At 69.1% G+C, this 55241-nt stretch carries 53 protein-coding genes, 1 other RNA gene and 4 pseudogenes (2 of these 58 only partly in view); 40 read left to right on the top strand and 18 right to left on the bottom strand.

The genetic code is table 11. From position 1 onward, the window contains the following. Positions 1-19, bottom strand: partial view of a cysteine peptidase family C39 domain-containing protein gene (locus MARKY_RS12145; protein ID WP_245526779.1) — the start only. The gene continues 407 nt to the left of window position 1, outside the view; only the first 19 of its 426 coding nucleotides appear in the window; the start codon lies at positions 17-19; the stop codon falls past the left edge of the window. Between the two features lie 839 nt (positions 20-858). Between MARKY_RS12145 and MARKY_RS10720 the strand changes: the two are divergent. From MARKY_RS10720 to MARKY_RS10760, 8 genes and pseudogenes are all read left to right on the top strand, one after another. Next, positions 859-1970, top strand: a pseudogene (locus tag MARKY_RS10720) (transposase). A gap of 1274 nt (positions 1971-3244) precedes the next feature. After that, positions 3245-5266 carry a heavy metal translocating P-type ATPase gene (locus tag MARKY_RS10730; protein ID WP_013704900.1) on the top strand — a complete coding sequence of 674 codons (2022 nt, stop codon included), beginning with the start codon at positions 3245-3247 and terminating at the stop codon, positions 5264-5266. A 130-nt stretch (positions 5267-5396) separates the two neighbouring features. After that, a complete protein-coding gene (locus tag MARKY_RS10735) occupies positions 5397-5801 on the top strand; it encodes a DUF302 domain-containing protein (protein WP_013704901.1) in 405 nt (134 codons plus the stop codon). 1 nt (position 5802) lies between these two features. Then, entirely contained in the window at positions 5803-6039 is a 237-nt protein-coding gene (locus tag MARKY_RS10740) for an SHOCT domain-containing protein (RefSeq protein ID WP_013704902.1), read from the top strand. 99 nt (positions 6040-6138) lie between these two features. Beyond that, complete coding sequence (locus MARKY_RS10745; protein WP_013704903.1) at positions 6139-6738, top strand: DOMON domain-containing protein; 600 nt, start codon at positions 6139-6141, stop codon at positions 6736-6738. Between the two features lie 57 nt (positions 6739-6795). After that, a complete protein-coding gene (locus MARKY_RS10750; RefSeq protein WP_041658085.1) occupies positions 6796-7263 on the top strand; it encodes a CBS domain-containing protein in 468 nt (155 codons plus the stop codon). Continuing rightward, the gene (locus tag MARKY_RS10755; RefSeq protein WP_013704905.1) at positions 7250-8482 is read left to right on the top strand and encodes a cation:proton antiporter; all 1233 of its coding nucleotides are present in this window, start codon (positions 7250-7252) and stop codon (positions 8480-8482) included. Before MARKY_RS10750 ends, MARKY_RS10755 begins: the two co-directional genes overlap by 14 nt. A 43-nt stretch (positions 8483-8525) precedes the next feature. Then, positions 8526-9245 (top strand): C40 family peptidase, encoded by a 720-nt coding sequence (locus tag MARKY_RS10760; RefSeq protein WP_013704906.1) that lies wholly within the window; start codon positions 8526-8528, stop codon positions 9243-9245. On the opposite strand, the gene MARKY_RS10765 is transcribed toward MARKY_RS10760, so the two are convergent. From MARKY_RS10765 to MARKY_RS10785, 5 genes are all read right to left on the bottom strand, one after another. Continuing rightward, a complete protein-coding gene (locus tag MARKY_RS10765) occupies positions 9242-10315 on the bottom strand; it encodes an aminopeptidase (protein WP_013704907.1) in 1074 nt (357 codons plus the stop codon). The two genes, MARKY_RS10760 and MARKY_RS10765, sit on opposite strands and share 4 nt — an antisense overlap. A 99-nt stretch (positions 10316-10414) precedes the next feature. Next, positions 10415-11968, bottom strand: a complete 1554-nt coding sequence (pruA, locus tag MARKY_RS10770; protein WP_013704908.1) for an L-glutamate gamma-semialdehyde dehydrogenase — start codon at positions 11966-11968, stop codon at positions 10415-10417. Between the two features lie 14 nt (positions 11969-11982). Continuing rightward, positions 11983-12906: a proline dehydrogenase gene (locus MARKY_RS10775; RefSeq protein ID WP_013704909.1), complete on the bottom strand. Its 924-nt coding sequence runs from the start codon at positions 12904-12906 to the stop codon at positions 11983-11985. Continuing rightward, entirely contained in the window at positions 12897-13571 is a 675-nt protein-coding gene (locus MARKY_RS10780) for a GntR family transcriptional regulator (protein ID WP_013704910.1), read from the bottom strand. Before MARKY_RS10780 ends, MARKY_RS10775 begins: the two co-directional genes overlap by 10 nt. A 66-nt stretch (positions 13572-13637) precedes the next feature. Further along, positions 13638-16271, bottom strand: a complete 2634-nt coding sequence (locus MARKY_RS10785; protein ID WP_013704911.1) for a MalT transcriptional regulator family protein — start codon at positions 16269-16271, stop codon at positions 13638-13640. Positions 16272-16342: 71 nt separating this feature from the next. Here MARKY_RS10785 and MARKY_RS10790 point away from each other — a divergent pair, with 71 nt between their 5' ends. The 17 genes and pseudogenes from MARKY_RS10790 (at position 16343) to MARKY_RS10865 (ending at position 30842) form a co-directional block, all read left to right on the top strand. After that, positions 16343-17347 carry a 3-oxoacyl-ACP synthase gene (locus MARKY_RS10790; protein WP_013704912.1) on the top strand — a complete coding sequence of 335 codons (1005 nt, stop codon included), beginning with the start codon at positions 16343-16345 and terminating at the stop codon, positions 17345-17347. Further along, positions 17337-18833: a class I adenylate-forming enzyme family protein gene (locus MARKY_RS10795; RefSeq protein ID WP_013704913.1), complete on the top strand. Its 1497-nt coding sequence runs from the start codon at positions 17337-17339 to the stop codon at positions 18831-18833. Before MARKY_RS10790 ends, MARKY_RS10795 begins: the two co-directional genes overlap by 11 nt. Continuing rightward, positions 18814-19614, top strand: a complete 801-nt coding sequence (locus tag MARKY_RS10800; RefSeq protein WP_013704914.1) for an alpha/beta fold hydrolase — start codon at positions 18814-18816, stop codon at positions 19612-19614. The genes MARKY_RS10795 and MARKY_RS10800 overlap by 20 nt, the downstream gene beginning before the upstream one ends. Next, a complete protein-coding gene (locus tag MARKY_RS10805; RefSeq protein WP_013704915.1) occupies positions 19607-20356 on the top strand; it encodes an alpha/beta fold hydrolase in 750 nt (249 codons plus the stop codon). Before MARKY_RS10800 ends, MARKY_RS10805 begins: the two co-directional genes overlap by 8 nt. After that, positions 20353-20781 (top strand): MaoC family dehydratase, encoded by a 429-nt coding sequence (locus MARKY_RS10810; RefSeq protein ID WP_013704916.1) that lies wholly within the window; start codon positions 20353-20355, stop codon positions 20779-20781. Before MARKY_RS10805 ends, MARKY_RS10810 begins: the two co-directional genes overlap by 4 nt. Beyond that, the gene (locus tag MARKY_RS10815; protein WP_013704917.1) at positions 20778-21953 is read left to right on the top strand and encodes an ABC transporter substrate-binding protein; all 1176 of its coding nucleotides are present in this window, start codon (positions 20778-20780) and stop codon (positions 21951-21953) included. The genes MARKY_RS10810 and MARKY_RS10815 overlap by 4 nt, the downstream gene beginning before the upstream one ends. Before the next feature lie 3 nt (positions 21954-21956). Continuing rightward, positions 21957-22814 (top strand): branched-chain amino acid ABC transporter permease, encoded by an 858-nt coding sequence (locus MARKY_RS10820; protein WP_013704918.1) that lies wholly within the window; start codon positions 21957-21959, stop codon positions 22812-22814. Further along, positions 22811-23713: a branched-chain amino acid ABC transporter permease gene (locus MARKY_RS10825; RefSeq protein WP_013704919.1), complete on the top strand. Its 903-nt coding sequence runs from the start codon at positions 22811-22813 to the stop codon at positions 23711-23713. The genes MARKY_RS10820 and MARKY_RS10825 overlap by 4 nt, the downstream gene beginning before the upstream one ends. Before the next feature lie 19 nt (positions 23714-23732). Then, a pseudogene (locus MARKY_RS12315) lies at positions 23733-24185 on the top strand (ABC transporter ATP-binding protein); the annotation flags it as partial. A 144-nt stretch (positions 24186-24329) separates the two neighbouring features. Further along, positions 24330-24422, top strand: a complete 93-nt coding sequence (locus MARKY_RS12320) for an ABC transporter ATP-binding protein C-terminal domain-containing protein (protein WP_425357345.1) — start codon at positions 24330-24332, stop codon at positions 24420-24422. Next, a complete protein-coding gene (locus MARKY_RS10835; RefSeq protein WP_013704921.1) occupies positions 24419-25123 on the top strand; it encodes an ABC transporter ATP-binding protein in 705 nt (234 codons plus the stop codon). The genes MARKY_RS12320 and MARKY_RS10835 overlap by 4 nt, the downstream gene beginning before the upstream one ends. 185 nt (positions 25124-25308) lie before the next feature. Then, a complete protein-coding gene (locus MARKY_RS10840; protein WP_013704922.1) occupies positions 25309-26556 on the top strand; it encodes an ABC transporter substrate-binding protein in 1248 nt (415 codons plus the stop codon). Between the two features lie 77 nt (positions 26557-26633). Continuing rightward, positions 26634-27512 (top strand): carbohydrate ABC transporter permease, encoded by an 879-nt coding sequence (locus tag MARKY_RS10845; protein ID WP_013704923.1) that lies wholly within the window; start codon positions 26634-26636, stop codon positions 27510-27512. Further along, the gene (locus MARKY_RS10850) at positions 27509-28342 is read left to right on the top strand and encodes a carbohydrate ABC transporter permease (protein WP_013704924.1); all 834 of its coding nucleotides are present in this window, start codon (positions 27509-27511) and stop codon (positions 28340-28342) included. The genes MARKY_RS10845 and MARKY_RS10850 overlap by 4 nt, the downstream gene beginning before the upstream one ends. A 4-nt stretch (positions 28343-28346) precedes the next feature. Beyond that, positions 28347-29387, top strand: a complete 1041-nt coding sequence (gene galT / locus MARKY_RS10855) for a galactose-1-phosphate uridylyltransferase (protein WP_013704925.1) — start codon at positions 28347-28349, stop codon at positions 29385-29387. Positions 29388-29401: 14 nt separating this feature from the next. Then, the gene (galK, locus tag MARKY_RS10860; protein ID WP_013704926.1) at positions 29402-30448 is read left to right on the top strand and encodes a galactokinase; all 1047 of its coding nucleotides are present in this window, start codon (positions 29402-29404) and stop codon (positions 30446-30448) included. 154 nt (positions 30449-30602) lie between these two features. Further along, a complete protein-coding gene (locus MARKY_RS10865) occupies positions 30603-30842 on the top strand; it encodes a hypothetical protein (RefSeq protein ID WP_013704927.1) in 240 nt (79 codons plus the stop codon). A gap of 105 nt (positions 30843-30947) precedes the next feature. Here the strand turns inward: MARKY_RS10865 and MARKY_RS10870 are convergent. The 4 genes and pseudogenes from MARKY_RS10870 to MARKY_RS10885 all read right to left on the bottom strand — a co-directional run. Then, positions 30948-31988: pseudogene (locus MARKY_RS10870) on the bottom strand (amidase family protein); the annotation flags it as partial. 129 nt (positions 31989-32117) lie between these two features. Next, on the bottom strand, positions 32118-32594 hold the full coding sequence (gene moaC, locus MARKY_RS10875; RefSeq protein WP_013704928.1) for a cyclic pyranopterin monophosphate synthase MoaC: 477 nt from the start codon (positions 32592-32594) through the stop codon (positions 32118-32120). A gap of 2 nt (positions 32595-32596) precedes the next feature. Then, positions 32597-33367, bottom strand: a complete 771-nt coding sequence (locus MARKY_RS10880; RefSeq protein ID WP_013704929.1) for an ABC transporter permease — start codon at positions 33365-33367, stop codon at positions 32597-32599. Next, entirely contained in the window at positions 33360-34274 is a 915-nt protein-coding gene (locus MARKY_RS10885; protein WP_013704930.1) for an ABC transporter ATP-binding protein, read from the bottom strand. The genes MARKY_RS10880 and MARKY_RS10885 overlap by 8 nt, the downstream gene beginning before the upstream one ends. Positions 34275-34312: 38 nt before the next feature. On the opposite strand from MARKY_RS10885, the gene ffs reads away from it, so the two are divergent. After that, positions 34313-34412: signal recognition particle sRNA small type (gene ffs / locus MARKY_RS11520), an RNA gene on the top strand. 115 nt (positions 34413-34527) lie between these two features. On the opposite strand, the gene MARKY_RS10890 is transcribed toward ffs, so the two are convergent. Then, the gene (locus MARKY_RS10890; RefSeq protein WP_013704931.1) at positions 34528-34935 is read right to left on the bottom strand and encodes a CBS domain-containing protein; all 408 of its coding nucleotides are present in this window, start codon (positions 34933-34935) and stop codon (positions 34528-34530) included. Positions 34936-35013: 78 nt separating this feature from the next. On the opposite strand from MARKY_RS10890, the gene dnaX reads away from it, so the two are divergent. After that, entirely contained in the window at positions 35014-36705 is a 1692-nt protein-coding gene (gene dnaX, locus MARKY_RS10895) for a DNA polymerase III subunit gamma/tau (protein ID WP_013704932.1), read from the top strand. Positions 36706-36707: 2 nt separating this feature from the next. Here dnaX and MARKY_RS10900 read toward each other — a convergent pair whose 3' ends face one another. Continuing rightward, a complete protein-coding gene (locus MARKY_RS10900; protein ID WP_013704933.1) occupies positions 36708-37673 on the bottom strand; it encodes an MBL fold metallo-hydrolase in 966 nt (321 codons plus the stop codon). 10 nt (positions 37674-37683) lie between these two features. Further along, positions 37684-39177 carry a YifB family Mg chelatase-like AAA ATPase gene (locus MARKY_RS10905; RefSeq protein WP_013704934.1) on the bottom strand — a complete coding sequence of 498 codons (1494 nt, stop codon included), beginning with the start codon at positions 39175-39177 and terminating at the stop codon, positions 37684-37686. A 51-nt stretch (positions 39178-39228) separates the two neighbouring features. On the opposite strand from MARKY_RS10905, the gene MARKY_RS10910 reads away from it, so the two are divergent. Further along, positions 39229-40341 (top strand): MFS transporter, encoded by a 1113-nt coding sequence (locus tag MARKY_RS10910; RefSeq protein WP_148230434.1) that lies wholly within the window; start codon positions 39229-39231, stop codon positions 40339-40341. Here MARKY_RS10910 and MARKY_RS10915 read toward each other — a convergent pair. Genes MARKY_RS10915 through MARKY_RS10925 form a run of 3 tightly spaced genes read right to left on the bottom strand, consistent with a single transcriptional unit; the run spans position 40307 to position 43087 of the window. After that, positions 40307-41239: a DUF547 domain-containing protein gene (locus MARKY_RS10915; protein ID WP_013704936.1), complete on the bottom strand. Its 933-nt coding sequence runs from the start codon at positions 41237-41239 to the stop codon at positions 40307-40309. The two genes, MARKY_RS10910 and MARKY_RS10915, sit on opposite strands and share 35 nt — an antisense overlap. Before the next feature lie 53 nt (positions 41240-41292). Further along, on the bottom strand, positions 41293-42369 hold the full coding sequence (locus MARKY_RS10920; protein ID WP_013704937.1) for an enolase C-terminal domain-like protein: 1077 nt from the start codon (positions 42367-42369) through the stop codon (positions 41293-41295). Then, a complete protein-coding gene (locus tag MARKY_RS10925) occupies positions 42362-43087 on the bottom strand; it encodes an AAA family ATPase (RefSeq protein WP_013704938.1) in 726 nt (241 codons plus the stop codon). Before MARKY_RS10925 ends, MARKY_RS10920 begins: the two co-directional genes overlap by 8 nt. Before the next feature lie 90 nt (positions 43088-43177). Between MARKY_RS10925 and MARKY_RS10930 the strand changes: the two genes are divergently transcribed. The 9 genes from MARKY_RS10930 to MARKY_RS10975 all read left to right on the top strand — a co-directional run bounded on the left by MARKY_RS10930 (position 43178) and on the right by MARKY_RS10975 (position 50918). Next, the gene (locus MARKY_RS10930) at positions 43178-43675 is read left to right on the top strand and encodes a hypothetical protein (RefSeq protein ID WP_013704939.1); all 498 of its coding nucleotides are present in this window, start codon (positions 43178-43180) and stop codon (positions 43673-43675) included. Beyond that, entirely contained in the window at positions 43641-44504 is an 864-nt protein-coding gene (locus MARKY_RS10935) for a carbohydrate ABC transporter permease (protein ID WP_013704940.1), read from the top strand. Before MARKY_RS10930 ends, MARKY_RS10935 begins: the two co-directional genes overlap by 35 nt. Then, positions 44501-45271 carry a carbohydrate ABC transporter permease gene (locus tag MARKY_RS10940; protein WP_013704941.1) on the top strand — a complete coding sequence of 257 codons (771 nt, stop codon included), beginning with the start codon at positions 44501-44503 and terminating at the stop codon, positions 45269-45271. Before MARKY_RS10935 ends, MARKY_RS10940 begins: the two co-directional genes overlap by 4 nt. 10 nt (positions 45272-45281) lie before the next feature. Continuing rightward, complete coding sequence (locus MARKY_RS10945; RefSeq protein ID WP_013704942.1) at positions 45282-46478, top strand: ABC transporter substrate-binding protein; 1197 nt, start codon at positions 45282-45284, stop codon at positions 46476-46478. Further along, complete coding sequence (locus MARKY_RS10950) at positions 46475-47251, top strand: sugar phosphate isomerase/epimerase family protein (protein ID WP_013704943.1); 777 nt, start codon at positions 46475-46477, stop codon at positions 47249-47251. Before MARKY_RS10945 ends, MARKY_RS10950 begins: the two co-directional genes overlap by 4 nt. A 121-nt stretch (positions 47252-47372) precedes the next feature. Beyond that, positions 47373-48503: a c-type cytochrome gene (locus MARKY_RS12150; RefSeq protein WP_013704944.1), complete on the top strand. Its 1131-nt coding sequence runs from the start codon at positions 47373-47375 to the stop codon at positions 48501-48503. Between the two features lie 9 nt (positions 48504-48512). Then, positions 48513-48992, top strand: a complete 480-nt coding sequence (locus MARKY_RS10965; protein ID WP_013704945.1) for a hypothetical protein — start codon at positions 48513-48515, stop codon at positions 48990-48992. After that, complete coding sequence (locus tag MARKY_RS10970; protein ID WP_013704946.1) at positions 48992-49648, top strand: QcrA and Rieske domain-containing protein; 657 nt, start codon at positions 48992-48994, stop codon at positions 49646-49648. Before MARKY_RS10965 ends, MARKY_RS10970 begins: the two co-directional genes overlap by 1 nt. 10 nt (positions 49649-49658) lie before the next feature. Beyond that, positions 49659-50918 (top strand): cytochrome b, encoded by a 1260-nt coding sequence (locus MARKY_RS10975; protein WP_013704947.1) that lies wholly within the window; start codon positions 49659-49661, stop codon positions 50916-50918. A gap of 632 nt (positions 50919-51550) precedes the next feature. On the opposite strand, the gene MARKY_RS10980 is transcribed toward MARKY_RS10975, so the two are convergent. Together MARKY_RS10980 and MARKY_RS10985 are read right to left on the bottom strand one after the other, a co-directional pair. Beyond that, entirely contained in the window at positions 51551-51907 is a 357-nt protein-coding gene (locus MARKY_RS10980) for a hypothetical protein (protein ID WP_169311742.1), read from the bottom strand. A gap of 112 nt (positions 51908-52019) precedes the next feature. Then, positions 52020-52604 carry a C39 family peptidase gene (locus MARKY_RS10985; protein WP_041658089.1) on the bottom strand — a complete coding sequence of 195 codons (585 nt, stop codon included), beginning with the start codon at positions 52602-52604 and terminating at the stop codon, positions 52020-52022. Positions 52605-52901: 297 nt separating this feature from the next. Between MARKY_RS10985 and MARKY_RS10990 the strand changes: the two are divergent. From MARKY_RS10990 to MARKY_RS11000, 3 genes and pseudogenes are all read left to right on the top strand, one after another. Continuing rightward, a pseudogene (locus MARKY_RS10990) lies at positions 52902-54001 on the top strand (transposase). Between the two features lie 233 nt (positions 54002-54234). Next, the gene (locus MARKY_RS10995; protein WP_013704951.1) at positions 54235-55080 is read left to right on the top strand and encodes a hypothetical protein; all 846 of its coding nucleotides are present in this window, start codon (positions 54235-54237) and stop codon (positions 55078-55080) included. Positions 55081-55189: 109 nt separating this feature from the next. Beyond that, a protein-coding gene (locus tag MARKY_RS11000; RefSeq protein WP_013704952.1) for a LamB/YcsF family protein crosses the window boundary here: on the top strand, positions 55190-55241 show its start. It continues 701 nt past the right edge of the window; 52 of the gene's 753 nt are visible here — the first part of the coding sequence; it begins with the start codon at positions 55190-55192; its stop codon lies beyond the right edge, outside the window.

Genomic DNA, 55241 nt, shown 5'->3' on the forward strand with positions numbered 1-55241 from the left:
TGGTGACGTGGCCGATCACGGGAGGCCCGCACCCGGTAGCCCTTCCTCTCCAGGTAGCGCTTCAAGGAGAGGGCGGTGAGGCCCTTCAAGGGGTCCTTGCCCGATCGCTCGGTTTCCTTGATGGCGACCTCGAGAATCTCGCCCTCCGTCGCGGGGGCGCCGTAGTAGTACGTGAGCAGGGGCGCCGTCGCCGCCGCGCCGCAGGTGTACCAGTCCGCCTGACCGATGACGTGGGTGTAGCGGAGGGGGCGGTAAGGCATTCCCTCCGCTAGTGCAAAAAACATGGCCAAGACCAGCGCTATGGCGGTAGTCCGCAAACTCAACGCTCCGATCTCCAACTTTTTCTAATGAAAAAGATGCCGTAGTCGATCAATAGCAAGATGCCCGTTATCAGGATGGCGGCAAAAAAGCCTAGCCTCAGCGCTTCCGTTATCTCCATATGTGGAGGGAAAAAGAAATAAACCATCGACAGCATGAAACCCAGAAGCATTATCCTGAACGCAAAATCCACCAGTTTTCTCATAGAAAGCCCCGTGACGAGATCCTATTCGGGGCATAGCTCGATTTCCGAGCTATGCCCCCTTCGACTGTCTAACGATGTCCGCGCCCAGCTCGCTCAAGGACACCTGCCGTACCACCAGCAATAGCCCCATCCCGAATGTACTTACCCACTTTTACCGCAGCGGTAAGGGTCCTTCCAAACACCTGGGCTTCAGAAACTAGGGCCCCTTCTGGATTTACAAGCGCAACCGCCGCGCCCACCAAAGCGCTCTTTGCTACCTCAAAACTTGCACTTATGCACCCTGGGGATACCTATGCGCCAGGACCACTTGAAAGGGGCCGCTGGTTTCCCGTCTGATGACGGGTGCCATGACCCAAGCGGCCCTGTCCCTACTTTGGACCCTCCTGGCCCTTTTGCCAAGCCCCCACCTCCAGGAATCCCTCAAGGCCCTGCTCTTGCTCCTCCTCCACGGCCACGGCAAGGCCAGACCCCAGCACAGCCAGGTCAAGTCCCCCTCCGCCCTCTCTCGCTTCCTCAACCGCTACCCCTGGCCCACCCGCGCTCTCATCCGCCTGGCAAGAAAAGAGGCCGAGAAAGCCCTGGACCGGGCCAGAAAGAAAAAAGGCCCCAAGCCCCGTCTCCTGGTGGTCCTGGACCTAGTCACTCTGGAGAAGCGGGGCCGTTTCCAGGCCCTGCCCCTCTCCTTTTTTCACGGCAAGTGGGGACTCCATCTGGTGGTCCTCTACCTCGTCTACGGAGACCTCCGCATCCCTTGGGCCTACCGCCTCTGGCGGGGCAAGGGGGAGAAGGCCCTCTCCCGCCTGGCCCTAAGCCTCCTGGCCTCTCTGCCCCCCTGGATGCGCCGGGCCTTCCGGATACGGGTGGCCGCGGATGCGGCCTTTGGCACCACCTGGTTCCTTTTCGGGGTGAAGCGGTTGGGTTTTGAAGCGGTGGTGGGGATGCGGCGGGACCGGAGGCTGCGGGGAGGGGGAGGCTTGGGGACCTCAGGCGGCAGGGGAGCCGGGTCTACCTTTGGGGGCTTTCCTTCCCGGTCTGGGTGGCCTGGTACCGCTACCCCCTGCCCCAAGGGGGCTGGGAGTGGCGGTACGTGGTGGCCACCTTTCCCGCCACGCCCCGGACGGCGCTCACTTGGGGAAAGAGGCGGTTTGCCATAGAGCACTTCTTCCGCGCCGCGAAAAGCGAGTTCTCCCTGGGGCAGTTTGGGCAGCGGACGGCTTTGGGGGTGCACCGTTTTCTGGTGCTTTCCCTTCTGGCCTACCTGTTGGCCCACTGGGTGGGCATGGAGGGGGAAGGAAGCTGGCGGGAGGCCAGGGAGCGGGCGGCGCGGGTTCTCTTGCCTGAGCTCGTGGTGCAGCTCGCCCTGCGGGAGCTCTATGCCCTGGGTCTCTGGCCGACGGGGGGAGGGGGTGAAGGTTTATGCGGGATATGCGGGAGGTGCAAGTTTTGAGTTGACCCTTTTATCCTCCCCACCAGGGGCCTCCACCAGCACTCTGGGGAAAGAGTTCCCGTAAGCCTTTCCCAGGGGCTCTTTTCCCCAATCCGCCGATGCCGCATCCGGTAAAGCCCCACCATCAACCAGGATTCCCCCACCTCCAGGCTCCGCAACACCCTCCGCCTGCGCCGCCGCCACAATCGCCCATGCCCTACCTCCGCCACGTTGTTTGTCCAAGGAGGCGGTACCTCGGCCCCCCAAGCCTCCTGCAACCCCTCCCAAGCCCGCACCCAGCCCTCCAAGGCCTTACCCCACCGGGGCAGAAGCTCCTTCCAAAAGAACGCCTCCCTCTCCCCAGGCCCCAAGCCCCCGCAGCACCCTCAGACCCTCCCGTATCTCCCCCCACGCCTTCCGGTCCACCTTGGCCCGTACCTCCCGCATCAGGTGGAAAGCGCACCGGGCCCAAAGCAGCCTCCGCCCCAACCAGCCCAACGCCTCCCCTACCTCCTGCGCCCCGTCCGAAACCACCCCCAGCCTTGGAGGTAACCTCCAAAGGAGCTCCCGCACCCGCTCGTAACGCCGCCGATGGCCAAGGTCTCCCCACAGCGGGCAACCCGTCCAAGCCTCAAAGTAAAGGTACCCGTACCCCTTGGGGCCCCGGCCAAAGGCCCATTCATCCACACTCCCCCAGTACACCCGCCCTCGGAGAAGACGGTTCTCCCGCTGAAGGAGCCGTTTGGCCCTGGCCCCCGCGGACCTGAGCCAGCGGAGGCGGGTGGGACGGGTGAGGGGGAAGCCCAGGTTCTTGGCGAGATCGTTTTGGACGCTTTCAGGGGCGCGATGGCTTGCGAGGATGAGGAAGTGCTCCTGGATGGAGATCGCGTACCAGCGGCTTCTAGGGCAGTCCTCCGGGTAGAGAGCTCGTTTCTGGCGCTTGCATTGGGCGCAGCGGATCCGTTTGACTCTGACTTCCTGGATGCCCCGAAAGGTGCGCAGCTTGCGTCTGCGGTAGCCCCCGCTCTCCTCACGGGTGGCTCCGCAGTGGGGACAGGGTACGATGGAGCTCGGGGAGCCCTCAGTCGGCTTCATGGCAGAACCAGACTAAGGGCTCCCCTCTTACTCAACCGAGTTTTTTACATGACCCCCCCCGAAGGGGGTTGGGGCCGCCCCCCGCCGCGCCCTTCATTTTCTCGCGTGCCTCGACCTCCCCACCCCAGGGGGGTAGGGTAAAATGCGCTCAACCCCACCGGACGCCTACAAGCTCGAACCGAGAAGGAGGGTTGTAGAGTATGAAGCACGAAAAGCACGCACACACCGCCCACGCGCACGCCCCAGAACCCGGCGGGCACGACAAGCACGAAGGGCACACCCCGGAGCTGTTCCGCGACCGGTTCTTCGTCAGCCTGCTGCTGACCTTGCCCATCCTGTACTTCTCCGAACAGCTCCAGGCCTGGTTCGGCTACCGGGCGGTGGCGTTCCCCGGCAGCGCCTGGGTCAACCCGGTGCTCGGCACCCTCCTCTACTTCTACGGGGGGTGGGTCTTCGTCCAGGGAGCCCGGCACGAGCTCGCGGCGCGCGCACCGGGCATGATGACCCTGATCTCCCTCGCGATCACCGTGGCCTACACCTACAGCCTCGCGGTCTCCTTCGGCCTGCCCGGCACCCCCTTCTACTGGGAGCTCGCCACGCTGATCGATGTGATGCTCCTCGGCCACTGGATCGAGATGGCCTCGGTCCGTTCCGCGAGCCGCGCCCTAGAAGCGCTCACCAAACTGATGCCCTCCACTGCGCGCCGCATCGTCGGGGATCGCGTCGAAGAGGTCCCGGTGAGCGCCTTGCGCCCTGGGGACCGGATCCTCATCCGCCCCGGCGAACAGGTGCCCGCGGACGGGGAGGTCATCGAGGGGGCCTCGAGCATGAACGAGGCCTTCCTCACTGGAGAGTCCCGGCCGGTCCCCAAGGGGGTTGGGGACGAGGTTGTAGCCGGCGCGGTGAACGGCGAGGGGGCCTTGACCGTCCGCGTAACCCGGACCGGGGAGGCGACCACGCTCAACCAGATCATGCGGCTTGTCGAGGAGGCCCAGGCCTCCCGGAGCCGGTTCCAGGCGCTTGCGGACCGGGCGGCGGGGTGGCTCTTTTACATCGCCGTGGCCGCCGGGGCGCTGACGCTGGGGGTCTGGCTCGCTTTGGGGCAGGAGTTCAACTTCGCCCTGACCCTCGCGGTCACGGTCCTGGTCATCGCCTGCCCCCACGCCCTGGGCCTCGCGATCCCCCTGGTCACGGTAAACGCCACAGGGCTCTCCGCCAGGCATGGGATCCTGGTCCGTAACCGCGAGGCCTTCGAACGGGCGCGGAACATCCGGTTCGTGGCCTTCGACAAAACCGGCACGCTCACCGAGGGGCGCTTCGGCGTGCGCGCAATCTACGCGGAGGACCTCGAGGCGGATCAGGCCCTCGCCGTCGCCGCGGGGCTCGAGGCTCTCTCCGAGCATCCCCTGGCCGAGGCCATCGTGGAGGAGGCGGCGCGGCGGGCGCTCGAGCCCCGCAAGGCCGAGCAGTTCCAGGCCGTTCCCGGGAAGGGCGTGGAGGGCGTGGTTCAGGGGCGGCGCTACCGTGTGGGCCGGCCCGAGTGGGCCCAGGAGCTGGGGCTCGCGGTGCCTGAGGCGCTCGCGCGCGGCCTTATGGAGGCCGAGGACCGGGGGGAGAGCGTGGTGGCCCTGATGGACGAGGACCGGGTGCTGGCCTTCATCGCCCTGGCCGACCGCGTACGGGAGACCGCCAAGGAAGCCGTGCGCCGCCTCAAGGCCCTGGGCGTCACCCCCGTCATGATCACCGGAGACGCCGAGGCGGTCGCGCGGACGGTAGCGGCCGAGCTCGGCCTGGACCGGTACTACGCCCGCGTGCTCCCCCAGGACAAGGCCCGGATCGTGCGCGAACTCAAGGGGGTGGGTCCTACCGCCTTTGTCGGAGACGGCATCAACGATGCCCCGGCTCTTCTCGAGGCCGACCTCGGGGTGGCCATCGGGGCCGGGACGAACGTGGCGATCGAGTCTGCGGACCTGGTGCTCATCGAGAACGACCCGGTGGACGTGGTGCGCGCCCTGGTGTTGGCCCGGGCCACCTACGCCAAGATGGTGCAGAACCTCTTCTGGGCCACGGGGTACAACGCTGTCGCCCTGCCCCTGGCCGCCGGGGTGGCCTACCCTTGGGGGATCGTCCTCTCCCCCGCCGTGGGGGCGTTGTTTATGAGCCTCTCCACGGTGATCGTGGCCTTGAACGCGATCGCACTGCGCCGCGTACGGCTGGCCTAGGAGGCGGGCCGACGTGGAGGTATACTGGATGGCGTCCATCCGGTGCACCGGGTCCGATCGGTCTAAGAATGGAACCGGCTTGACAAACCCTTAACCGGTGGGGGGTATATTAGGAGTGGAGGTGAACGGAATGGCCCGTTACGGTATGCACACGACCCTCAACGGCTCCTTCGAGGAGGTCAAGCAGAAGGTGGTAGAGGCCCTCAAGGCCCAAGGGTTCGGCATCCTCTCCGAGATCGACGTGCAACAGACCCTCAAGGAAAAGATCGGTCTGGAGATGGAGGCCTACCAGATCCTCGGGGCCTGCAACCCCCAGCTCGCGAGCCAAGCCCTCGAGACCGACCGTTCCATCGGGCTGTTGCTTCCCTGCAACGTGGTGCTGCGCGAGGTAGCGGACGGCGTCGAGGTCAGCATCCTCGACCCCGAGGTGATGTTCACCGTCGCGGACGAGGCCACCCAGCGGCAGCTCGCTAGCCTTCCCCAAGAGGCCAAGGCGCGCCTCACACGCGCCCTCGAGGCCCTAAAGGAGGCCTAGGATGATGGGTCCGGGGTTCGGGATGGGCTTCGGCTTCGGCGGGCTGGGCATGATCCTGTTCTGGGGGCTGTTGATCCTGGGCATCGTCTGGATCGTACAGACCCTCGCCCAACGCCCACCCGCATCCGGTTCGCAACGCGAGAGCGACCAGGCGCTGGAGATCCTGCGTGAACGCTACGCCCGCGGTGAGATCACCCGTGAGGAGTTCGAGCGACTCAAGCAGGACCTCATGGGCTAACCGGCTCGCAGATGGGGCATTCGCCCCTACCCCCGGGGGGTGGGGACGGGTATAGTTAGCCCAGGGTTGGGTCAAACCCACCCGGAAAGGAGTTGGGAGATGCGGATTCAATCGGCCCTCTGGATCGCTGTCAGCGTCAGTGCCCTCGGCCTTGCGTTCGCTCACGAAGCCCCCAAGGTGGACGGCGTCATCCAGCCGGAGGAGTACGCCAACGTCTACCGCAGCGAGATCGGGATGGAGCTCTACTGGACGGTAGAGGACGGCAAGCTCTACCTAGGGCTCAAAAGCCCCGGCAAGGGATGGGTGGGCTTCGGTCTCGAGAGCATCGAAGGGCCCAGCGCTGACGAACCCGGTCACGCCCACCCCATGATGCTCGAGTCCGACCTCCTCATCGCCTACGTGGCCAACGGCACGGCGACCGCGGAGGACCTCTTCACTCCGGACCCCGGACAACCCAAACCGGACCAGGCGCTCGGCGGCCAGAACGACATCCTCGAGGTCGCTGGGACCGAGGACGACTCCGGCACGGTGATCGAGCTGGTCCGCCCCCTGAACACCGGGGACGCGTACGACGTCGCCCTGGATAAGGTTATCGGCGAGGAGATCGGGGTGATGCTCGCCTACCACCCCACGGCCGACGATTTTACCGTCTATCACGGCCCCTCCACACGCGAGGAGTTCGAGATCCTCTTGAAGTAACGCCCTCCCCTGCACCCGCCCCCACCGGTGGTGGGGGCGGGTGATACACTTGTACCCGTGGTAGTGCGCGATATCATGACCCCGAACCCCCTTACGGTGCGGGCAGACGTCCCGCTGTTGGAAGCCGCTCAGCTGATGCTCCGCAACCGTTTCGGGGGACTTCCCGTGGTGGACGCGGAGGGCCGGCTCGTGGGGCTCGTGGAGGTCGAGGACCTCCTGCCCCGCATGAGCGCGGTGCCCTTCTCCGACGTCCGCGCTATGCGGCTCTTCGACGAATGGGTGGACCGTGACCTCGCCGAGCTGTATGAGGAACTCCGCCAGGTTCCCGTCGCCAAAGCCCTCCGCAAGGACGTGGAGGTCCTCCACCCGGACGACCCCCTCGACCAGGCCCTGGACCGCATGGCGGAAAACCGCTTCCGCCGCATGCCGGTCGTGGACGAGACGGGACGGCTCGTGGGAATCCTAACCCGCAGCGACTTCCTGCGGCTCATGCTCGAGCTGGGAGGCCGGGATGCCGGGCGCTGAGTTCTTCCTTACCCTGGCCGTGACCCCGGCCGGCGAAGGTGGCGAAGGCGGCGGTGCCGCCCGGTACCTGCTCGAGGTCTTCGCCCTGTTCGCCGCCGCTCAGCTTCTGGGTTGGGCCTTCCGGAAGCTCAAACAACCCGCGGTGATCGGCGAGGTGCTCGCCGGGGTCCTCGTCGGCCCGGCGCTGCTGGGGTTGGTCGAGGAAGGGGAGGTCCTCGAATTTCTCGCTGAGCTGGGCGCGGTCTTCCTGCTCTTCATGGTCGGCCTCGAGACACGCCTTAGGGACATCCTCGAGGTCGGCAAGGAGGCCTTCCTCGTCGCGGTGCTCGGCGTAGCCCTCCCCTTCGTCGGGGGGTACGCCTACGGGGTGGAGATCGGCTTCGCCCAACTCCCCGCCCTGTTCCTGGGCACGGCCCTCGTCGCTACCAGCGTGGGGATCACGGCCCGCGTCCTCCAGGAGATGGGGGTGCTCTCCAAACCCTACAGCCGCATCATCCTAGGCGCGGCGGTGATCGACGACGTGCTGGGCCTGATCGTCCTCGCGATCGTCTCCGGGATCGCGGAGGCCGGCGCGATCGAGGTCGGCACCATCACGCAGCTCATCCTCCTCAGCTTCCTCCTCGTGGGCGGCGCGATCCTCCTGGTCCCCCTGGTGCGCCGGCTGCCCATCGAGCGCCTGCCCGTCTCGAGCCCCTTAGGCTTTGCGCTGGCCTTCGCCCTAGGGTTCGCGGCGCTCGCCGGAGCCATCGGCCTCGCGCCGATCGTGGGGGCGTTCATGGCCGGGATGGTGCTCGCGGAGGTGCGGGAGAAGTACCAGCTCGAGCGGCCCGTGCACGCGGTGGAGTCCCTCCTGTCCCCACTCTTCTTCGCGAACGTGGGGGCGCGGCTCGAGCTCGCCGCGCTGGCCCAGCCCGCCACCCTGATCACCGGCACGATCGTGAGCCTCATCGCCGTGGCCGGCAAGCTGGTGGGCGGGTTCCTGGGGGCGCTCACCCAAGGCGCGCGGAGCGCCACAGTGGTCGGCATGGGCATGGTGCCGCGCGGCGAGGTGGGGTTGATCGTGGCCTCGATCGGCCTCTCCGCCGGCGCGGTGAACGAGGAGGAGTTCGCTATCGTGCTCTTCATGGTGGTCGCCACCACCCTGGTCGCACCGGTCCTGCTGCGCCTCTTGATCGCGTGGGCAGACCCCAAACCCCCCGAGGAAACCGAAGCGGCTTAACCCGTACGGATCCGGTTCCGTATCCGGTATACTACCCCTAAGGATGCGTTCCTTAGGGGTGTTATTGTGCGTCTGGCTGGCGGGCATCGCCGGAGCCGCGGGGAGCACCCACACCGTCCAGCCCAGCGAGACCCTCTGGCGGATCGCCCGCCAGCACAACCTCAGCGTGGAGGCCCTGATGCAGGCCAACCGCCTCACCTCCCCCACGATCGAGGTAGGGCAGGTGCTCCTCATCCCCCAAACGCACACCGTCCAGCCCGGCGAGACCCTCTGGCGCATCAGCCGCGCCTACGGCACCACGGTCGCGGCGCTCAAGGCCTTGAACGGCCTCACGAGTGACGCGATCACGCCCGGCCAACGCCTCCTCATCCCCCCCAGCCCGGAGGCCACCCCCGTCCCCCGCCTCCTTCAGGCCGCGCGGCGGTACCTGGGGGTGCCCTACCGGTACGGCGGCTCGAGCCCGCAGGGGATGGACTGCTCCGGGTACGTGCAGCGGGTCTTTCTGGACCTCGGGATCCCCCTCCCGCGCACCACCCAGGCCCTGTGGCGCACCCTGCCGCCCGCTCAGGAGCTCCGCCCCGGGGACCTGGTCTTCTTCAACTTCCAGGGCGGGCGCGGCGTGGACCACGTGGGGATCTACCTGGGGGCGGGCCGGTTCGTGCACGCGAACACCCTGAAGGGCCGGGTCGTGGAGGAACCCCTCGCCGCGCCCTGGAACCAAAAGGCCTACCGCGGCGCGCGCCGGGTCCCGGCCCTTCCCTAGCCCTCCACGAACCGCCCGTCCTCCTGGAGCACTGCGCCGTCCACCAGGATCTTCCCGCCCGAGCGCAGGTCGAGCACGATATCCCAGTGCACCGCCGAGGCGTTCCGCCCCCCGGACTCGGGGTAGGCGTTCCCCAAGGCAAAATGCACCGTCCCCCCGATCTTCTCATCAAACAGCACGATCCCCGTGGGCCGGTCGATCCCGAAGTTCGTGCCGATCCCGAACTCCCCAAGCCGCCGCGCTCCCGCGTCCGCCTCGAGCATGCGCAGGAGGTACGCCTCGCCCTGGCGCGCCCGGGCCTCGACCACCTCCCCGCCCTCGAACCGCAGGTAGATTCCCTCCACCCGCTGGCCCGAAACGACCGCGGGCAGGTTGAAGCGGATCTCGCCCTCCACCGCGTCCTCGTGCGGCGCGGTGAAGACCTCGCCCGAGGGCATGTTGCGCTTTCCGTCCGAGTTGATCCAGGTGCGCCCCGCCACCCCCAACCGGATATCCGTGCCCGGCGCGACCACGCGGATCTCGCGCGCCTCGGCCAGCCGAGCGATCAAGCGGTCCTGAAAGGCGGACAGCTCCCGCCACGCCGCGATGGGGTCCGGGTGATCCAAAAACAACGCGCGTTCCACGAACCGCCGAAACGCGCGGGTGCTCATCCCCGCCTGCTGCGCGAACCCCGCGGTGGGGTAGAGGGTCAAGCTCCAGCGCTTCCGGAGCCGCGCCTCACTCAAAGGCCGCCAGGCCTTCCGGTGCCGCGCGAGCGATTCGGGATCCACGTCCGCGAGGTCCAAAGGGTTCTCCGCACTGATCACGCGCAGCGAAGCGTCCACCGCCTCCATCACCGCGACCTCCACCGGGGGGACCCGCTCGAGCCACGCCCCCGCCCCCTGGAAGAAGTCCGCGTCCTGGCCGGGGTAGCTGAGCTTCACGAACGGGTACGCGCCCCGTTGGAGCAAGGCCGAATACAGCGCCTCCACGAGCGGCAACGCGGCGGTACCGGCCTCGAGCAGCACGTTCTGGCCCGGCTGGGCCTCCAGGCAGTAATCCACCAACAACTCCGCAAACCGGCGCTCCATGCCGCCATCCTACCACCGGCCTACGCGATCCCCCAGCCGGCATGAATCCAAACAAAACGCTCCCGTTCCCCGCGGGGAACGGGAGCAGCCCACGCGGCTTTAGAACCGCTCGGTGACGCTCTTCATCAGGAGGAACAACCCCAAGTAGTCCGGGCTGCCGGTCTTGGCGTTCGTGCCGGAGAGGTTGAACCCCCCAAACGGCTGCACGCCCACCAGCGCCCCGGTGATCTTACGGTTGAAGTACAGGTTCCCCACCATGAACTCGCGGCGGGCGCGCTCGAGCCGCGCGCGGTCGCGGGAGTACACGCCGCCCGTGAGGCCGTACACGGTGTCGTTCGCCACCTCGAGGGCCGCATCAAAGTCCGGCACGCGGATCACGGAGAGGACCGGGCCGAAGATCTCCTCCTGCGCGATGCGGGCCTTGGGATCCACATCGTCGAAGACGGTCGGCGCGAGGAAGTACCCCTCGCCCTCGAGCTTCTTCCCGCCGAGGCGGAGCTGGCCCTCGCTCTGACCGATCTCGATGTACCCCAGGATCTTCTCCTCCTGCTCGGCGTTGATGACCGGGCCGAGGTCCGGGTTCTCCTCCGCGGGCCCCACCACGAGCTTCTCGGCGCGATCGAGGACGCGCTCCATCAGGTCGTCGTGCACCTCATCCAGGACGATCAAGCGGCTCGCGGCGCTACACTTTTGCCCGGAGAACCCGTAGGCGGAGGTCACCACGCCCAAGGCCGCGGCCTCGAGGTCCGCGGTCTCGTCCACGATGATCGCGTCCTTCCCGCCCATCTCGGTGACCACGCGCTTGATCCACTTCTGGCCCGGCGCGAGCTTGGCCGCGGTTTCGTTGATCTTCAGCCCGACCTCCATGCTACCGGTGAAGGTGATGAAGCGGGTCTTGGGGTGCGCGACGAGGTAGGCGCCCACCTCCTCCCCAACCCCGGGCAGGAAGTTCGCCACGCCGGGAGGCAAGCCGGCCTCCTCCAGGATCTCGAAGACCTTCGCCCCCACCACCACGGCGTCCTCGGCGGGCTTGGCGATCACGGTGTTCCCCACCGCGATGGGCGCGATCATCATGCCGGTGTAGATGGCGATGGGGAAGTTCCAAGGCGCGATCGAGACCCCAGCCCCCATGGGGATGTAGAAGGACTCGTTATCCTCGTTCGGCCAGGGCGTGACCTCCACCGCGCCGGGCCGGTAGTAATCGAGGGCGCTACGGGCGTAGTACTCGATGAAGTCGATGGCCTCCGCCACGTCCGCGCTGGCCTCGACCCAGTTCTTCCCCACCTCGTACACGAGCCACGCCGCGAGCTCCATCTTGCGGCGCCGCATGATCGCCGCGGCCCGCAGCAACACCCGGCTGCGGGCCTCCTGGCTCAGCGCGGCCCACGCGGGGAAGGCCTTCCACGCGGCCTCAAGGGCGGCCTCGGCCTCGGCCTTCCCGGCCTTGGCGGCCATGCCCACGACCTCGCTGGGCGCGGAAGGGTTGATCGAGGGGAGGGTCTGCTGGGTCATGACGCGCTCGCCCCCGATGATCAGGGGGTAGGTGCGGCCGAACTGCGCCCGCACCTCGGCCAGGGCTTTCTTCATCGCCTGGCGCTCGGCCTCGGTCTGGAAGGTCTCGATGGGTTCGTTCCTAAAGGGTCCTACCTGCATGACTGCCTCCTTTCCTAGCCTCGCAAGAGGCCACGCACCACGAAGAACAGGTTCTCCGGCCGCTCCGCGATGCGGCGCGAAAAGTACGGGTACCAGTCGCGCCCGTACGGCACGTAGGCCCGCACGGCGTACCCCTCGCGTGCCAGGGCCCGCTGCAGGTCGCGGCGAATCCCGTAGAGCATCTGGAACTCGTACAGCTCTTCCGGCACCCCCCGCTCGCGCACCCAGCGCTTCATCTCGCGGATGATCCGCTCGTCGTGCGTGGCGATCGCGGTGGGGTTGCCGGCCTCGAGGTTCCGCCGCACCAGCGCGAGGTACTGCCGGTCCACCGTCCGCTTGTCGGTAAAGGCCACCTCCGGCGGCTCCTTGTACGCGCCCTTCACGATACGGAGGTTCGGCTTGTAGGGGAGCAAGGCCTCGAGATCCGCCTCGCTGCGCCGGAGGTAGGCCTGGAGCACCGTGCCGACGTTCGTGTACCCCGCCTCGAGGAGGCGGCGGTAGATCCGGAGGGTGGCGTCCACGCGCGGCGAGTCCTCCATATCAATCCGCACGAAGCACGCCGCGGCCCGCGCCCGCTCCAGGATCTCGGTCATGTGGCGGTAGGCCAGCTCCTCGGAGAGGTCCAGGCCGAGCTGGGTGAGCTTCAGTGAGACGTAGCGCGGGTAGGGCAGGCGGCCAAACGCCTCGATCAGCTCCAGGATCTGGTCCTTGAAGCGGCAGGCCATCTCCTCCGAGGTGACCATCTCCCCCAAAAGGTCCAGGATGCCGTGCACGCCCTCGGCCTCGAGGGCCTCGACCGCTTTCAAGGCCTCCTCCAGGGTCTCGCCGGCCACGAACCGCAGGGCCAAGGGCCGGCCCTTGGTGGTGATGAGCCGCTCGATCCAGGGCTGCCCGGCCACGCCGAGCACCACGGAACGGTACACCTGGTTCAGTCCCATGCGCGTTCCTCCAAGGTGTGCGCTAGTCGCTTGAGCACCCGCTCTTTAAAGTGCCGCACGTGCGCCCGCGCGGCGGCGGCGGCCTCCTCGGCCCGGCCCCCGCGCACCGCCTCGAGGACCGCCCAGTGCTGCGCCTGGGCGTCGGGCGAGGCGGAAAGGTCGCGGGTGTACTGCTTGATCAGGCCGATCACCGCGTCCAGGGAGTGGAAGAGGGCCTCCAGGGTGCGGTTCCCCGAGGCCGCGAGGAGCAGGGCGTGGAACCGACCGTCGGCCGCGAACTGCTCGTGGTGGGCCTCGGGAGGGAGGGTCTCGAGCTCGCGCAGGGCGGCCTCCATCTCCTCGAGGAGGTGGGGGGGGCGCCGCAGGGCGGCCAGCCGGGCGGCCTCACCCTCAAAGAGGGCGCGCACCTCGTAGACCTCCTCCACCTCCGCCGGGCTCAACACCCGCACCCGCGCGCCCTTGGCGGGGATGATCTCCACCAGCCCCTCCTGGGCCAGGCGCTGCATGGCCTCGCGCACCGGGGTGCGGGAAACGCCGAGGGCCTCGGCGAGGGCGGCCTCACCCAGCCGGGTGCCGGGCGGGTAGGTGCCGGCAAGGATCGCCTGCCGTAGGTGCAGGTACGCGGCTTCGCGGACGGTTCCGGGTCGGACAAACTCCTGCTTCACACGTCCTCCCAGCAAGATTGTATACAGTATACCACCGGTGCCCGGTCCCCGCGCAATCCGCCGCCCCTAAAAGCCCAGTTCCGCGAGCGCCTGCCGGTGCAAGGCCACCGCCCGCGCGAACAGCGCCCGGTCCCCTAAGGCCGCGATCCGCTCGAGCACCGCCTCGTCCAAAGGCTCGAGCCGCAACGCCTCCAACAACGCCTCCGGCGTGCCCCGAGCGAGCAGGGCCTCGCGGTAGTGGGCCGTCACCTCGGCGCGGGCCGCGTCCAGCGCGGGGTGGTCCAGCCCCCCAAACGGCTCCGCGAAACGGCCCAGGTACGCCTCGGGCCGGGCGTTGAGTTCCCAAAGGTCCACGCGAAGCTCCGGACGCGGTACAAGCCGGTACGGGGTGAGGAAGTACCCGGGGACCCGCTTGGGCCGGCCGGGCTCGAGAACCCCCAACAGCTCGGACCACAACACCCGAAACTCCCCGCTCGAGACCCCCAGGGCCTCGATCAGGGCGTCCTTCGTCCAGGAACGAGCGACGAGAAGGGCGAGCAAAAGCCGGGCCTTCTCCCGCCGGAACCGCGCCGGCCGGCCGTCCACGCGCACCGCGAACCCCCCGAGGGCCCGTACCTCCACCCGCACGCCGGGGTGGTACGGCACGTCCAGCCGCCCCGCCTCCCAAAGCGCGCGCCGGGCCCGCTCGGGGGGCGGGGCGAAGAGGGTGGGGCGCTCCAGGAACGGGTAGCGCCGCAAGAGCGCCGCGTCCCCCGTCGTCCAGGGGTAGGCCGCGGCCAGTGCCGCCAGGAAGGGATCCTCCGTGGACACCGCGGGCGGCGGGAACGCCTCCCCCCGCCGGAGGTGCGCGTACGCTACCATCAAGCTCAAAAAGGCCTCGACCCACGCGTCCCCGCTCTCGCGCGCGAGGCGCAGGGCCTGCTCGAACGCGCGGCGGTCACCCAAAGCGCCCAGCCCCGCGAGCGCCTCCACCGCCAACCGGGCCGGCCCCCCCTCGGCCAGGGCCAGCGCGTGGCGGTAGGCCGCCCCCGCCGCCTCCCAGCGGGAGAGCGCGAGGAGCGCGTGCCCCCGCCGCGCCTCCGCCAGGGCCACCACGAACGGGCTGCCCATCCGCTCCCCGACCGTCCGGCCGCGCCCGGCGGCCTCGAGCGCGGCCTCAGCCTCCCCCGCGACGGCCTCCAGCAGCGCGAGGAGGAGCAGCCCCTCCCGGTGGTTCTTCGGGGGTCGGGGGGGCGGGGCCTCCTCGTGCCGGCGCAACCGCTCGAGCGCCTCCCCCACCCGGCCGCTCCGGAGGAGGGCTCGGGGGCCGGACATCCCCAAGCGAAGGGCTTCCGTCACACGTCCCGCGTTCAGGGCGTTCTCGGCGAGGAGCGGCCGCACCTCCTCATCCGGGAACCGGCGGGCCGCTTGCTCGAGGTACGGCCGGGCCTTGGCCGGCTCTACGGTGTCCAGGTACAGCCGCACCAACCCCAACAGCGCCCGCGCCTCCCCGAGCCGCACCGCTTCCCGGTAGGCGCGCTCCGCCTCGCCGTAACGCCCCACCTGGCGCAGGGCCTCGGCCTCGAGGCGCACGAGGCCGGCCTGGGCGGCGCGCAGCTCGCGGGGGATCCGCTCGAGGATGGCCAGGACGCTGTACGCGAGCCCCTGCTCGAGCCACGCCGTCCCTTCACGGGCGAGCAAGGCGGCCGCTTCGGCGTACCGGCGGGCCTCGAGGAGGTACCCCGCGGCTTCCAGCGCGTGCCCGCGGCGCAGCGCGGCCTCGGCGGCGCGCGCCAGTAGGGCCCGAGCCTCGTCCTCGGGCACGAGGCGTGCGAGCGCGGCCCGCACGAGCGGGGGGAAGCGCAGCCTCCGCCCCACGCGCTCGAGGAGGAGGTCCTCCGCGTGGGCGAAGAGGGGCGCCGGGTCCCCGCCTAGAAGCGGCGCTTCCTCCGGTCCGACCTCGCCGAGCACCGCGGCGCGCGCGGCGAGGTCAGCCGTCCGGGCGTCGAGCCCGGCGAGGAGGTAGGCGCTGATGCTCTCCGGCTCGGGGGGAGCAAAGAGCGCCGCTTCGGGGAGCGCTCCCCGCGCGGCCGCGCGGAGCACCACCCGCAACCCCAACGGCCACCCCTCCACCAGGCTCCAGGCGCGCTCCACCTCGAAGGCCGCCAGGCCGGTCCCTAAAGCCTGAGCGAGCTGCAGCGCCTCCTCCAGGTCGAAACGGAGGGTTTGCGGTCCCACCACCGTGCCCAGTACCTCCCACGGCGCGGAGCGGCGGCTCGCGACGGCGAGGCGAAGGCCGGGGGCCTTGAGCAGGGTCTGGAGCGCGGCAGCGCCCTCGCGCACCGGGGCGCGCTCCGCCTCATCCAGGACCAGAAGGTGCGGTTCGAGGGCGGCCGCGGCCTCGGTCAGGGCTTCCACGGCCCCCACCCAATCCCCGACCTCCAGCCGCTGCTCGGCGAGCCGGGTGTCGGCGTGCGCCCGGTAGGCCGCGGCGAGGTGCCAGCCGAAGACGACCGGGTCCCGGGCCTCCGCCCCCAGGGTCACCCACACGGCAGCCAGCGGGGCGAGGAGCGTGGATTTCCCGTACCCCGCGGGGGCGGCGAGCACCACCGCGGGGCTGTGCTCCCAGAGGTGAAACAGCCGCTCCAGCACCCGCGATCGCGCCACCTCGTGGGGGGTGCGCGGGGGCAGAAGCCGCGTCTTCGGAACCCGGTACCCCATGGCTGCTCGGGTAGTGTAACAGGTTTGTAACAACCGTATGCTACCCTAGGCCGCAAAGCGGAGCACGGACGATGTACCTCTTAGGGCTTGGGATCTACCTACCGAAGCCGCGCATGCGCGCGGAGGAGATCGCAGAGCGCAGCGGTCTTCCCGCGTGGGTGGTGCGCGAGAAGCTGGGGATCCGGGAAAAACCCATCCCCGGGCCGGAGGACCACCCCGCGGAGATGGCGGTCTGGGCTGCCCAGCAGGCCCTTCGCGAGGCCGGGATCGCTCCCCAGGAGGTGGACGCCGTCCTCTCCATCACCGAGGAGTACAAGGACTACCCGGTCTGGACGAGCGGCAGCCACATCGCCCACCGGCTCGGCGCGCGACGCGCGTGGGCGTTCGACCTGAACCAGAAGTGCGCGAGCTTCATCGCCGCGCTCGCCGTCGCCCGGGGCTTGATCGCGACCGGCCAGGCGCGGTACGTCCTCATCGCGGGCGGGTACCGCAACGGAGACCTGATCGACTACCGGGACCCAGAGGTGCGCTTCATGTATGACCTCGCCGCGGGAGGCGCGGCGGCCGTCCTCGGCCCCGAAGGGCCGGGCCTCCGGGTGCTCAGTACCCGGTTGCGCACCGACTCGAGCCTGGCCAACGCCGTGCTCGTTCCGGTGGGCGGCACGCGCGAGCCGCTCACCCCCCACAACCTCGACCGGTTCCGGCTCGTGGTGACCGACCCCCCCGGCATGAAGGCGCGGCTCGAGGCGGTGAGCCTCGCGAACTTCCTCGCCGTGGTCCGCGAGGCCCTGGAAGCGGCTGGCCATACCCCCGCGGACCTCGCCTACCTGGCCCTGTTGCACATGAAACGGTCGGCGCACAAAGCGGTTCTGGAACGCCTCGGCCTGCGGGAGGATCAAAGCCTCTACCTCGAGGATTACGGCCACCTGGGCCAGCTCGACCCGATTCTGTCGCTCAAGCTGGCCCTCGAGCGGGCCCTGCTCCCCCCGGGGGGGCTCGCGGCCCTCGTCGCTGCGGGCGTCGGTTACCACTGGGGGGCCGCGGTGGTGCGGCGGGAGGTGCGGCATGGAGCTTGACGCGAACGTCCTCGCGCGGCACGCGGCGTACCACCCCGACCGGCGCGCGGCCTACTTCCGCGGCCGGTGGTACACCTACGGCGAGCTGTACGCGCGGGCCCACCGCACGGCCCGGCACCTCGCGGCCCTCGGGGTGGGCCCCGGGGACCGGGTGGGGATTCTCGCCCACAACCACCTCGCCTACCTGGACCTCTTCTTCGCCGCGCCCTTGGTGGGGTTCGCGCTCGTGCCCTATAACCACCGCCTGTCGGCCCACGAGCTCGAGGCGCTCGTCCAATACACCCAGCCCAAGGTCCTGTTCCTCGGCCCCGAAATGCGCGAGAAGGCCGCGCGCCTCGAGGTGCCGCTCCGGCCCCTGGCGGCGCTCGAGGAGGAGGTGGAGGCGGCCCTACCCGCACACCGGCCCGGCGCGGAGGATGTGGCCCTCCTCCTCTTCACCGGGGGCACGACGGGGCTGCCCAAGGCGGCGATGCTCCCCTACCGCCAGCTTCTCGTGAACGCGTTCAGCACCGTGTTCTCCTGGGGCCTGTTCCCGACGGACCGGTGCGTGGTGGCCACCCCGATGTTCCACGCGGCCCTCAACGCGCTCGCGACCCCCCTCCTCTACCTCGGTGGGGAGGTGCTGATCCAGGAGCGGTTCGATCCGGAGGAGTACCTGGAGTGGGTGGAGGCGCACCGCCCGACGCTGCTCTTCATGGTGCCCACCATGTTCCAGATGCTCATCGAGCACCCGCGCTTCTCCCAAACCGATTTCTCCAGCGTCCGGTTCGCCATCTCCGGCGGCGCGCCCTGCCCGGCCCCGGTCCGCGAGGCCTTCCGGCGGGTAGGGGTGCGGTTCAAGCAGGGGTACGGCCTGACCGAGTGCGGCGTGAACTGTTTCGCCATGGATCTAGAGGAGGCGGAAGCCTACCCCGAGTCCGTGGGGCGGCCGGTGTTGCACCTGTGGGCCCGCATCGCGCGGGAGGACGGGTCGGAAGCGGACGCGGGCGAGGTGGGGGAGCTCTGGCTCTCTGGCCCCGTGGTCATGCGGGGGTACTTCGCGCGCCCCGAGGAGACCCAAGCGGTGTTCGTGGCGGCCCAGGGGCGGCGCTGGCTCCGGACCGGGGACCTGGCCTTTCGCGACGCAGCCGGGCGGTACTATATCGTGGGGCGCAAAAAAGAGATGTTCATCTCCGGGGGGGAGAACGTCTACCCCGTCGAGGTCGAGCGGGTGCTGTACGACCACCCCGCGGTGAAGGAGGCCGTGGTGGTGGGCGTGCCGGACCCCAAGTGGGGGGAGGTGGGACTGGCCGCGGTGGTGCTCAGGCCCGGCGCGCGCGTGAGCGCGGAGGAACTCCGGGCGTTCGTGCGGGCCCGCCTCGCCGCGTACAAGGTGCCCAAGCGCTGGGTGTTCCTCGAGGCGCTACCCAAGTCCGGGGCGGGAAAGGTGTTGAAACGCGAGATCGCTGAGCGGTACGGGGGGACGCATGCCGAAGGCCAGGGTTAACGGCGTGGCGCTCTACTACGAGGTGACGGGCGAAGGGCCCGTATTGGTGCTCCTCAACGGCATCTTCCAGCGCACCGAGCTCTGGGAGCCCCTCCTGGCCCACCTCGAGGGGTACACCGTGATCCGTTACGACATGCGGGGGCAAGGGCGCTCCGAGGCCCCCGAGGGGCCCTACCCGCCCGAGGCGCACGCGGCGGACCTGGACGCGCTTCTTGCCCACCTCGGGGTTTCGCGTTACCACCTCCTCGGGCTCTCGAACGGCGGGGTCGTCGCGCAGCACCACGCCGCCCAGAACCCGCCGGGTCTCGAACGGCTCGTGCTGGCCTGCACGCTCGCGCACCTCGACGCGGCCGCGCGGGCCAAGGTCGAGAGCTGGCGGGCGGCGCTTTTAGCTGGGGGCACCCGGTTGCGGATGCGGGTGGCCCTGCCCTGGATCTACGGGCGCGGCTTCCTCGCCCAAAACCCCGGACTCATCGAGGAGGCGGCCCTCGAGGAAGCCGCCCGCTTCTCCCCCACCCCGGCGGCGCAACGCCGGCTGCTGGAGGGGTTTTTGACCCTGGGGGACCTCCGGCCCAAACTCCGTAGGGTGCGGGCCCCGGCCCTGGTGATCGCGGGGGCGGAGGACCTGCTCTTCCCCCCGGCGTATGCCGAGGAACTCGCGGCGGCCCTCCCCCAAGCGCGCCTCGTGGTCCTGAGGGGCGTCGGGCACGTCGCGCCGCTGGAGGACCCCGAGGGGTTCGCCCGCACGGTACGGGCATTCTTGGAGGGCGACGATGCTTGAGTACCGGGAAGTAGGCCAAGGCCAGGCGGTGTTCCTCGTGCACGGGAACTTCGCCGGGAAGGACTGGTGGCGCGAGGTGCTCCCGCAAGCCCCGGCGGGGTACCGCTTCATCGCTCCCGACCTGCCTGGGTTCGGGGAAAGCCCGGCTCCAGAGGGGTTCACCCCGTCCATCCCCTTCTACGCCGAGGCCCTGGAGGGCTTCGCGGAGGCGCTCGAGGCTCGCAATCCGGTCCTGGTGGGCCACTCGCTCGGAGCCGCGGTGGTGATGGAGGCCGCCCTCCGGGACCCGGCGCGCTACCCGGCTCTCGTCCTCGTAGCCCCCGCGCCCCCCAACGGCTACCCCACGCCGGAGGCGTACTACCCGGTCCTCGCCTCGTACCGCACGGACCGGGCCGGGCTCGCCCAGGCCCTACGGGGCATCATGCCCGGCCGCACCCCACCGTACTTCGAGGCGCTCGTGGACCTCGCACAGGGGATGCACCCCGCGGGGTTTGAGGGCAACGCCCGGGCGCTCGCGGCCTGGAGCGCCGCGGGAAGGACAGGCGCCTACCACGGGCCGGTCCTCGTGGTCTGGGGCACGCAAGACACCCTGATCCCGCGCGCCATGGCCGAGGCCACCGCCCAGGCCTTCCCCCGGGGGCGTCTGGTGGTGCTCGAGGGGGTGGGGCACAGCCCGATGCTCGAGGCTCCGGAGCGGTTCGTAGAGGTTTTGGAAGGATTTTTGCAGGAGGTGGAAGGGTGAAGTTTCGCGTGGGGGACACCGCATCGTTCTCAAAGACGATCACCGAAGCCGACCTGGTGCTTTTCGCGGGGGTTTCGGGGGACACCAACCCGCTGCACCTCGACGCCGAGTACGCGAAAGCGACCCGCTTCGGGGCCCGCATCGCGCACGGCATGCTCACCGCGAGCCTGATCTCGGCAGTGCTGGGCACCCGGCTGCCCGGCCCCGGCGGGATCTACTTGTCCCAAACGCTCCAGTTCCTCAAGCCGGTCTTTGTCGGGGACACCATCACGGCTACGGTGACGATCACCGCGGTACACCCGGAAAGACCGGTGCTCACCCTCAAGACCCTGTGCACCAACGCCCAAGGGGAGCGGGTGGTCGAAGGGGAAGCGCGGGTGTTGTACGAACCAAGCGAGCGTGGGAAAGGAGGGAGTAAGGCATGAAACGGGTACTGGTATTGGCAGCGACGCTGCTGGGCCTGGCGCTGGCCCAAAGCACGGTCAAGGTGGGCGTGCTCCTGCCGCTCTCCGGCGTGGCTTCGGTCTCCGGAAAGGCGGCCCTAAACGGCATCCAGCTCGCCGTGGACGAGGTGAACGCGCAAGGCGGCGTGCAGCTCGAGCTCGTCGTCGCGGACTCGGCGACCGACCCCTCGAAGGCGGTGCCCGCGCTCACCAAGCTCCTCACGGTGGACAAGGTGGACATCATCATCGGTGGCCTGGCCTCGGGCGTCACCTACGCGCTCGCCGGGCCGATCCAGCAGCACCAGCCCCTCTTCCTCGCGATCGGCGCGGCCAGCTCGGTCGTGGAGGACGCCTACGCGAACTACCCCTACTTCTTCCACTACCACCCCTGGGACTACAACAACGTCCAGGCCGCGCTGGGGTTCTTCCGGTACCTCCACGAGGAAAAAGGCGCCCGCAGGGTGGCCATCCTGTACGAGGACGGCCCCTTCGGCTCGGCCGGGATCCAGGTCTACCAGAAGCAGCTCGAGGAGATGGGGTACGCGGTACAAGCCGAACCCTACAAGGCGGGGTCCGGCCAGTTCACCGCCATCCTCACCCGCTTCAAGGCCTTCCAGCCCGACATCCTGTATTGGATCGGTTACGACGTGGACGCCCTGCCCATCGCCGCGCAGGCCCGCGAGGTCGGCCTGCGCCCCAAGCTGATCTATGGGGCGCCGCCGAGCTGGCCGCTCGGGTTCGAGGAGAACCCGCTCTCGGAGGGCGTTGCCGGCATGACGGCCTGGCTGCCCACGGTAGCGAACGTCGAGTCCAAGGCGTTCGTGAACGCCTACAAGCAAAAGTACGGCGAGGTCACCGAGGAGTACATGGCCCCCCTGGGCTACGTGATCCTCAAGTCGCTGGCCAAGGCCCTCGAGGCTGCCGGCACCACGGACAAGGACGCCGTGGCCCGCGCCCTGGCCCAAGTGAAAATGAACACGCCCTTCGGACCTTTAGCCTTCGGCCCCTCCGGCACGGGCAAGACGCGCTACCAGGGGTTCGGCACGGAGATCTGGTTCCAGTTCCAGTACATTAAGGGGGACCGTTACCCCGTGTTCCCGAAGGAACGGGCGGTGCTCGAGCTCCGCTACCCGGCGGAGTACGCCGAGTACTGAGCGATGGAGTTGTTCGTCCAGACCCTCCTGAACGGGGTGCTCGCCGCCGGGGTGTACGCCCTGGTGGCGAGCGGCCTGGCCATCGCGGTGGGCGTGGTGGGGATCGTGAACTTCGCCCACGGGGAGTTCCTAATGGCCGGGGCCTTCGCGAGCTACTGGCTCTACGTGGCCCGCGGAGCGGACCCCCTCCTCTCGCTCGGGGTGGCGGCGCTCGCGTTGTACCTCGGGGGCGTGCTCACCTACCACGCCCTGATCCGTCCGGTGATGACGGCTCCCGAGCTGAACCAGATGCTCCTTACCTTCGGGCTTTCCGTGCTGCTCCAAAACCTGGCCCTCCTGCTCTTCGGTGGGGACGCGCGGGTGGTCCACCCGCCGTACCAGGGCAGCGCGGTCACCCTGGGGCCGTTCTCGGTGGGGCTCGTGCCGCTCGGGGCTTTCGGCCTGTCCGCGGGGATCCTGGCCGCGCTATACCTCTTCCTCCACCGCAGCCGGACGGGCCTGGCCGTGCGCGCGGTGGCCCAAAACCGCGTCGCTCCCGGCCTCCTTGGGATCGAAACGGAGCGGGTATATGCGCTCGCGTTCGGCCTGTCGGCGGCGCTGGCCGGGGTCGCCGGGGTGATGCTCTCGGTCATGCTGTACGCGAGCCCCACCGTGGGGTTCCTGTACACGCTGAAGTCCTTCGCGATCGTGGTTATGGCCGGCTTGGGGAACATCACCGGGGTGTTGTGGGCGGCGCTGGTGTTGGCGCTTGCTGAAGCGTTTGTTTCCACCTATGTTCCCGGCGGAGGCGGCTGGGTGGAGGCGGTCTTCTTCTTTGTGATCTTCGCCGCACTTGTGGTGCGCAGTTGGAGGGCAGCGTGAGGCTCGTAGCCGCGGTGTTTGCTCTTGCGGTGCTCTTGCCCGTGCTGCCGCTCGGCGGTTGGCGCGCGTTCATGCTGGACGCGGCTCAGTTCGCTTTTATCGTAACCGCCCTCGCGCTTTCCTGGGACCTCATGGCCCGTACGGGCCAGCTCTCCCTGGCCCACGGCGCGTTCTTCGGGGTGGGGGCCTACGCCACCGCGTTCGCCCTGCACCACGGCCTGCCCGTCCCCGCCGCCCTGGCTCTGGGCGGGATGGCGGCAGCGGCCAGCGGCGTAGCGCTCGGCGCGCTCACCCTGCGCCTCCTCGGCATCTACTTCGCCATCGCCACCCTGGCCTTCAGCGAGATCGCCCGCACCCTGGTGCTCAAAGCCCCCGTCACGCTCCTCGGCGGCCCCTGGGGGTACCCCGTGCCGCCCGCGTTCGAAGGCGCCCCGCTCGGCAGCTACTTCCTCGCCGTGGGCGTGTTGGCGCTGGCGGTCGGGGTGAGCCTGATCATGGAGCGCGGCCGCTGGCGCTACGCCACGAGCGCCACGCGCCAGGGGGAGGCGGTGGCGCGGGTGCTCGGCGTGCCGGTGGTCCGCGTCAAGCTCGGGGTGCTCGCGGCCTCGAGCTGCGTCGCCGGGATCGCCGGCGGGGTGTACGGCCTAAAAACGCTCTTCCTCACCCCCTACGACGCCTTCGGCCTCGCCCGGGCCGTCGAGGCCCTGGTCATCCCCATCTTCGGCGGGCTTTACACCACCGCCGGGCCCCTCGTCGGCGGGCTTGTGCTCTCGGCGTTAGAGAACGCCCTGCGCCTTGGGGTGGGCGAGGGGTACCTCGTGGTGTACGGCGCGATCCTGGTCCTCGCGGTCCTCTTCCTTCCCGGAGGGATCGTGCGGCTTTGGAGGCGGCGTGCTTAAGGTGCAAAAACTCACCAAACGCTTTGGAGGGCTCGTGGCTGTGCACGACGCGAGCCTGGAGGTGCGCCCGGGGGAGATCCTCGCGGTGATCGGCCCGAACGGCGCGGGCAAAAGCACCCTCCTCAACCTGGTCTCGGGCCTCCTGCGCCCCGACGCGGGCCGGATCCTCTTCGAGGGGCGTGAGATCACCCGGCTTTCCCCGGAAGCGCGCGCGCACCTCGGGATCGGCCGGGCGTTCCAGATTGTCCAGCCCTTCCCGGAGATGACCGTCCGCGAAAACCTGATGGTGGGCGCGCTCTTCGGCAAGCCCGGCACGACGCTGGCTGAAGCCGAGCGGGTGGTGGCGGCGGTGCTCGAACAAACCAGCCTTGCCGATAAGGCCGACCACCCTGCGTCGGGGCTAACCCTGGTGGAGGACAAGCGGCTGGAGCTTGCTCGAGCCCTCGCCACCCGGCCCAAGCTGCTCCTGCTCGACGAGGTCATGGCGGGGCTCCGCCCCAAGGAGGCCCAGGAGGCCATGCATCTGGTACGGTCGGTGCGCAAGGCGGGCACGAGCGTCCTCTTCATCGAGCACGTGATGCCGGTGGTGAAGGCGCTGGCCGACCGCGTGGTGGTGATGGACCACGGGGAGGTCATCGCCGAGGGACCCTACGAGAGGGTCGCGCAGAACCCCCGCGTGCGCGCGGCGTACCTCGGGAGGTCGGCATGAGGCTCACGGTGGAGGCGCTCGAGGCCGGGTACGGCAAGGCCCAGGTCCTCTTCGGCGTGACCCTCGAGGTCGCCGAGGGGGAGCTCGTGGCCCTTTTGGGCGCGAACGGGGCGGGCAAGACCACCACCCTGCGGGCGGTCTCCGGCCTGCTGCATCCCTGGGGGGGGCGGGTGCGGCTGGATGGGGTGGACCTCCGGCCCCTAAGCCCCGCCCGGCGGGCCCGGATGGGGATGGGACACGTGCCGGAGGGACGGCAGCTCTTTCCACGCATGAGCGTGGAGGAGAACCTCATCCTGGGGGCGGCGTTCCTCGCCTGGGAACGCCGCGCGGAACGCCTGCGCTTCGCGTTCGACCTCTTCCCCCGCCTGGCCGAGCGCCGCCGGCAACCCGCGGGCACCCTCTCCGGCGGCGAACAGCAGATGCTCGCCATCGCGCGCGCCCTGATGGGCGCCCCTCGGATCCTCCTGGTGGACGAGCCCAGCCTGGGCCTCGCTCCAAGGCTCGCGGAGGAGGTGCTCTTCGCGCTCCAAACCGTGTGCCGGGAGGGGGTCGGCGTGCTCCTCGTGGAGCAGAACGTGGCCCTCTCCCTCGAGGTCGCCGATCGGGGGTACGTCCTGGAGCACGGCCGCATCGTGCTGGAAGGCCCAGCCCAGGCGCTGCGCGCGGACCCTCGCGTGCAGCAGGCGTACCTCGCCCTGTAAAGAGGCCGCCTCCTTGATCCTGGTGCAAAAACACTGCTAAAGTAAGGATGTTCCAAGCGGCGTTACACGTTATCGCGGGGTGTCGCTCTCGAGGTCGCGGCCAGCCCGGTCGCACCGATTGCCGGCCTGCCACAGCGCGAGCATTCCAATCGCCGCTTCCCTAGGAAAAGGAAGGAGGCTCGTGTATGCGACGGATCACGCGCGGACTGCTGGCGCTCGGCCTGGTCACGGGCGGGCTATGGGCCAGCACCCAAGGAGCGAACCAGCTGGAGATCTTCTCCTGGTGGACGACCGGCGGCGAGGCCGCAGGGTTGTTCAAGCTGTACGACCTGTACCGCGAACAGCACCCCGGCGTCGAGATCATCAACTCGGTCGTCGCGGGCGGCGCGGGCTCCAACGCCAAGGCCGTCCTCAAGACCCGCATGCTGGGCGGCGACCCCCCGGACTCGTTCCAGGTCCACATGGGTCGCGAGCTCATCGACACCTGGGTCGTTACCGGCTTCATGGAGCCCATCGACTTCCTCTACGAGGAGGAGGGCTGGACCGAGGTCTTCCCTGAAGGCGTCCTCGAGCTGCTCCAGTTCGAGGGGCACTACTACTCGGTCCCCGCAAACATCCACCGGGCGAACGTCCTCTGGTACAACAAACCCCTCTTCGAGCGGCTGGGCCTCACGCCCCCCCGAACCTTCGAGGAGTTCTTCCAGGTGGCGGAGGCCCTCAAGGCCGAGGGCATCACCCCCCTCGCGCTGGGGGACAGCGGCATCTGGGCCTCCACGCACCTGTTCGAGACCGTGCTGATCGGGGTGCTGGGCGCGGAGGGGTACAAGGGCCTGTGGACGGGCGAGACCGACTGGAACGGCCCCGGGGTCCGCGAGGCCCTCGAGGTCATGTCCCGGATGCTGGACTACGTGAACAGCGACCACGCCGCGCGCAGCTGGGACCAGGCGAACGACCTGGTGATCCAGGGCCAGGCCGGCATGACGATCATGGGGGACTGGGTGGACGCGGACAACCTCGCGAAGGGGTTTGAGGACGCGGGCTGGGCCCCCGCCCCGGGCAACGCGGGGATCTACGACGCCCTCTCCGACACCTTCGGCCTGCCCAAGAACGCACCGCACCGCGAGAACGTGATCGACTGGCTGCGCTTGATCGGCTCGAAGGAAGGACAGGAGGCCTTCAACCCCCTTAAGGGCTCGATCTGCGCGCGCACCGACTGTGACCCCAGCCTGTTCGGGCCGTACCTGCAGTGGGCGATGGAGCGGTGGCAGGAGGACACGATCGTCCCCTCGCTCGCGCACGGCGCGGCGGCCAGCGAGCCGTGGGTCGCGGCGATCAACGACGTGATGACCCTCTTCGTCACGAACCGCGACGTGGATCAGGCCCAGCGCCTCCTGGCGCAAGCGTGCGTCGACGCCGGCGTGTGCGCCCGCTAACCGACCGCCTTCCGGCCCGGGGCGGAGACCCGCCCCGGGCCGCCCGTCGCCCGCGCGGAGTAGAGTGAGGGGGAACCATGAGGCGCAAATGGGCACCGGTGCTTCTCATCCTGCCCTCGGCCGTGCTGCTCCTGGTCTTTGTGTACGGCTTTATCGCCTGGACCGCGTGGCTGTCCACAACGAACTTCAACGACCTCTTCGTGCGCGAGCTGAAACCGGTCGGCCTCGCGAACTACCTGCGGCTGTTCGAGCACCCGCGCTTCCAGATCGACCTGAAGAACACCCTGACCTTCAGCCTGATCTTCATCCCCGGCTGCCTGGGGCTCGGCCTCGCCGGCGCCCTCCTCCTCAACAGCGGGGTGCGGTTCGAGGGCGTGTGGCGCACGGTCTTCCTCATGCCGATGGCCCTCTCGTTCATCGTGACCGGCGTGGTCTGGCGCTGGATGATGAACCCCTCGACTGGACTGAACCTCTTGTTCGAGCGGCTGGGTCTAGGGTTCCTCGCGAACGGCTGGTACACCGACCCCGCGATCGGGATCAAGGCCGTGGCCCTCGCCGCCGTCTGGCAGCTCTCCGGGTACACGATGGCCCTGTACCTCGCGGGCCTCCGCGCGATCCCCCGCGAGCTCTACGAGGCCGCAGAGGTGGACGGCGCGAGCGGCTGGGAGGCGTTCCGCCGCATCACCCTGCCCCTCCTCACCCCGGTCACCCTCTCCGCGATCATCATCCTCGGCCACATCTCCCTCAAGATCTTCGACCTGGTGGTGGCCATCGCGGGCAGCAACGGCGGCCCCGGGTTCAGCTCCGACGTCCCCGCGGTCTTCATGTTCCAAACCACCTTCCAGGCCAACCGCTTCGCGGACGGCTCCGCGATCTCGATCGTGCTCCTCATCCTCGTCTCCTTCCTGGTCATCCCCTACCTCCGGTGGAGCCTCCGGCAGGAGGTGCGCGAATGAAGCGCGCCCTCATCTACGCCGGGCTCCTCGCACTCGCGGTCTTCTACCTCACCCCGATCTACGTCCTGGTGGTGAACAGCCTCAAGGACTTCCGCGAGGTGAGCCTCGAGGCCATGTGGCAGCCCTCCGACCACCCCACGCTCGCGAGCTTCGTGCGGGCCTGGCAGGGCGCCCCCGAGACCGGGATGCGCGGGCTCGGGCAGAACTTCTGGAACTCGGTGTACCTGGTGGTCCCCGGCGTCTTCTTCTCGGTCTTTTTAGGCTCCCTGAACGGGTACGTCCTCTCCCTGTGGCGGTTCCGCGGGAGCGAGACCCTGTTCTTCCTCTTGCTTTTTGGCATGTTCATCCCGTACCAGTCCATCCTCATCCCGCTCGTGCGCACCCTCCAAGCCACGGGGCTTTACGGCACGATCCCCGGCCTGGTGCTCACGCACGTGGTGTACGGCCTGCCCATCACCACCCTGATCTTCCGCAACTACTACGCGCAGCTTCCCAAGGACCTGCCGGAGGCTGCACAGATCGACGGAGCGGGCATCCTCGGCATCTACCGGCACATCGTCCTGCCCCTCTCCGCGCCGGCCACGGTGGTCGCGGTGATCTGGCAGTTCACGCAGATATGGAACGACTTCCTCTTCGGTGTGGTGATCACGAACCGCCCCACGGTCCAGCCCATCACGGTGGCCCTCAACAACCTCGCGGGCAGCTTCATCGTGGAGTGGAACGTGCAGATGGCGGGCGCGCTCCTCGCGGCCCTGCCCACGCTGCTCGTTTACGTCCTGATGGGCCGGTACTTCATCCAGGGGCTCCTGGCCGGCTCGGTCAAGGGGTGAACTGGTGCACAAACGCCGCGTGGAAAAACCCGACGGCCGGTACCTGTACCTCTACGGGCACGCACCGCCCGCGGAGACCGCCGCCGCGCATAGCCCCACCGCCCCCCCGCCGGCCCCGCACCTTCGCTGGCACCCGTTGCGGCAGGAGTGGGTGATCTACGCCGCGCACCGCCAAGACCGCACCCACCTGCCCCCCGAAACCCGCTGCCCCCTCTGCCCCGCACGCCCCGACGCTCCCCCCGGCGAGATCCCCTTCGCGACCTTCGAGATCGCGGTCTTTCAAAACCGCTTTCCCGCCCTCACCCCCACGCCCCCCCCACCCCCGGACCTCCCGGTCCCCGCCGCGCCCGCGCACGGAGCCTGCGAGGTCGTGGTGTACACCCCGGAACACACGGCCTCCCTCGCCACCCTCCCCCCCCAACGGCGCGAGCTACTGGTGCGGGTCTGGGCCGACCGGTACGCCGAACTCCTCGCGCACCCCGCGGTGCGGTACGTGATGCCCTTCGAAAACCGCGGCGAGGCCGTGGGCGTGACGCTCCACCACCCGCACGGCCAGATCTACGCGTACCCCTTCCTCCCCCCCGTCCCCGAGCGGGAGGCCGCCGCCTTCCGCGAAGGCCCCGTCCTTCTGCGCCTCCTGGAAACGGCGCGCGAAGGGTACACGGTCCTCGAGGACGCCCACGTCCAGGCCTTCGTCCCGCCGTTCGCCCGCTTCCCCTACGAGGTCTGGGTGGCTCCCAAACGCCCGCACCCCGGCCCCTGGACCTTCACCGACGCCGAGACCCAAAGCTTCGCCCGGATGCTGGGCGAGATCGCCGCCCGCTACGACGCCCTGTTCCAGCGCCCCTGCCCTTACCTCCTCGCCCTTCACGCCGCCCCCAAAGGCACGGAGGCGTACTATCACTTCCACGCGGAGTTCTACCCGTACCTGCGCGCCCCCAACAAGCTCAAGTACCTCGCGGGCACCGAGGTCGGCGCGGGCGCGTTCACGGTGGACGTACTGCCCGAGGTCGCCGCCCAGGCCCTGCGCGAAACGCGCGCGTAAGGAAAGGAGACCAAATGTTCCGGCGCGTGTTCGGCATCCCGCCCGAGGCTGTCGCCCAGGCTCCCGGCCGGGTGAACCTCCTCGGCGAGCACACCGACTACAACGACGGGTTCGTCCTCCCCACCCCCCTCCCCTACCACACCCGCGTGGAGGCCGCGCGGGCCGAGGGCGTGGTGGACGCGTACAACGCCTCCCTCAACGAACGCCGCGCGCGGCCCCTCGAGGCCCCCCCGCAAGGGAACTGGCTCGACTACGTGGCCGGTTGCCTCCACGCGCTACGCACCGCCGGGCACGCCGTTCCCGGCGCGCGGCTCTACATCACCAGCCGCCTCCCCATGGGCGCCGGCCTCGCGAGCTCCGCGGCCCTCGAGGTCGCCGTGCTCCGCGCCCTTTGCGCCCTGTACCGCCTCGAGCTGGACGCGCGCACCCTCGCCCAGCTCGCGCAGCAGGCCGAGGCGACCTACGTGGGGGTGCGCTGCGGCGTGATGGATCCGATGGTCGCCAGCCTGGGCCGGCCGGGCCACGCGCTCTTCCTGGACACGCGCACCCTCGAGGTCGCGCACATCCCCCTCCCCGCAGGGGTGCGCGTCGCGGTGGTGGACTCCGGCGTCCCCCGCCGCCTCGCGGAGGCCGGGTATAACCAGCGCCGCAGCGAGTGCGAGGCCGCCGCTCAGGCGCTCGGCGTCCCGGCCCTGCGCGACCTCACCCCCGCGGATCGTTCGCGCCTCGAGGCCCTGCCTGCACCGCTCGACCGGCGAGCTTGGCACGTGATCACCGAGAACGCCCGGGTCCTGGAGGGCCTCGAGGCCTTAAAGCGCGGGGACGCCGCGCGCTTCGGGGCGCTCATGCTGGCCTCGCACGCCTCGCTGCGGGACGCGTTCGAGGTCAGCACCCCCGAGCTCGACGCGCTCGTCGCGCTGGCGCTCGAGGCGGGGGCGCTCGGCGCGCGGCTCACCGGGGCCGGGTTCGGCGGCGCGATCGTGGCCCTCGTCCCCCAAACGCGGTACGCGGCCTGGAGGCAACGCGTCCTCGCGGGGTGGTCCCGGGGCCGGGTCTACTGACCCCATGGGGCGTTGCGGCCGGGGCGTTTAGCGAGGGGTCCCGTTCTCCCCTGCGCACTATTGATGTATACACTAGGTTTTGGATAGGGTATAAGAAAGTAGGTTTTGGATACAGGATATGAGTCTACTCCCTGGGGGAGGGAGTGAGGTGCGTATGTACTGGATCGGTTTGGTGCTTAACTTCTTTATCGCTGGCAGCGGTTATCTGGTCCTACCTCCGGGCAGGCGCCTGTCGGGCGCGGGGTTTTTCTTTCTGTGGGCCGTGTGGATGCTTATAGGGCTGGGGTTTGCTCTGGGCGGCTGGATCATCGTGGTGATGACGGCCCTCAACCTGACCAGCGTGGTGCACTTCCGCAACACCTGGGAGCTGGTGCAGGAGGAGTCCACCCGCTAGCCTCAAAAGCGGTATGTCGACGCCTAACGGCACGGGCCCGGGGGCCCGGGCGGCGCTCAGAAAAACGCCTCCATGGCGGCCGCGACAGCGGGCCCAGCATCGCCCTTAGCCCCAAAGCCGTTCCGCCAGGGCCAGCAGCGCCCGGTCGCTTCCCCTAGGCCCCACGAGCTGCACGCCCACCGGCGGCGCCCCCTCTGGCGCGGCCGGCACGACCACCACCGGCAGCCCCGCGAGGCTCGCGGGGTTCATGAGGGGCAAAATCCGGGCGCGGAACGCCCGGGCCACCTCGGGGTCCTCGAGGGCCGCGACCTGAGGGGCCACCCCCGGCGCGGCGGGTAGGAGCAGCACGGCCGCCTCCCCCACGAGGCGGTCCAGGGCGTGGGTGAGCCGCGCGCGTTCCGCCGAGGCCCGGCCCAGCTCGGCAGCGCTGCGCTGCCGGCCGATCTCGAGGAGCCGCGCCACGTCCGGCCCCAGCCGCGGGCGGCGGGCCTCGAGCCACGCCTGGTGCACCGCCCACGCTTCCGCGCCCTGGAGCGCGCTTTGCGCAGCGTGGATGGCCTCGAGCGCGTCCAGCGTGACCTCGCGCACCTCAATCCCCCGCGCCTCGAGGGCGTCCGCGACCCGCCGCACTGCCGCGGCGGCCTCGGGCTCCACGCGCTCGAGCGCGTCTTGCGCGATCCAGGCGCGCTTCAAGGCCCTGGTCCCCGAAGGGACGGGGGGGCGGAGCAGGACCTCGGCCACTCGCCGGAGCACCCCGGGGGTCCGCGCGAAGACCCCGACGGTGTCGAAGGAAGACGCGAGGGGCACCACGCCGTCCTCGGGGATGTGCCCGTGCGTGGGGCGGTACCCGTAGATCCCGCAGAACGAAGCGGGGGCGCGGATCGAGCCCCCGGTGTCCGTGCCCAGCGCGAAGTCCACGAGCCCCGCCGCGACCGCGACGGCCGAGCCGGAGCTCGAACCGCCCGGGATTCCGCCCGGCACGCGCGGGTTTTTGGGCGTGCCGTAGTGGGGGTTGATCCCGGTGATGCCGTAGGCGAGCTCGTGCAGGTGCGTCTTCCCCACGAGCACCGCCCCAGCCTCCCGCAGGGCCCGGACCGCCCAGGCGTCCTGCCGGGGCAAGCCACGCCAGGCGGCGAACTCAGGGTTTCCCGCGGTGGTGGCCCGGCCACGTCGAAGAGGTCCTTTACCGCGTACCGGAGGCCGGCGAGCGGGCCTTCAGCACCCGCTTCCTCCGGCACCCGCACCACCCAGCAGCCGTACGGGTCCGCCACGGCCCTACCCTTCCCGCCGCCACTCCCCGGACTTGCCGCCCGCCTTGTGCAACAGGCGCAGGTCCGTGATCTCGAGGGCTTTCGAGCTCGCCTTGAGCATGTCGTAGACGTTCAACGCCGCGACCGCGCAGGCGGTCAAGGCCTCCATCTCCACGCCGGTCTCGGCCTTGGTGCGCACCGTCGCGGTGATGTACACCTCCGGCACCTCGGGGCGAAACTCGAGCCGCACCTCCACCCCCGTGAGGGGGAGGGGGTGGCAGAGGGGAATGAGCTCCGCGGTTTTCTTAGCGCCGAAGATGCCCGCGAGCTGCGCCACGGCAAGCGGGTCGCCCTTGCCGACCCCGCCCGCCTCGAGGGCCTGGGCGGCCTCGGGGGTGAGCTTCACGCGCGCTTCGGCGGTGGCGGTGCGGTGGGTGGCGGGTTTTTGGGTCACGTCCACCATCCGTGGCCGGCCATCCTTGAAGTGGGTGAGTTCGCCCATGGTTACACGTCCTTTCGTTCAAAGAAAAACACGGCCAAGAGCCCGAATCCGATCGTGTAGATCAAGAGGAGGCTGACCCCAAGCCCCCAGTCTTCCGGGCGCAGGTACAGGTCCAGGTAGGTGGTGAGGAGGAGGGGGGTGAGGGCTGGGAAGACCACAAGCATTCGCATGAGCAACACCGTGGCCACGGTGCTGAGGGCCGCCGCGGTCGTGGAGAGGAAGACCACCGCGAAGAGGAGGGCGAGGGCCCCGATCGGCAACAGGGTCGCGCCCGCGAGGAGGTAGGCGCGGAGGATCTCGGTGAAGGCCGCGGCCGGGGTGAGGAACCCTACCCCAGCGAACCCCCCAGGGCCGAGCCCCGTGCCGCCGAAGAAGCCCGCAAACCCGTGCGGTACCCCGGCCAGCACCCCCCCCGCCAGGCTCGCCGCGAGCAGCAGGAAGGGGTAGGCGAGGACCACGAGGAGCTTCACGAGGATCAGGTGCGCGCGCGAGAGGGGGCGGAGCAACAAGGGCTTGAGCGTGCCCGCGCTGACCTCCGCGCCCAGCACCTCGGCCGCGGTCATGGCCACCAGGAAGGGGAAGAGGAACTCCATGCCCGCCAACAGCGCTAGAGCCGGTACCTGCCACCCGGAGACGAGCACCAGCCCGTACACCTGCTGTAAGCCCGGGGCGAGCGACCACAGGATCGGCAGCAGCAGGGCCGCACCCAGCCCCAGGCGCACCGAACGCAGGTGCGCGAGCTTCCCGAGTTCCCACACGACGAACCTACGCATGCTGCACCCGCTCCCGATAGTACTCGTACAAATCAAAGTAGTCCCGCGTCACCTCGTGCACCCGGTACCCGTCCCGCACCAGGACCTTCACCGCCTCCTCGACCTCTCCCTCGAGGATCAACCACTCCCCGCGCAAGCGCACCTCCCGCACCCCAGGGAAGGTCTCGAGGTACGCCGCGGCTCGCGAGGCTTCGCTCACGCGCAGGCGGTACCGGGGCGCGTCGGGCGCGAGGCGCACCTCGTCCAGCAAACGGCCGCCCCCCAGGATCCCCACGCGGTGCGCGTACCCCGAGACCTCGCGCAGGTGGTGCGTGGAGAGCAGGACCGCCGTGCCCGCGGCGGCCTGCTCCGCGAGGATCTCGTGCACCAGCTGGATCCCCAAGGGGTCCAGGCCGCTCGTGGGTTCATCCAAAACGAGCACCTTCGGCTCAGCGAGGATCGCCGCGGCGAGGCCCAGCCGCTGTCGCTGTCCCAGCGAGTAACTCCCGACCGGCCGGTCCGCTACCGACAAGAGCTCGAGCCGGGCCAGCACCTCGCGGATGCGCCGGTGCGGGTTTCTCAGTCCGCTGAGCCACGCGAGGCGCTCGAGATTCACCCGGCCCGTCAGGTACCCGTAGAAGGCCGCGGGGGCCTCGACCACCGCGCCCAGGTACCGGCGTGCGCGGTACCCTTCCTCGTGGATGTTCTGGCCGAGCATCAGCACCTTGCCGCGCGTGGGGTACGCGAGGCCCGTCACGAGCCGGATCAGGGTGGTCTTGCCCGAGCCGTTCGGACCCGCCAGGGCGTAGACCTCACCGGGACGCAGGGCGAGGTGCACGCCTTCCAGTACCGGTCTTCGGCCGTAGTGCTTGGTCAAGTCGATCGCCTCGAGGCTCGCCTCCTCGGAGGCTCGGACCGCGTTCCGCATAACCCAAGTATATGAGGGATGTGGTAGACTACTCCTCGCCCCCGGTCCGACGCGGCGGCCCGCCGTGAACCGGGTCAGGTCCGGAAGGAAGCAGCCCTAAGCGGTGAGGGTCGGGTGCCGTCGGGCAGCCGGGGGTTTTTCCCCCTACAACAGGTTGCGGGAGCCCCTTCAGCGCTTTCCGCGAGGCAATACAGCCCTCAAGGCGCTCGAGGGCGCGGCCGCTCCGCGCCCTCCACAAGCCAAAGCCGCTTTATTACCCGCCGATGATGCGCGCCACCGCGGCCATCTCGAGGCCCAGCAGGTGCAGCACGTCGTCCAGGGTGAAGATCCCCACTAGCCGCCCTTCCGGGTCCACCACCGGAAAGCGGCGAATCGCTTTGTCCTTCACCTCCTCGAGGGCCTCGAAAAGGCTCAGCTCCTCTCCGAGCGTCACGGGGTCGGGCGTCATGACCCGCCGCACCGGCGTCGCTTCGGGATCCAGCCCCTCCGCCACCACCCGCACCGTTATGTCCCGGTCGGTGAGCACCCCCACCGGCCGGAGCCCCTCGACCACCACCACGCTGCCCACGTTGATGTCCGCCATGAGGCGGGCGGCGTCCGCCACGCTCGCGCTGGGCGGAACGGTCACCACGTCCGGTCGGGCGAACTCGAGCAAACCCATACGCCCCCCTCTCTCCCTATGGTACGCTGCTTTCCCGCATCCCCCCGGTCACGCGTGCATCCCCTATGATGGAGGGGGATGAGCGCCCTTTACCGCAGGGCCCGGCCCGTCACTTTCGACGCGGTCGTCGGCCAGGAGCACGTGAAGGAGGTCCTCCAGAACGCGATCCGCACCGACCGGCTCGCGCAAGCGTACCTCTTCAGCGGCCCGCGCGGCGTGGGCAAGACCACCACCGCTCGGCTCATCGCGATGAGCGTGGGCTGCCAGGCTGCGCCGGAGGCTCGGCCCTGCGGAGCGTGCGAGAACTGCCTTGCCGTACGGGACGGGCGGCACCCGGACGTTCTCGAGATCGACGCGGCCTCCAACAACTCGGTGGAGGACGTGCGCGAGCTCCGCGAGCGCATCCTGCTCGCCCCCATCCAGAGCGCAAGGAAGGTCTTCATCCTGGACGAGGCGCACATGATGTCCAAAAGCGCCTTCAATGCGCTCCTCAAAACCCTTGAGGAGCCCCCGCCGCACGTGATCTTCATCTTCGCGACCACCGAACCCGAACGCATGCCGCCCACCATCCTCTCGCGCACCCAACACTTCCGCTTCCGTCGCCTTACCGAAGAGGAGATCGCGGGAAAACTCCAGCAGATCACGCGGGCGGAGGGCCTCGAGATCGCCCCCGAGGCCCTGGCCCTCGTGGCGCGGATGGCGGACGGCGCGATGCGCGACGCGGAGAGCATCCTGGACCGCCTCCTCGCGCTCGGCAAGAACCCCGTCACCCTCGCGGACGCGGAGGCTGCGTTGGGCCTGCCCCCCCAGCACCGGATCCAGCAACTCGCGGAGGCCCTGGCGCGCGGCGCGATCGAGCAGGCGCTCGCCGAGGCCCGGCAGCTGTACCGCGAGGGCTACTCGGCCCGCACCCTGACCGAGCAGGTGGCCGAGGCGTTGCGGAGCGGGCTGTATGCCCGGCTGGGCCTAGGCTCGGGGCCGGACCTCGCAGCGAACGAGGCCCAGGTGATCGCGGCCTTAAGCGCGCTGGACGAGCACGCGGAACGCCTGCTCCGGCGCGACAACCCGTTCACCCTGGAGCTGGGGCTGTTGAAGGCCTACCGCGCGATGCACGCCGCATCCCCGCCGGAGGCCGCCCCCCCCGCCCCGCCGCCCCCGCCGGAGTTCGACCCCACTCGGTCCCCACCGCGCCGGCGGGCACCGGACCCGCCCCCCACGCCCGCGCCCAACGACCCCGCGCCCCAAAGGACCGCGGACCTCACGCAAGCCTGGCGCGCCATCCTCGCTCAACTCAAGCCCACGCTGCGGGCCTTCGTGCGCGAGGCCCGGCCGCACCTGGAGGCGGACCGGTTGGTCCTGGTCTTCCCCGAACCGTACCGCTTCCACTACGAGAACGCCCAGCGGCACGAAGCCACGATCGCCCAGCTCGTGCAGCAGGAGCTGGGCCTCGAGGTCGCGCTCGTGCACCAGGGCACCCCCGCACGCAAAAAAAAAGCGGCGGATCAGCCACCCCCCCCGCCGGCTGACCCGCCCCCTAGCCCAGACGCCGAGCCTCCCGAAACGCCCCCACAACCGCCCCGCACCCCGCCCCCGCCGGAGGAGGACGCCCGGGCCACGCTGGATGCTCCGGAAGAAGAAGCGCAGCGGGAGGACCTGCTGGAGCACCCCGCGGTCCGTAAGCTCCAGCAGCTCTTCAAAGCGCGCGTCAAACAGGTCTGGCGCGAGCCGGAGGGGGCCGATCCCGAGGCCGGCCCTCCAGGCGAGGCGTGACGCTACGACCCCCGACGAAACCCCTTTTTGAGCCGCTGGTACACGGGGTCCGCGAGCAGCTTCCGCATCTCCTCGCGCATGCGCCGCGGGTCGTGCGCGTACCGCCGCGCGATCTCCTCCTGGCGCGCGCGGAACGCCTCGAAGAGGGCCAGGGGATCCGCCTCCTCCCCGAGCTCGAGCGCCATCCCGTCGTGCGCGAAGCCCACCCAGTCCCCAGCCGTGCGCGCCAGGCGGTCGTACTCCTCGGGCAGCAACCCGATGGCCTCGTACAGGTGCGTGAACACCAGACGGTCGGTCTTCCCCCGCCACTCCTCGAGCACCGCCTCCCAGGCCTTGAAGCGCCGGAAGGCCGGGTGCGTTGGCGGGAGCGGCGCGGGAAGGGCCGCCTGCGGCAGGCGCGGCACCTGGAGGACCGCGAGGGCGAACCGCCCCTCGGGCACGGGCAAGGTTTGGTAGTGATCCGGGGCGTACAGGACCCGACCGGCCGCCCCCTCGATCACGTAGCTGTAGATGGGCTCCTCCTCCGCGTGCCTTAGCGCCATCCAGCGCAGCCCCGCAACCTGGAGCGGCCGTTCCGGAGCGAACCGCGTGACCTCGAGCCAGCCCCGGCGCGCCATGTGCTCGAGGGGGTAGCGCCGCATGAGTTCCGGGTACAGTTCGTGCGGCACGTACCCCCGCACCGGCCGCCCGCGGGCCTGCGCGAGAAACTCGATCACCCGCATCCCCGCCGCGTGGTCGGGGTGCGCGTGCGTCCAGAACACCGCCTGGGGCGCGAGGTCCAGCGCGACGAGGCGGGCGTTGATCTCCTCGGGGGTGTCGATCAGCACCGCCCCCTCGTGCACGTACAGGCTCGGCCCCGCGCGCTGGTGCCGCCCCCCAAAGCGACGCGCGGCGGTACACACCCGGCAAGCGCACCCCGCCTTGGGGGTGGGCTGCGACCCCCCGGACCCCACGACGATCAGCCGCATCCCTTCCAGCTTAAAGCAGGCTCCGGCGGTAGGTGAGGGCCTCGGCCACGTGGGCCTCCTCGACGCGCGCAGCTCCCGCGAGGTCCGCGACGGTGCGGGCCACGCGCAGCACGCGGTCGTAGCTCCGGCCGGTCAGGGCGAGTTTTCGCGCGGCGGCGACGAGAAGCCCCTCGGCGCCCGGCGTAAGGCGCACCGCTTCCCGAAGCTCCCGGCCCACGAGCTCCCCGTTAGGCTTTCCCTGCCGCTCGAGCATCCGTTCCCGCGCGGCCATGACCCGCGCGCGCACCGTCCGCGTGGGCTCCCCCTCTGGGGCCCGCGCGAGCTCCTGCGCGGTCAGGCGCGGCACCTCAACCACCAGGTCGAACCGGTCCAACAACGGCCCCGAGATCCGCCCCGCGTACCGCTGGCGCTGCACGGGCGAGCAGGTGCAGGGGCGTTCCGGATCCCCGTACCACCCGCACGGGCAGGGGTTCATCGCCCCCACGAGCAAGAACCGCGCGGGAAACGTGAGGCTCGCCCGAGCCCGCGCGACCGTGACCGTCCCGTCCTCGAGAGGCTGGCGCAACACCTCGAGCGCCCGCCGGGAGAACTCGGGCATCTCGTCCAAAAACAGGACGCCGCGGTGCGCGAGGGAGACCTCGCCCGGCTTAGGAATGGACCCCCCACCGATCAGGCCCGCCTCGGAGACTGTGTGGTGCGGCGCGCGAAACGGGGGCACGGTCATGAGCCCCCGGACCGACTGCCCCGCGGCGGAGTGGATGCGGGTCACCTCGAGGGCCGCCTCACGCGAAAGGGGCGGCAACAGAAAGGGCAGCCGCCGCGCGAGCATGGTCTTTCCCGAGCCGGGCGTTCCCACCATCAACAGGTGGTGCCCGCCCGCCGCGGCGATCTCGAGGGCCCGCTTAGCCTTGGCCTGCCCCCGCACGTCCGCGAGGTCCAGGACCTCCCCAGGGGCCTCGAGGGCCTCCGGGGGACGGACCGGCTCGAGCGCTGCCTCCCCGGCGAGGAAGGCGACGGCCTCGGCGAGGCTCTTGGGCGCGTAGACCTCGAGGCCCCCCACAAGCGCGGCCTCCTGGGCGGAACCGGGGGGCAGCACGAGGCGGGGGACCCCCGCAGCGAGCGCGCCGAGGGCGAGGTTGACCGCGCCGGTGATGGGACGCAGCTGGCCGTCCAGGGCGAGCTCCCCCGCGATGGCATACCCTTCGAGGGCCTCGAGGGGCAGCACCCCCTGGGCGGCCAGGAGGGCCAGGGCGATGGGCAGGTCGTAGCGGGGTCCTTCCTTTTTCAGCTCGGCGGGCGCGAGGTTCACCACGATGCGCGCCTGGGGGTAGGGGAAGCCGCTGTTCTTGAGGGCGGCGCGCACGCGGTCGCGCGACTCCTGGACCGCCGTGTCGGGCAGGCCGACCACGGTGTACCCGGGGAGGCCCGGGGAGACGTCCACCTCGACCGTGACCGGATATGCCTCGATTCCATATAGGGTGAAGGTCCGCGTCTTGGCCAGCATCCCTTCCACCCTACAGTGGACGGGGGCGGGGGGTGTGGTTAAACTCGGGGGGTGACGCGCGTGCGTTTTACCCTGGGGAGTTTCCTTGGCTTGCTCATGGTCGGCGCGATCGTGGCCACGCCGGGCGCGGTGCTCTCGCAATGGATCGCGGAGTTCGAGGTGCGGCGCGAGGTCGGCCTGTTTTTTAACCTGCTCCTCGCCGGCCTCGTGGCGGGGATCGCCCTGGCCTCCCGCCTGCCCGGCCGCCACCCCCTCATGCCCCTGGCCCTGGGCCTCACGGCCGGCGGGTTCCTTCTCGCCGCGCAAGCCCGGGAGTTCGCCTGGGTTCTGGCCGCAGCCCCAGCCCTGGGGTTTGGGAACGGCGTCATGAACGTGCACGGGAACAGCCTCGTGGGGGAGCTCTTCAAGCACCGCCGGGTCCTGGCGCTCAACCTGGTGAACGCCGCGTTCGGGCTGGGCGCGATGAGCGCCCCGTTCCTGGCGGCGTTTTTGCCCTGGCGGACGGTGTTCATGCTGCTCGCCGCGCTGGCGTTCGTCGGGGTGGGCCTCGTATGGGGTGCGCCCAGGGTAACCGCCAAGCCCACCGCTCCCACGGGCGCGCGGCCTCGAGGCGCGGGAACGCTGCTCCTCGCGGTCCTGGTGTACACGGGCCTCGAGGGCGCCCTCGCCACCTGGAGCGGCGCGTACCTGGCATACCTGGGCCGAGAGGCGGCCCTTGCAGGAACCCTGCTCTCCCTGTACTGGGGCGGGCTTACGCTAGGGCGCGTGCTGCTCGCGCCGTTCGTGGCTCGAGCCCCCCTGCGGGCCTTGGCCGTACTGATGGGCGCGTCCGTGCTGGTCCTCGCCTTGATCCTCGCGCCGCCCCTCGCCGTGCTCTTCCCACTCGCCGGGGTTTTTTACGGCCCCCTGTTCGGCACGGTCTTCGCCCTGGTGCAGGAGCGGTTCGGGCACCAGCTGGTGGGTCAGATGTTCTACGCGGGCGCTCTGGGGAGCACGCTCGTCCCCGCGGCGTTCAGCCTCGCGCCGCACCCCGACCTGCTGCCCTACGGGTTCCTCGTGCTGGCCGTGGGCCTGTACGGGCTGATTCGGCTGGCCCAACGGCAATACGCCGCCGCCCCCAAGGGCACGCCTACGCCACCGGTTCCGCCGCCCCCCAAACGTTAACCCCCCAGTCGTACCGGGTGAAGCGCCACCGAAGACGCAGGTGGTTTTGGGCGAACCAGTCGCGCGCCTCCCCCTCGGGCAGGTACCTGAGGAGGAAGCGCACCAGCCCCGCCCGTCCTCCGAAATCCCCGAGGTACCACCGGAAGAGCGGCGAGAGCAGCACGCGGCGCCGCCCGGGATCCAGCCGCACCTCCTCCCGCACGAAGCTCGCCGCGGCCACCTCGAGCTGCGCGTCCAGCCCTTCCGGGTCGTACACCCCGATCGGTGGGCAGGAGCGGCTTCCGCAGTTCAAGGTAAAGTGCACGCGGGGATCCACCGCCGCCAAAGCGTAGCGGCGGCGGTGGTCCCCCGGACCGAACTGCGGGCCGGGCAGGAACGGGCTGCCGCGGTTCGCTCTTAACAGGCCGTGCTCGATATCCTCGAGGCTGTACCGGTACCGGCCAACCCGGTAGGCGGCACGTCGAAAAAAGCGCAGCAGATCCCACCCGCTGCGTACGCGCGTGCGCTCGAGGCCGAAGGCGATGACCGCGTCGATGGCCAGCGTGTGGTACACGTTGATCCAGAACGCCGTTCGCGCTTCGCGCGTTTCGAGGCCGTCCAGGTCCAAGCCGCACAGCCGGGGCGTCCATACCGCCCGCAGCTCGGCGTAGGCCGGGTTGGCGCGAAGCCTGCGGCAATCCACGCGGCGCCCACTCGCGTCCACGACCTCGGCCTTTAAGCGGTTCCCCACCCGCTTCAGTCCCGCGGCAACGGCCAGGGCGGGCACCGCCTCCAGCCCGTAGACCGCGGGGTTCAGCACGTCCCCGGGCCGCACGCCCGCGATGCGGTCGAGCCACGCCTCCCGAAACGCCACCCACCCCCCCAAGGGGAAGTGCGGGGATCGGCGTTCGGCTCGCATGTCCTTACGTTAACCGGCGTCCCTCCGGCATGCCGTCGGCCTGCATACACGCTCTAGAGTGCGTACCGCGCGAAGGCCTCCGGGTCGAAGCGAGTCCGCGCAAGATCCGCCCAGTACAACCACCCCTCCCGGAACGGAGGAAACTCGAGGAACGCGCCCTCCGCCTTGAGGTGGAAGGCCAGCTCGCTGGGCTCGTCCACCCCCGCCTGGAAGGCGACGAAGGCCGCGTGGTACGCCCCAAAGCTCGAGGAGGCCTGCGAACCCACCATGACGCGCTTTTTCGCCGCGCGGGCCCGGGCGAGCATCGCCAGGCTCGTCGTGAACCCCGTACGGGCGGGCTTGAGGTTCAGCACGTCGAAGGTGTCCAGCTCGAGCTCCCGCTCGAGGTCCCGCGGGGTGAAGCACGAGTCGTCCGCGATCAGAGGCAGAATCCCCCGCTGCCGCAGGGCTCGCCGGGCCGTGACGCGCTCGATGGGCAAGGGCTCCTCCACGTACAGGAGGCCGGCCGCCGCCCAAGCCTCCAGGTACCGCGCCGCGTTCTCCGGTGTGAGGGTCTCGTTCGCGTCCGCGTACAACGCCACGTCCGGAAAAGCCTCCCGCAAGCGGCGAAGGCGCTCCAGGTCCTGCTCGAGGTCCCGGCCGACCTTGACCTTAAAGACCCGCACCCCCGCCGCGTACGCGCGCTGCGCGTCCCGGAGCATCTCCTCGAGGTCCGCGATCCCCAGGATGTAACTGACGCGCACGCGCGCCTTCGCCGGCGGCAGGAGGTCCTCTAGGCGCACCCCGCGCGCCATGGCGCGCGCCTCCCAGAGCGCGATATCCAGCCCACCCCGCGCGGTGGGGTGGTTTGGCAGGGCCGCCAGGGCCTGTTGGAGGGCCTCGGTGTCCTCGATCTCCACCCCCACCAGCCGGGGCTCGAGGTAAGCGATCGCCGCTCGGATCGTGTCGGGAGTCTCCCCGTAGATCGTGGGGCGCGGGGGGATCTCCGCGCGGCCAAGAGAGCCGTCCGAGAGCGTGACCTCGAGGAGGAGGTGCTCCATGGCCCGGATCTCGCTCGCGCGCCCCCAGCGCAGCGCTCCGCGCAACGGCAAGCGGAAGGGCCGGAGGGTCACGCGCTGCACGCTAGGCATCCCGCCCCTCCACCCACGCCTGCACGCGGCGCGCGGCCTCTTGGGGGCTGAGCGCCGTGGTGTCCAGAAAGAGGGCCCGGTCCGAGCCCGCGAGGACCCGCCGGGGTCCGCTGGGATCGTAGTTGCGGCGCTCCTCCGCGACGATCGCGAGCTTCTCGCGGAGCACCACGCGCGGCACGGGCCAGGCGAGGGCGGCCTCGAGCTCGTGCGGCTCGAGCACCCCCGCAGCGAGCGCCTGGAGGTCCGCCGGGCCGCCCTCCGGAAGCCGCACCCGGTCAAACGCCTCCCCCCGGCTCACGAGGCGCTCGAGGCGCACGAGGTCCGGAGCCTCGAGGACCACGAAGCGCGCCCGGGGTAGGTGCGCGTGGGCGTAGGCCACCTCGGCCTCCCCCCGCAGCCCGTCGAAGACGAGGGGCCAGGCGGGCACGGTCCAGCCTTGGGCGAGGGCGTGCGCGATCCCGCCAGGCCAGCGCGCGCGGTAGGCGCGCGTGAGGGCGAAGCGCGCCGCGCGGTCCGGGGTGGAGCCGGCCCCCATCCGGGGCAGGATGTACCGGTCCACCACCGCGCGCCGGTTAGGGAGGCACGGGTAACCCAGGTGCCCAAGGAGGGTGCTCTTCCCCACTCCCGTGAGGCCCACCACGATCACCAGGGGCAGCGTGGGGACGGGGCGCGCCTCGGACGGGGGGGGATCCTCGGGGAAGTAAAGGGGATGCGCCATGCTCCTATTTTGCCCCCACCCCCTCCATAGGCAACGGCCCTACGCACCTAAAGCTGCTATGATACGCTCAGGCCATCTCGGGAGGTGGGGATGAAACGGCTGGGTGCGCTATTGGTACTCGTGCTGGGGCTCGCCCTCGCGCAAGCCCCGGCGTTTCCCGAAACCTACGCGGGCGCGGGGGTCGCCGCGAACGGAGCGGCCGTGCAGTTCGGCCTCGTGCTGCCCTTCGCGCCCATGGGACTCGACACCGGACTGGACGGGGAGGTGGTGTTCGCCCCCAACCCCCAAGGGCAGCTCGCCTTCAAAGCCCTCCTCCTCCCCAGCTTGACCCTCGCCGACACCTTTGCCGCGGTGGGTCTCGCGAGCGAGGTGCGCCTCGAGGCGAACGCGTTCGGCGCGCATCTCGGGCCGGTCGCGAGCCTCGACCTTGGGGAGGCGGTGCTGAGCGCCACGGCCGGGCTGGGGTTTTTCCGCGGCGTGCACGTGAGCTACGGACTCGGCCTCCGAGCGTACCTCGATCCCTTGGCCCTCGAGGTCGCCACCAGCGATCGGTATGCGTTCCGCGCGAGCCTCCTTTACCTCTGGTAGGTTCAGGCCTGCGTGGGCTTGGAGCCTGAGCCCCAGCCTCCTGGTGCTGGGGGGGTTCGCCCTGTATCCCTTCCTCGAGGTGGTGCGTTTCGCCAGCTGGGACTGGTCGGGCCTCTCGCCTCCGGTGCCGGTGGGGTTTGCAAACTACCGCGCCCTACTCATGGACCCCGCGTTCTGGCAGAGCCTCAAGGTCACGCTGGCCTTCGCGGGCCTGACCCTGCCCAGCCTGATCCTCCTCTCGCTCGCCACGGCGCTCGCCCTCGAGGGCCAGCCCTACGAGCGGCCGGTGAAGGCCCTGCTCTTCCTGCCGGGACTGGTCACGGTCGGGGCGGCCGCGGTCTCGTGGTACACGCTCGCGGTGCCGGAGTACGGAGCCCTCGCGGCCTTCGTCCCGGTGCCGCCCTGGGACCGCGAACCGGGGTGGGCCCTCGTGATGGTCGTGGCCTTCACCCTGTGGCGGCACCTGGGGTACGGGGTGCTCGTGGTCTCCGCGCACCTCAAAGCGATCCCTCCGGAGCTCCTCGAGGCCGCCCGCGTGGACGGGGCCACCCCGGCGCAGGCGCTGCGGTTCGTGACGCTGCCCCTGTTGCGCCCCGCGGTAGCCTTTTTGGTCGTGGTGGGCACGATCCTGACCCTGCAGTCCTACGTGGCGGTCTTCCTGTTGACGCGCGGGGGGCCGTTCGGCTCGACGCGGGTCCTGGGGTACTTCATCTACGAGGTGGGGTTCGAGCAGTTCCGCCTGGGGTACGCCGCGGCCGCCACCGTCGCGCTGCTCGTGGTGACGCTCGCAGCCGCGTACGCCCAGGCGCGCGCTCTGGAGGGACGATGAGGCACGTGTTCGTAGGGGTGCTCGTACTCGCGGTCATGCTGCCCTTCCTCTGGATGGCGTACGCGGCGTTCCTCCCGCCCGAGATCGTGTATTCCGGGGATCTGACGAGCGGGTTCGGGTTCAGCTTGGAGAACGTCCGGGCCCTCGCGGCAGAAGGGTTTTGGGAGCGGCTCGGCTTCTCCCTCGCGGTGAGCGGCCTCGCCACTGTACTGCAGCTGTTGACCGGCCTGCCCGCAGCGTACGCCCTAAGAGAGGGCGCGCCGGTGCTGGGGGTGTTCCTGGCCCTCCTCGCGATCCCCGGGGAGATGCTGATCGTGCCCCTATACGGCGTACTACAACGCCTGCACCTCCTCGACACCCCTGGGGCACTGGTGCTTCCGTTTGCAGCGAGTCCCTTGACCGTGTACCTGCTGTACCAGGGCTTAAAGGGCGTGCCGTGGGAGGTCGTGGAGGCCGCGCGCCTTGATGGGGCGAGCGAAGGCGTGGTGCTCAGGCGGGTGGTTCTGCCGCTCGCGTACCCAAGCCTCGTCGCCGCGGGGGTGCTCGCCTTCGCCGCGCACTGGAACCTGGTCCTCTACCCCCGGGTGATGGTGGGCGAAGCGTACTGGACCCTCCAGGTCTGGATCAGCGACCTCGCCCGGCGCTACCCGGCGGACTGGGGGCTGCTCTCCGCCGCCGCGCTCCTCAGCACGCTGCCGCTCGCCCTGGTCTTCCTCGCGTTTGAGCGTAGAATCATGGAAACCTTCGAGGCTAGCCTGAAGGGATGAGGGGGTGACGATGCGAAGCGTAGTCTGGATCCTGGTGGGGCTGGGCCTAGGGTTCGCCCAGGTGGAGATCCCGTTCTGGCACTCGATGGACGGGCCGGCCGGCCGCGCGATCGAGCGCTTCGCCCAAGCCTTCAACCAAAGCCAGCCGGCCTACCGGGTCGTGCCCCGGTTCCTGGGCGATTACCGCGAGGGCGAGAGCAAGCTCGTCGCAGCCCTCCGCACCGGCAGCCAACCCGTTCTCTTCCAAGCCGAGCTCGCCTTCTTCCCCCGCCTGGTCGCCGAGGGCCGGGCCGTTCCCCTCGACGCGTACCTCGAGGACCTCCCCCCCGAGTTCATCCGCGACTTCTACCCCGCCGCCTGGGCGTACGGGGTGGTGGACGGTACGCGCTACGGCCTGCCCTTCAACACCTCCACCCCGGTCCTCTTCTACAACGCTGACGCCTTCCGCGCGCTGGGCCTCGAGGCGCCCCGGGACTGGACGGCCTTCGTCCGCGCGGCCGAGCGGCTCACGAACCGGCGCAGCAAGGGGTACATCGCGGTGCTGGAATCCTGGACCTTCGAGGCCATGGTCACGAGCCGGGGCGGGAGCCTGGTGACGCCGGACGGCCGGCCGAACTTCACCTCCCCTGAGGCGGTGGCGGCCCTCGAGATGCTGGTGCGCCTCGCCCGCGAGGGCGCGGCCATCCCGCGGAACCTAGCCGAAGCGCAGTTCGCCCAGCTGGACTTCGTGCGCACCAAGGGCATGATGGTCTTCGCTTCGATCGCGAACTGGCCCGCCGCGGAGCGGTACACCTTCGCCTTCGAGCTCGGCGTGGCCCCCGTACCTCGCGAGGCCGAGGGGCGGGTGCCTTTAGGCGGTGCGCAGCTCGTGGTCCTCAAAGGCGCGAGCCCCAAGCAGGTCCGGGGCGCGGTCGCGTTCTGGCGGTTTTTGATGCAACCCGAACAGATCGCCGAATGGGTCCAGGCCAGCTTCTACGTTCCCCTCAGGCGCTCGGTCCTGCCCCGCTTAGAAGCCTTCTACGCCGAGAACCCCTTCCGTAAGGCCGCGTTCGAGCAGCTCGAGTTCGCCGTGCCGCGCCCGCGCACGCCGCACTTCGCGGTGTGGCGCACCTACCTAGAGGAAGCCCTCGAGAAGGCCGTGAAGGGCGGCATGGATCCGAGAAAAGCCCTGGAGGAAGCGCAACGCAAAGCCTTGGAGGCCCTATGAAGCTTGGATTCTCGCCCTTTACCGCCGGCATCACGGACTACCGCGAGGCCTTCGACCTCGCCGCCGAGCTCGGCCTCGCGCTAGAGCTCGAGTACGACGTACACGAGATGTTCCCCCAGCTGCCCACCGCTCGCGAGCTCGCCCAGATGGGCCGCGCCGCCGGCGTGGGGTTCACGGTGCACCTGCCCTTCGTGGATCTGAACCTCGCGAGCCTGGTCCCCGCGGTGTGGCGCCAGAGCGTGGAGCGCGTGCAACAGGGGCTCGAGTTCGCGAGCACGGTGGGCGCGCGCGTGGGGGTGCTGCACACCGGGATGGTGCCCGTGCGCCACCCGTTCGTCGTGGAGGCGGCGCTCGAGCGCCTGCGGGCCGCCCTCGAGGCCCTCACCCCCCTGCCCGTGCCCGTCGCGGTGGAGAACCTGGTGCCCTCGTACCACGTCTTCATCGACGCCCCCGAGACCCTCGCCGACCTGGTCCGGGCGGCTGGGGACCGCTACGGGTTCTGCCTGGACCTGGGGCACGCCTTCATCCAAGGGGGCATCGAGCAGATCGCGGCGTACCTGCAGGCCATGGAGGGCCGGCTGCTTCACCTGCACGTGCACGACAACCACGGCGTGAGCGACGACCACCTCGCGCTGGGGTTGGGGCGGATCCCGTTCCACCAGTTCCGCGAGGAGCTGCGCGGGTTCGAGGGCACGGTGGCCCTCGAGGTGCAAGGCGGCGCGGAGGGGGTGCGCGCCTCGGTGCGGCGACTACGTGAAGCTTGGGACATTTGACCCCCCCTTTCAATCGGTAGATTAACGGAGAGTGTGGGGCAGTGTTGCCTTTACGCACCCCGGATCGGTAGGCTCTAGTTTGGCGGCCCTTTGAGGGTCACGGGTAAACCAAGGAGGCGGCATGAACCCGAAGATCGACCGGATCGAGATCTACCTGGACGACGCAACCGAGCCCACGCAGGTCCTGACGGAACCCCCGTTTAAGGTCGAGCTCGACACCCGTAACCTACGGGACGGCGACCACGTGATGCGGATCGTCACCTATTTTAAAAACGGGCAGACCGAGGAACGCATCGTTCCCTTCGTGGTGGACAACCTGCCCGACGTGGCGATCGAAGGCCTGAGCGAGGGAGAAGAGGTCCGCGGGAAGCTCGAGTTCGACGTGAAGGTGGGGGATTACCACGCGCCCATCGAGCGCGCGCGCGTCTCCCCCATGCTGTACCTTCTCTCGACCGTCCTGATCCTGGGCGGCATCTGGGCGTGGTTCGCCTTCGGCTCCTTCTCCAGTACGATCGTGAGCGAGGTGGCCGGGAGTGCCGAGGCGGCCCAGGAGGAGACGGTCGGGGAGGGAGCCCCGGTGGACGAGGCGCTCTTCGCGCAGGGCGAAACCATCTACGCGAGCAGCTGCGCTGCATGCCACGGAGCGGAGGGTGTGGGTGGGTTCGCCCCGCAGTTCGCGGGCAATCCGGCTCTCGCCGACACGGAGGCCGTGTTGAAGACCATTTACGAGGGCCGGGGCGGCATGCCGGCCTTCAACCAGTTCAGCGCTGAGGAGCTCGCCGCGATCGCGACCTACATCCGCAACGCCTGGGGCAACACCTACGGCGGGGTGAGCGTGGATGAGGCCAAGGGCGTGACCGGGGGGACCCCGGAGGAGCTCCCCCCGAGCGAGGATGGCGCAGCCGCTCCGGAGGAGGATACCGGTAATCTCGAAGCGCTCTTAAAGGAAGGGAGCGAGGTGTACGCCGCCAGCTGCGCCGGATGCCACCAGGCTGAAGGGCAGGGCATCCCTGGCACCTTCCCGCCCCTCGCGGAAAACCCCAACCTAGAGGACGCCGCGTACGTCGTCAAGGTCATCCTGAACGGGCGGCAGGGGCCCCTCGAGGTCAAGGGCACCACCTACAACGGCGCCATGCCGGGCTTCGGGCAGCTCTCCGACCGCCAGGTCGCGGCCGTGGCCACGTACGTGCGCAACAGCTGGGGGAACGCCTTCGGTCCCGTCAGCGAGGAGCAGGTCGCTCAGGAACGCTAGGGAGGTCGCATGTACCGCAATGACACGGTCATCCCCTTCTTCTCTATCCTCTTCGCGGTGGCCCTATTCCTGATGGCTTACCTGGACGGCCAGTACATCACCCGTCTCGTAGGGCATGCTCGCGAGGAGCTTTCCGTGGGGCAGATCGGCCTGATCGCCTTTGGGATCGTGTTCCTCCTGTACGGCGCGATCGGGTACCTCTCGAACTGGCTCGAGGGGGAGGAGCTGCGCCCGCACCGGAAGATGGCCGACCCGGGGAACACGCACGTGATCGGGATCGTGCTCTCCCTCCTCGCGGTCGCCCTCTCGGGGTTCTTTGCGCGGCTCATCCTGTACGACCTGCAAAACGAAACCACCGCTCCGGCGCTTGAGGGCGGGCTGTTCAGCGCGATCTTCCTGGTGGCCGCGCTGCTGTTGGTGATGTACAAGAAGTTCTACCAAGACGAAGAGATCCTCACGGAGTACGAGGACTCGGAGGTGCCCTGGTAATGGCGAAGTCGCACGAAGAACTCGTTCACGAGCAAGAAGAACGCGAAAAGCTCATCCAGCGTCGGCGGTTCCTGCAGGCGAGTCTCGGGGTGAGCGTCACGCTGGGCATCGTGGGGGCTTCCGCGCTCTCCGTCACCGCGAGCCTCAAACCCATCGAGAAGCTCTCCCCGGATAAGGAGCCCCCGAAGCCGGGGGACCGGTTGGTGCACGCGGAAACGGAGGCGGAGCTCTCCCTGGCGGACGTGCCCCTGGGCGGCCCGCCGGTCCTCGCGTACCCTAAGGACCCCCAAGCGGATCTGGTGAAGAAGGGGGATGTGAACAACCTACTCCTCGTCACGCGGTTCAACCCGGATGAACTGGACGAGGAGACGCGCCCGCACGCCGCGGACGGCGTGGTGGTTTACTCCGCGGTGTGCACGCACCTGGGGTGCACCGTCAGCCAGTGGGAATCCGAAAAGGCGTGGTTCCTCTGCCCCTGCCACAAGGGATTGTACGACCCGAAACAGAACGCGAAGGTGGTGGGCGGCCCACCGCCCCGCCCCTTGCCTGCGTTGCCGGTTAGGCTCGAGGGTGATCGGATCGTGGTGGACGGCGAGTTCACCGGTCCTGTAGGCGTGGTCGCGGGCCGGGGCGACTGCCGCACCTGCACGGTTTAGGGGGCTGGCTATGGTTCGTTGGTTGGATGAACGCCTGGACCTTTCCCGCTTCTACGCGAAGTTCATGCGGAAGGCCTTCCCGGTCCACCACTCGTTCTTCCTGGGCGAGATTACCCTGTTCGCCTTCGCGGTGCTGGTGCTGACCGGGGTCTTCCTCACGCTGAACTTCGAACCCTCGACGCGGATCATCGAGGTGGAAGGGCGCAAGCTGCCCGCGGCCTACGCCTCGGTGCTCTTTATCGACTCCCTCCCCTTCGGCGCGGTGATCCGCAGCATGCACCACTGGTCCGCGAACGTGATGATCGCGGCGGCCTTCCTGCACATGCTGCGCGTGCTGGTCTCTGGCGCCTACAAGAAACCCCGGGAGATCAACTGGCTCGTGGGGCTGGGGCTTTTGGGCCTTTCGGTCGTCACGGCCTTCACCGGCTACGCCCTCCCCTATGACGCGTACGCCGTGACCGCGACCAAGATCGGGTATGGGATCGGCGCCTCCATCCCGTACGTGGGTGAGTGGATCGCCCAGATCATGTTCGGCGGGAAGTTCCCCACCGAGCACTCCATCCCGCGGCTCTTCTCGATCCACGTGGTCTGGCTACCGCTCACGCTCGCCGCGGTCATCGGGCTGCACCTGCTCATTATGGTGAAGCAAAAGCACACCCAGCCCAAGTACGCCGAGCGCGTCGCGCCTGGCAAGATCCTGGGGGTGCCCCTCTGGCCGCAGCAGGCCCTGATGATGACAATCCTCTTCTTCCTCTACATCGCGGTGGTGGCCTTCATCGCCGGAGCCTTCCCCGCCCACCCCATCGAGGCCTTCGGTCCGCCCACGGCGGCCACGCCCGCGGTCAAGCCGGATTGGTACTTCCTCTGGATCTACGGGATCCTCCAGATCATCTCCTCCACCTGGAAGATCTCCCTCCCCGGCGGCGCGATGATCACCTCTGAGTTCATCGGGGGTGTGCTCATCCCAGGCGTGCTGGGGCTGGTGGCGGTGCTGCTTCCGTTCTTTGACACCCGAAAGACCAAGATGCGCTACGTGGAGCTCCCGAGCCAGCACCCCTGGCGCACCAGCATCACCCTGGGTCTTCTGGCCTTCTTCATCACCACCACCCTCGCCGGGTGGAAGGAAGAGCTGGGCCTGAGCAACGCGGTCCTCTGGACGATCATTCTGGGCGGTACGGTCTTCACCACCCTGGTCAGCTACGTGATCATGGTGAACCTGTACGGCCGCGCCGAACCCGAAACCCCGCCCTCGCCCCAAGCGGGCGACTAACCCGAGCCTCACTGCCCGCCGGCCTAAAGGCCGGCGGGCGCGTTTATGCACTCGCCACGACCACCCACACCGCCGCGAAGGCCCGGGCGCACAGTACCCTGGGGTCCTCCCCCCAGGACGCGGGATTAACGTGAACAAACGCCGTCCTGAACGGGATTTTAGCGCATTAAGTTGCAGGTCTGTCCGGGGAGGTCCGCACAGGCCCCACGCGATCAAGGCAGAAACACGGGCGCATAAAACCCGCAAAAACCGGCCCGGGTTCAAAAGACCGCCGGGAGCGCGATGCCCCGGGCCTGATACCCCAGGGAAAGCCCGGCCCGCACCTCGCCCCCATTCAGCGAGGCCCGGAGGGTGAGGGAGACGCTTTGCTTGGACGCCGGGTCCAGGGCCAGGTCGGTCCCGAAAGCGGCGGTGGGCGTGGGCGGCGTGCGTAGGCGAAGGGTTGGCTGAGCGAAGCTGAAAACCGGTAGCTCACTCGGTCGTTGGCCACAAACCCCGCCCCAAACGAGGCCCCGAGCATGGTGGGGTAGGGCGGGTTGAAGCCGTGGGAGGCCTCAAGGGAAAGCGAAAGCACGGTGGGGTCCCGGAGGAAAAGGAGAGCGCAAACGAGGCCGAGGCGGCCCAGGGGTGGCTCAGGGCGAGCGAGAACCCCGGGTCCAGAGGGCGATCCGGGGAATGAGGTCGGTGCGCGTCTCGTCCCGGTAGGCCTGGGTCTCATCGGCAAAGGTGCGGAGGGTCTGGGTGTAGGCGAGGGCACCGGCAAGCCCCGCCCCCAGGGAGAGGGTCTCGGAAAGGGCGTAGCTCAGCGCGAGGTCGGCGGAAAGGCCATGGCTCGCGACCCGGTCGGTGTAGGGCCCCTTGGCCGGGTCCACCCCGAGGCCGCGATAGCCCGTGGGTGCGTAGCCAAGCGAGACCGATAAGGCCAGCTTCCCCGGTTCCGGCTCCGCGCGTTTTAAGGGGTCCACCGGCTCGGGGAGGGACTGGGCCAAGGCGAGGCTGAAAGCAAGAAGCAGCAAGAGCAGGGCCGGGGCAATAGTCTTAGGCTTAATCGCTTGCCTTAAAAACCACGCGCCGCGCACGACGTACCACGCACCTTTCCTTCTAGGGTAACCGCGCCCGGAGGGCAGCCAGGCGGGAAAGCTCTGCCTTTGCCCAGGCAAGTTCTTTGGCCTGGAGCGCCTTCGCTTCCTTGAGCTGGGTCTTCGTCTTCGGAACCGCCAGCAGGATCACCCCGGAAAAGCCCTTCTCCGTCACCAGGGCCTGATCCGTCGGCCCCAGGAGGGATCGGCGAGGAGCACCTATAGGCGGGTCCACGATCCTGGCGATCATCAGGAAGTGGAGCTGGGGCCTCGTCACGTGGCCGATCACGGGAAGCCCGCCCTGGCGAAAGTAGTCGGCGAGCTCTTCCAGGTCCACCCGGTAGGCCCGCACCCGGTAGCCCTTCCTCTCCAGGTAGCGCTTCAAGGAGAGGGCGGTGAGGCCCTTCAAGGGGTCCTTGCCCGATCGCTCGGTTTCCTTGATGGCGACCTCGAGAATCTCGCTCTCCGTCGCGGGATCGCCGTAGTAGTACATAAGCAGGGTGGCCACCGCCGCCGCCCCGCAGGTGTACCAGTCCGCCTGACCGATGACGTGGGTGTAGCGGAGGGGGCGGTAGGTTTTGTTTTCTGAATTGGCGAATGCGAACACGGAAAGCGCGGAAACAGAAACTATCGTTGCAATGAGGCGAAAACCGAGCAATATCCGCCACCTCATTTATGCTTTCTTTTTATTTCAGAGGACTTTACTAAGGGTCGACTTGATAAACCGTCATAAACTATGATAAACGCTATAATCCCAGGCAGGACATAGGCAAAAAGCCTTGCATACTCCGAATTCGCCCTCAACAAAAGTATGCTCAAAACTTGCACTTATGCACCCTGGGGATACCTATGCGCCAGGACCACTTGAAAGGGGCCGCTGGTTTCCCGTCTGATGACGGGTGCCATGACCCAAGCGGCCCTGTCCCTACTTTGGACCCTCCTGGCCCTTTTGCCAAGCCCCCACCTCCAGGAATCCCTCAAGGCCCTGCTCTTGCTCCTCCTCCACGGCCACGGCAAGGCCAGACCCCAGCACAGCCAGGTCAAGTCCCCCTCCGCCCTCTCTCGCTTCCTCAACCGCTACCCCTGGCCCACCCGCGCTCTCATCCGCCTGGCAAGAAAAGAGGCCGAGAAAGCCCTGGACCGGGCCAGAAAGAAAAAAGGCCCCAAGCCCCGTCTCCTGGTGGTCCTGGACCTAGTCACTCTGGAGAAGCGGGGCCGTTTCCAGGCCCTGCCCCTCTCCTTTTTTCACGGCAAGTGGGGACTCCATCTGGTGGTCCTCTACCTCGTCTACGGAGACCTCCGCATCCCTTGGGCCTACCGCCTCTGGCGGGGCAAGGGGGAGAAGGCCCTCTCCCGCCTGGCCCTAAGCCTCCTGGCCTCTCTGCCCCCCTGGATGCGCCGGGCCTTCCGGATACGGGTGGCCGCGGATGCGGCCTTTGGCACCACCGGTTCCTTTTCGGGGTGAAGCGGTTGGGTTTTGAAGCGGTGGTGGGGATGCGGCGGGACCGGAGGCTGCGGGAAGGGGGGAGGCTTGGGGACCTCAGGCGGCAGGGGAGCCGGGTCTACCTTTGGGGGCTTTCCTTCCCGGTCTGGGTGGCCTGGTACCGCTACCCCCTGCCCCAAGGGGGCTGGGAGTGGCGGTACGTGGTGGCCACCTTTCCCGCCACGCCCCGGACGGCGCTCACTTGGGGAAAGAGGCGGTTTGCCATAGAGCACTTCTTCCGCGCCGCGAAAAGCGAGTTCTCCCTGGGGCAGTTTGGGCAGCGGACGGCTTTGGGGGTGCACCGTTTTCTGGTGCTTTCCCTTCTGGCCTACCTGTTGGCCCACTGGGTGGGCATGGAGGGGGAAGGAAGCTGGCGGGAGGCCAGGGAGCGGGCGGCGCGGGTTCTCTTGCCTGAGCTCGTGGTGCAGCTCGCCCTGCGGGAGCTCTATGCCCTGGGTCTCTGGCCGCCGGGGGGAGGGGGTGAAGGTTTATGCGGGATATGCGGGAGGTGCAAGTTTTGAGTATGTACACTGGAAATGAAAGCACATACACGACTATGGCAAGAAGGTCTATCTTTGTAGGACTTGTGCCGCTCCAAAATATAGATGCGGCTATTAAAATTAAACCGATAGAGAAGGACCTGAAAGCTTGCAAAAAGGTCATTGGCGTAGGGAGAGTAATCCCTAAGATAACCACAAATACCTTCGTGTGCTACTTGATCTGGACCCCCAAGATGTGAAAGAAGGGGGGTGCTATGGACTCCAACCGGGAGCACCCCCTTTACTATCTTGACGCGGAAACCCTTCTGGTGGATACCTACATCTGGGTGGATGACGAACTCAAGGCCTTGCAAGCTCAGGGCTTCAACCCCCCCCCAAAGCAAAAGTACCAGAAGGCCACCCTGGCCGAGCTCCTGACCCTCGCCATCTTTTTGCTCCTCCAGGGCCAGAACCTCGCCAAAGGCTACCTGGCCGCCAAAACCACCCTGAAGGCTTACTTCCCCTCCCTCCCCCACCTCTCCCGCTTCTACCGGGTTCTTCAGAAGGCCCAGGGGCTGTTGGCCTGCCTCGCTACGCGCCTTGCTGGCGGAGAAGGACTTTTGCAGGTGGTGGACCTCAAGCCTATCCCCCTGGCCCACGGCCACCGCATCCACGGCCTCTCTCTTCCCGAGGCCGCGATGGGGGTAGGACCTCTGGGGGCTTTTGGAGGCTACGTCCTCATGCCGGTGATGAACGAGCGGGGTCTCTTCTTTCGTTGGGCCATTCTCCCCGGTAATGCCCGGGAGACCTGGGGGAGGGACCTCCTGGACGGTTTGCCCGCGGTCCTCGGGAACCGGGGTCTTCGCTGGGTCCAGGGGGTCAAGACGCCACCCTATCGGGTCAGGGGAGGAACGGTGGTGGAGACGGGGTGGAGAGGGAGGATGGGAAGGGTACGGAACTGGATTGAGACGCGGTTTAGCGTGATGGTGCGGTCTTTGGGGCTTCATCGGATAGAGGCCCGGTCCTACTGGGGTCTGGTGGCCCGGGTGAACCTCATCCTGCTCGTTCACAACCTCATACGTAGCCGGGTGCTTCTCAGGATGGCCGGGGTGGAGCTATGAGGTAGCACACGAAGGTAAAGTATAAAGATTCGTGAGGTCCGCATGCAGTTCCGGATCGGAGGCGCGGGACGCGGCACGCCCCTACCGGCGGCCTCGAGGGGAGGGGACCATGTGGGTGGACCTTAACGCGGACGCGGGCGAGTCGTTTGGCGCGTGGCGGA

Origin of the sequence: Marinithermus hydrothermalis DSM 14884, assembly GCF_000195335.1 — a bacterium.
GTDB classification, from domain to species: Bacteria; Deinococcota; Deinococci; order Deinococcales; family Marinithermaceae; genus Marinithermus; species Marinithermus hydrothermalis.

Bases quoted from the DNA above. Each gene is read 5' to 3' on its own strand.
- MARKY_RS10880 (WP_013704929.1), bottom strand. From the start codon at position 33,367: ATGCGTAGGTTCGTCGTGTGGGAACTCGGGAAGCTCGCGCACCTGCGT.
- MARKY_RS10820 (WP_013704918.1), top strand. From the start codon at position 21,957: ATGGAGTTGTTCGTCCAGACCCTCCTGAACGGGGTGCTCGCCGCCGGG.
- MARKY_RS10735 (WP_013704901.1), top strand. From the start codon at position 5,397: ATGGCCCGTTACGGTATGCACACGACCCTCAACGGCTCCTTCGAGGAG.
- MARKY_RS10790 (WP_013704912.1), top strand. From the start codon at position 16,343: ATGTACCTCTTAGGGCTTGGGATCTACCTACCGAAGCCGCGCATGCGC.
- MARKY_RS10785 (WP_013704911.1), bottom strand. From the start codon at position 16,271: ATGGGGTACCGGGTTCCGAAGACGCGGCTTCTGCCCCCGCGCACCCCC.
- MARKY_RS10850 (WP_013704924.1), top strand. From the start codon at position 27,509: ATGAAGCGCGCCCTCATCTACGCCGGGCTCCTCGCACTCGCGGTCTTC.
- MARKY_RS10975 (WP_013704947.1), top strand. From the start codon at position 49,659: ATGGTTCGTTGGTTGGATGAACGCCTGGACCTTTCCCGCTTCTACGCG.
- MARKY_RS10905 (WP_013704934.1), bottom strand. From the start codon at position 39,177: ATGCTGGCCAAGACGCGGACCTTCACCCTATATGGAATCGAGGCATAT.
- MARKY_RS10885 (WP_013704930.1), bottom strand. From the start codon at position 34,274: ATGCGGAACGCGGTCCGAGCCTCCGAGGAGGCGAGCCTCGAGGCGATC.
- MARKY_RS10950 (WP_013704943.1), top strand. From the start codon at position 46,475: ATGAAGCTTGGATTCTCGCCCTTTACCGCCGGCATCACGGACTACCGC.
- MARKY_RS12320 (WP_425357345.1), top strand. From the start codon at position 24,330: ATGGACCACGGGGAGGTCATCGCCGAGGGACCCTACGAGAGGGTCGCG.
- MARKY_RS10800 (WP_013704914.1), top strand. From the start codon at position 18,814: ATGCCGAAGGCCAGGGTTAACGGCGTGGCGCTCTACTACGAGGTGACG.
- MARKY_RS10995 (WP_013704951.1), top strand. From the start codon at position 54,235: ATGGACTCCAACCGGGAGCACCCCCTTTACTATCTTGACGCGGAAACC.
- MARKY_RS10965 (WP_013704945.1), top strand. From the start codon at position 48,513: ATGTACCGCAATGACACGGTCATCCCCTTCTTCTCTATCCTCTTCGCG.
- MARKY_RS10795 (WP_013704913.1), top strand. From the start codon at position 17,337: ATGGAGCTTGACGCGAACGTCCTCGCGCGGCACGCGGCGTACCACCCC.
- MARKY_RS10805 (WP_013704915.1), top strand. From the start codon at position 19,607: ATGCTTGAGTACCGGGAAGTAGGCCAAGGCCAGGCGGTGTTCCTCGTG.
- MARKY_RS10835 (WP_013704921.1), top strand. From the start codon at position 24,419: ATGAGGCTCACGGTGGAGGCGCTCGAGGCCGGGTACGGCAAGGCCCAG.
- MARKY_RS10940 (WP_013704941.1), top strand. From the start codon at position 44,501: ATGAGGCACGTGTTCGTAGGGGTGCTCGTACTCGCGGTCATGCTGCCC.
- MARKY_RS10865 (WP_013704927.1), top strand. From the start codon at position 30,603: ATGTACTGGATCGGTTTGGTGCTTAACTTCTTTATCGCTGGCAGCGGT.
- MARKY_RS10945 (WP_013704942.1), top strand. From the start codon at position 45,282: ATGCGAAGCGTAGTCTGGATCCTGGTGGGGCTGGGCCTAGGGTTCGCC.
- galK (WP_013704926.1), top strand. From the start codon at position 29,402: ATGTTCCGGCGCGTGTTCGGCATCCCGCCCGAGGCTGTCGCCCAGGCT.
- MARKY_RS10755 (WP_013704905.1), top strand. From the start codon at position 7,250: ATGCCGGGCGCTGAGTTCTTCCTTACCCTGGCCGTGACCCCGGCCGGC.
- MARKY_RS10890 (WP_013704931.1), bottom strand. From the start codon at position 34,935: ATGGGTTTGCTCGAGTTCGCCCGACCGGACGTGGTGACCGTTCCGCCC.
- moaC (WP_013704928.1), bottom strand. From the start codon at position 32,594: ATGGGCGAACTCACCCACTTCAAGGATGGCCGGCCACGGATGGTGGAC.
- MARKY_RS12150 (WP_013704944.1), top strand. From the start codon at position 47,373: ATGAACCCGAAGATCGACCGGATCGAGATCTACCTGGACGACGCAACC.
- MARKY_RS10970 (WP_013704946.1), top strand. From the start codon at position 48,992: ATGGCGAAGTCGCACGAAGAACTCGTTCACGAGCAAGAAGAACGCGAA.
- MARKY_RS10775 (WP_013704909.1), bottom strand. From the start codon at position 12,906: ATGGGACTGAACCAGGTGTACCGTTCCGTGGTGCTCGGCGTGGCCGGG.
- MARKY_RS10935 (WP_013704940.1), top strand. From the start codon at position 43,641: ATGCGTTCCGCGCGAGCCTCCTTTACCTCTGGTAGGTTCAGGCCTGCG.
- MARKY_RS10915 (WP_013704936.1), bottom strand. From the start codon at position 41,239: ATGCGAGCCGAACGCCGATCCCCGCACTTCCCCTTGGGGGGGTGGGTG.
- MARKY_RS10730 (WP_013704900.1), top strand. From the start codon at position 3,245: ATGAAGCACGAAAAGCACGCACACACCGCCCACGCGCACGCCCCAGAA.
- MARKY_RS10760 (WP_013704906.1), top strand. From the start codon at position 8,526: ATGCGTTCCTTAGGGGTGTTATTGTGCGTCTGGCTGGCGGGCATCGCC.
- MARKY_RS10840 (WP_013704922.1), top strand. From the start codon at position 25,309: ATGCGACGGATCACGCGCGGACTGCTGGCGCTCGGCCTGGTCACGGGC.
- MARKY_RS10745 (WP_013704903.1), top strand. From the start codon at position 6,139: ATGCGGATTCAATCGGCCCTCTGGATCGCTGTCAGCGTCAGTGCCCTC.
- MARKY_RS10815 (WP_013704917.1), top strand. From the start codon at position 20,778: ATGAAACGGGTACTGGTATTGGCAGCGACGCTGCTGGGCCTGGCGCTG.
- pruA (WP_013704908.1), bottom strand. From the start codon at position 11,968: ATGCAGGTAGGACCCTTTAGGAACGAACCCATCGAGACCTTCCAGACC.
- MARKY_RS10900 (WP_013704933.1), bottom strand. From the start codon at position 37,673: ATGCGGCTGATCGTCGTGGGGTCCGGGGGGTCGCAGCCCACCCCCAAG.
- MARKY_RS10925 (WP_013704938.1), bottom strand. From the start codon at position 43,087: ATGGCGCATCCCCTTTACTTCCCCGAGGATCCCCCCCCGTCCGAGGCG.
- MARKY_RS10920 (WP_013704937.1), bottom strand. From the start codon at position 42,369: ATGCCTAGCGTGCAGCGCGTGACCCTCCGGCCCTTCCGCTTGCCGTTG.
- dnaX (WP_013704932.1), top strand. From the start codon at position 35,014: ATGAGCGCCCTTTACCGCAGGGCCCGGCCCGTCACTTTCGACGCGGTC.
- MARKY_RS10930 (WP_013704939.1), top strand. From the start codon at position 43,178: ATGAAACGGCTGGGTGCGCTATTGGTACTCGTGCTGGGGCTCGCCCTC.
- MARKY_RS10845 (WP_013704923.1), top strand. From the start codon at position 26,634: ATGAGGCGCAAATGGGCACCGGTGCTTCTCATCCTGCCCTCGGCCGTG.
- MARKY_RS10765 (WP_013704907.1), bottom strand. From the start codon at position 10,315: ATGGAGCGCCGGTTTGCGGAGTTGTTGGTGGATTACTGCCTGGAGGCC.
- MARKY_RS10740 (WP_013704902.1), top strand. From the start codon at position 5,803: ATGATGGGTCCGGGGTTCGGGATGGGCTTCGGCTTCGGCGGGCTGGGC.